The organism is Flavobacterium pisciphilum (assembly GCF_020905345.1).
GTDB lineage: Bacteria > Bacteroidota > Bacteroidia > Flavobacteriales > Flavobacteriaceae > Flavobacterium > Flavobacterium pisciphilum.
The window spans coordinates 1,038,086-1,095,756 of the sequence record NZ_JAJJMO010000001.1; the positions used below are offsets into that span (position 1 = coordinate 1,038,086).

The window sequence follows — 57,671 nt, forward strand, 5'->3', positions numbered from 1 at the left end:
GATGACTGTTCAACCCGAAGCGCGGACATAATCTTTTTAAATATAGGGTCGGTTTTATCTGAGTAAAAATCCTCAATATCGGGATTATGGAAAGGAAAACAGAAAAAAATTGGATTAAGCTGACCCCGCTGTTGTTCAAAATTTTGAAATAACTTAAGTCTGGAAAACAGCTTGTCAAAAGCCTTAAGCTGATCAATAAACAAATTTAAGCGCTCAAAAGTATCTTGGTTTTTAATGGCATGGCGGCTAATATCTGTAAGCTCTTCACTTGTCACCTCATCTGGAGTTCCAAAATTTCCTAAGTAATTGTTGTAAGTGAGGAAATTTGTTTTGGCGGGAAGAAAGTTGCTGTGGTATTTTAACTCATTCTGCTCATAATCAGTAGATAAAAACACTCTCGGGTACTCATGTATTATATTGAAATGACTGTAAATTTCTTCATCTTGGGTAAGTTCGCAAAGCAGATTAAATATGCACGCCTTATTAGAGGATTCATCAAACTCTAAATTTAAAAAATAAATAAATTTAAAGTTTAAGTGCTTAATAATGGCTTTAAATTCCATGTCTTCCGGCCTGTTCTCCTCGAACAGTACAATAACCAATTGCTTTGTTTCTTCAAGCAGCTTCAATATTAATTGTTGATCGGATCTTTTATAAAACGCAACGGTATAAGGATTGTAGTTTAAGTAATTAACCTCGGATATGGCATACAACTCTGGATCATACAGCTGATAAAGGTTTTTGGGCAAAAATTTTAAATAATCAATAGAATTAAAGTTAACATTTCTCAGCGGGACAAATGGCAGTTCTAATTCATATTCATCAATCAATACAATGTAAAGGATGTTGGTGGGTTCTATATTCCTAATTCTCATTATAAAATCTATATTATTACTCTGATTACCAACTTTAACAAACATAAAACAGAATAATAATGTAAGTCATTGGCCTAAATGTTCGCCAATATAATTAATTACCAAACTAGCTAAATAGGTAGAATTACCTGTTTTATAATTATTTTTCAAATATTCTTAAGCATATTTATGCACTTTTTTGTGACTAAATCTAGACAAATCAACACTCTACAAAAAACAAATAACTCAATATCAACAATTTGTTAAACTAAATTCGAATATCTAATAAAAACTAAAAATAACTTCATGGAAATTTAAAGAAATTTCCAAATTAAATAGTGAAGGGAAACATCAATGGGAACATAACCAAGATTAGATTGAAAATCAGGTAATTATACGCATACAAATTTCAATCCTCTATAGTATATTTGAAAATACACTTTACAGTATAAATATACTTATCTTAATACAAAAATAAAACATTTTTGAAACACGCAGTTTTATAAATGCCTACGTGTAAAATTAGGCACACAAAGTTAAAAAACAGGTTATCATCATAAAATCAATTTATTACAGATTAATAATTTACAATCTATGATCAAAACTTTAAATTATCTCTTGTTTCTCTTTGCTTTTATGATTAGTTCAATAAGTGCGCAGACACCTGTAGCTGGACAGGCACCACAAAGTACTGCTACAGCCCAGCCTCCTGTTAAAAAAGTAGTCACGCATTATGGACCAATTGTTACCAATTCTTCAGTAAATCTAACAGTCAATATTGGTGATGTAGGATTTACGGGAAGTCTTCCTTTTGACGAAGCTTTCACTATAAATATTCCCGTCAATGAATCAGTACTCAATGTCGATATTTGGTACCGATCAAAACCAAAACCAATCAATATAAACCCACCCACAGATACTGACGGCGAAAACGGCTGGCATAAATTATCTGGGTATCCACTGGGCAATTCGGTCAATTATCAATTTGCGGTACCTGCATTAAGGCCAAATAAATACTATCAATTTTATTTCAAATATAAAAGAAAACCTGACGCGCTTGACAAAGCCTTTTTGACAACTTTTACAAAAGAAACTATAATCCCGGAGCTAAACAATAAAGCTATTGCTACAATACACAGAAGGCTAAATTTTGAATTTACCAACGGTGAAGTTTCGACAATGATTGAAGCTATTAAAACCAAAATCAGGAAGTATGTTGCGGATAAAGACAAAGGCTTGACAGTTGATTTTTCGATGATTAACGATAGACAGTATCAAAACCTGTTCAATTCGCTAAAGAATATAAGTAATGCATTTGAGACCAGTGAAGTTTACAAGAGAACAATTAACTCCAATACTGCATCTTTTACAACTACTCATCAGAATTTTAGAGCCTATAGAAACACTTATAACGCTTCAGGACAAACAGAGGAGATTCATTCTAATGTTGAGCATATGGATAATATATTATTAGCTTTACAGGCATTTCTTTCTCCTCCATTTAATGCGACAACACCTGGCCCTGTACTGAACTACACTGATAATTGTCAGTTTATTTTACAACAACTGGAAATGATTAAAATAGATGGGGATCCAGCTTATATGAGCTTGAAAGATACAGTTATTGGTTTTGTAAAATCAAACATGACCAAGATTGCATTTTACTATCAGTCACTTAATGATGCATCCGATATAACCAATGCCCAGTCTAATAGTTTTGTAGAGATTGTAGTATCTAATTTATCTAATAATATCGTTATTGATGGTACAACAATTTCGGGGGATTTTGACACTTCAGCAAGTTATTACATAAGTGGTGACTTAGGTGTTGCTGCAATACCTCAGTTTTCTAAAATTGTACCTTATTTTGGCACTAATATCTATTTTAGGCCTGTCAACAAAAATATTACACTCGCCGGTTCGGAAGATGATTTTTTTTGGGACGGTTTCGGAAGGCGCTTTTCACTAATGTTTGGTATTTCAATCTCATCGATAGCAAAAACAAATTATAGAACAGACCTTTTCGGAGGCAATTTTAATTTGGTCACCGGTGCGGGCTTTAGAATTACTGATTATTTTAGACTTAACGCTGGAGCACTGTGGTATCAGAAACTAAACGAGAACCCGCTCAATAGTAACAGTAATATTCAGCCTGCTTTTTTTGTATCCTTTTCAATAGACCTTGATGTAAAAACTGCTTTAGATAATCTATTCCCTACCCGTAAAGCTCCTTAAACTCAATCAATATGTCATATATAGAACTAAGTAAAATTACAGCAAACCCTGAGACTATTATTGCACCTTCACTAGTAAGGTTAGAATTTAGCCTTAGCGCAGATAAGGGAACTCCTGTCATAATCTATTATCAATTAAATACCGATAATAATATTTATTTCCAACTAAGCAATGGTTCTTTAGTAAAAGAAATCGTTAAGCAGATAACTATGCCAGCTGCAACAAAGCCATTTGCAGACAGCGTTTTGCTTAAGAAAATTGATGTTTCACCAGCGCAAGATCATGCTTACTGCTTTATTTACGTCCAGGCTGTGAATAAATTGAATGAGTTAAGCGATATTAAACATTGCATGGTGAATTTATGAAAACAAAAAAAATAATTGGCCTAATACTAGGGATAGTCATAGCCTTCAATTCTTGTTCTGCAGAAGATCAGTTAGATTTTACCGATGTAATTAAATTTGAGCATTTAGAGCAGGAGAACCTAATTGCGGATGGTGTCGCAACTCTTCCAATTACAGTAAAAATTAAAGATGGCGCAGATCCCGACAAAAGAACTGTAATATTTACTACGGATTTGGGGGTTTTTACAAATAATGCCACAACAATTACCTTAGTAGCAGATGCAAATAATACAGCAACAGCTTACCTTAAGAGTGCTGCACAAGGTACAGCTACGATTAAAGCGAATGTTTCAACATTTAATATCACAAAAACAATAATTTGTACCTATTCAAATACGCTAACTTTTACAAATGCAGCAAATGAGAACCTTATTGCTGATAATTATTCCGCCTTAAATATTACAGGGCATATCAATCCTGCTACAGAATCAGATAAACGTTTGATAGTTTTTACAACAGACCTTGGAACTTTTACCAACAATACTAATACAATCTCCATAGCTGCTGATTCTAACGGAAACGCAAGCACATATCTTAAAGGTAATATAGTCGGTGGAGCGACTGTCAAAATTGCTAATCAAAATCAATCGGTAACGAAAAATGTTATTTTTACGTCACCTGATGCAAATACTATTTTTACTTTCGGAATAGTTAATCACAACATTCCTGTTGACGGCGTTAGTTTTATTAAAATACCTATTCAAGTCAATACCAATCTGCCTGTAGGAAATCGTTCAGTTGCTTTCACAACTGATTTTGGATCGTTCACGACAGGGAATGCAACAATTCCTGCAGACCCTTCGGGCAATCTTGCTGCTTATTTAAAAAGCTCGGTTGCTGGATCAGCTCATATAGCTGCTACCTGTAACTCAATTACTCGTTACCTTACCGTCAATTTTGTGCCTGCTATACCCGATTTTATATTATTATCAGCGAACGGCACCCTTGAAAACGGAAGTAATCATAATCTCTCCATTTTAATTTCAGCGAAACGTAATATAGGTATTCCTACACCAGGATTTGGGTTTGTTTATAGTGCAATCGATAGTAACGGAAGCAGTATAGGCTCTTTTACAAATGGGTCGTTGAGTAATCAAACCGGTGAAGCTGCTGTAGTTTACACTGCTGGAAATACTTCCTATACTGGAAATGTAACCATTATTGTAGCGCTTAAAGATCATCCACATATTTCAACAAGTGTTAATGTGCTGATAAATTAAATACTTTTTGGGTTAATTTTCAGATTAATGATGCAAGTCGAATCATAATTGATTTATGTCATTTAAAAAACACATAGTAAAAGAACTGTTAATTAAAAGGTTATTTTTTTGATTTCCAACGTAGTTCTTCAATTCCATTTATAGACATGAACTCTGAATCGCAAGCTTTTTTAAGCTGGTATTCATGATTCGTTCTTTGTGTTGAATTAAGTAAGATGCAAGCTTTAATCGCCCTAGTTAACCCTACATAGTGCAGATTCAAATCTTGAATATAATTAGGATAAACGGGATTATCAAAATCATTATTTTGTCTAGGTTTCTTAGATGGCAATATCCATTCATAGAGATCAAGATGGATGACAAGTTCAAATTCCAAGCCTTTAGATTTATGCAATGTCATAATATTTATCTCATTTTCATTTGCTGGCTTATATGAATTTAATTCCTCTGAATTATTGAGTGTTTTTTCAAGAAGATCAATTGACTCCTGATTTTTCAGTGATGGAGAAATAATTTCAGCAATTTCAACAAAGACATTTCTAAGATATTTAAAATTTATTTTGTCCTTTGAGGTTAGTTCTTGAATTTGTTTTTTGCAATTTTTTAATTTTAGAAGATCACTTTTACAAAATCTATTATAGGTTGTAAAAACTTCAATCACATCAATAAAAGTGTATTCTTTATGAAAAATATAATGTAACAGTTTAGAAAATATTATAGACCAAATATTTAAATTAGAATCTAATTCATTTGTTATGAAAAATCTATTTTCCGTCTTAAGAGTATCCCGAATTATATTTGCCGTACGGCCATTTCTAACTAAAACAGCTATTTGATTATTTCTATCTAATGAAAATATTTTTTTTAGCTTTATAATATTCTCATCAATATATTTAGCTATTGAAGATTCATCTCCATTTATTTTTTGGCTAAAAACTTTTGATTCAACATCTGGAATTAATTCAGTTTTACTGTTCAATAAATAATTAGAGTAATTAATTATTGAGGAATGGCACCGGTGATTTTTGTCTAACTTAAAATATTTAAAATTTTCATTTTTTGAAAGTTCGTCAAGAAATTTTGAATCTTTAAAAGAAAAAGCGAAAATTGATTGATTTAAATCTCCAACCGCTATTCCCCGTATTCCTAAATTATTTATCTTCAGAAATATTTCATGCTGATTATTTCCAGAATCCTGATATTCATCTATATAAATGTAGCGGTATTTAGATTTAAGATACTTTTGGCACGCTAATGAATTATTTAAAATATAATTTGACAAAAGCCCAATAGTTTCAATTAGAATTATTCCTTGCAAAAAAAAAGAGATTAAAATATCTGATCTAGCTTCACTTAATTCTTCAATAGATATATTTCTATCTATCCATTCTAAGTCTTTAACTTCAAAATCTTCCAATGATGAACCTTTGATAATCTTTATTTCATTTCTAGGAATACCAAACATCAATTTACCAAAAGGAATCAATATTTCAGATATATTGAATTTATCTATTGTACCAAAAAATGACGATTTAGGATCTTCTCCATTTGATAAACTCCTGTTTTTTAATTCGTTACTTGCTTTGTTTGTATATGATATCGCTATAATGCCTTCATGATTTTTTAAATGAACTAGATTCCTCTTAATTTTTTGTGATACAACAAATGTTTTGCCACTACCAGGTGCAGCAATAACCACTGAGTTTCCATCATAATCTATGATGATTTTTTGTTGTTCAGTTGGCTCCATTATTCAGATACCAATTCAACACATCTTAATAGGGGTTTCGCTATCAAATCATTCTTTAGCTTTCTTAAAGTATCTTTATTTGTTCTTAAAAATTTATACATCATTATTGCTTTTCGTTTTTGCATTTTTGATACTACAGTAACAACGTTGTCTTCTCTATAAAACTTTTTTAAGTCTTCTGATATTGGGCTATTTATTAAGTCATTTTCTAAATCAATAGTTGATAAATACATATCATACAATTTTAGCTCTTTGATGATATTTTGTGCTGAATCAATGTTATTTTTTTGAGGATCGCGTGTCACTTCCCATGTTACATTAGGGAGGTGTTCATCTAAGATACGTTTAGTATTCCCGTCAGAAAAATCTAAAATTGACAAGCATCTGTGAATCCCTGCAAATCTCCATCTCTCTTTGTTTGGGACTTTAAAGATATCATTATCTGTTCTCAAAACCCAATCAATATTTAGTGAATTTAGAATATCTACGTATGTTTTAAAGCCTATTCCATCTACCATTAAAATACTAATATTTAATCTATCAAGATCTATATCCAATTGTTTAGCTAGCGTCTTGTATAGAATTTCCTCAGATGGACCTTCAACTAACAATATAACATTTGCAAAAAATGCTTCAGCAGGAATTATACTCATTCTATATCCAAAATCTTGAAAAGCATCATCAATAATTTCTGAACAACCATTCGATGCAGCTTTCGTATTATTACCTTTATTATATAATCTAATAATAGAATTTGGACTAAACTCAGAAGCTATTTGCGGGGAATGGGTCGTTATAAAAACTTGACCAAAAATTTCCTCATTTAGATAATCAGCTAATTTGCGTTGCTGGTGTGGATGTAAATGTGCTTCTGGTTCTTCAATGCAAAAAATTGTAACCTCGGACAGGTTTTCTTCGCGCAATTGATTTCTAGATGCCCAAAGTGATAAATAAATTTGATTTAAACGTCCATCACCACCAATTAGAACAGATTGTTCTCCTGATTTTGCAGAGATAGATACATTATTTATAAAATTGTCGAGACTTGAGGTTACAGAATCAAATACTACGGATTGCTGATTATGATGTAATGAAAGTTTTGAGAGTTCTTCATTGATAGTTGTTGTTGCATTTTTTATAAAATTTAATTTTGGAATGTTAGAATCAATATTTTCTAAGTTTTGTTCAACTTTGAGGTATAATAAATTATCAAATTCTATTTCCTCATGTGACCGATTTTCTTTCGCAATTTGAAATAAATATGCCTTTTCTTTATTAATATATTTTGTTAAATCCCTTCTACTACCTATATATTTAAGATTTAATACTTTTCTGTAATATCGATCTTCAATTTCTTCTAATTTTTTAGTAGAAGATCCTGCATAGAGTTTATAACTTTTTGTTTTTGTTTTTTCATCTCTAAATGCTTCATATCTCAAATAAAAAATATCATCATCGCTAATTTTTCCTTTAAGTTTCGATACAATACAATCATCTGTAACATCCTGAAATTTTAAAGTTATCCTAAAATTGTTAGTTTCTTCGAAAGCGTAAAAATCACTATCATTTGGCTCTATATCATAATCTGAAAGACTTCTATCCAGTAATAATCTCACAGCCCAAATTAAATTAGTTTTTCCAACATCATTGGCTCCGATTATTAAAGATTTTTCATTGAAGTTTATTGTAGAATTTTTAAAGTTCCGAAATCCTATTAATTTGATTTGTGACAGAATCATTTATAAATTAAATTAAATTGTTATAATAGTAATAGTTTGCTTGCTATAGCAAAACAATATATTTGTATAAATTAGGTCTGTAATAGATAATTTGGAAGTTATTTTAATATTAATAACCAAATTTACAAAATGATTCTCTAACTACTTTACGGTTTCCCATAATCAGATTATTATTACTTATAAAATAATTCTTTTAATTTAGACATGTCAACAGTATAAATACCTGTTTTAATTTTTTTTAGATAGATACGATTTATTTTCTTATTTCTTAAAAATAAAATAAGTCTATTTTTCTATATGTTTTAATAATTTCTCGTTTTATTACTGGAGTGGATACCTTTTTACCACAAAAACTTAAGGCGTTTTTTAACGAATATATCCAGTCTAAAATTTTGATGATTCTTTATTCGCAAAAGAACAAACGAGGTTAGAATTAAAAAAAAGCAAATTAATTCCTGACTGCCAGACTAATAACAATACGGCATTTGATATTTTTATTAAAAAAAAACCATAAAATTAATCTTAGTTTCTAAAAATTAAACAGAAATTAACTACTTTTACTACACTATACCACACTAACTAATAGTACCCTACGCTGAATCGTAGCATGATCAACTTCTATCCACATATTTTCATTATTTCCTGAACATCTCTATAACTCAATGTAAATCTTAGTTTCAAATAAACTGCTTGAAGAATTATAGCTTTGGGATAACAATTTCCTTTGATATTCATTCAATAATTTTCGAACCTAAAAAGTAACAAGTTGAGACATAACCAAGTATGCTCAAACTAGCAAACAATTAGGTTTATTGTCCAATACTGTAAAGAAATATATTGAATCATTTCATCAAAAATCTTTTATCTATCGAGAGTCATTAAGTCTTAAGTAATGAACATCTTAATGTTACCAAAAGAAATAAATACAGTAGATATCAATACAAAAGATTCGAAAAAATCAAAAAAAATAAAATATTTTCTAACCGCTAGCCTAATGACAATCTAGCTTTTGGCATTTTTGTAAATAAATAACCATAAAATTAACATTGTTGGTTAAAGTTTTAACAGAAATTAACTACTTTTACTATACAATACCACACTAACGAATATTACTCCTAAGTTCTTAATTATCATTTTGTCATCCCCATATATCATTTAAATATCATCAACGTATGAAAAATTTAACAATTATAGGATTAACGCCCTTTGAAAAGCCTGACGTCAACCTGATGTCGAAATTATTTCAGGCAGGAGCATTCCCCACCTTAAGTTTAGGACATGATATAACAATCGCCCAAGAAGCAATAAATGAACTTGACCGGATTAGTATACCTTCCTATGGTATATATCTCACAAATGATAAACTAACTTCACTTCAACTATCCGAGCAGGTAAGTTTTGCTATCCTTCCATTTGGGATCTCAATAAACATCTATCCAAACTTATCCCGGATTTATCAGGTAACTAGTCTTGAGCAAGCAAAAAAAGCCGAACAACTGGGGGCTATTGGAATTATTGTGAAAGGAAACGAAGCTGCGGGATTAGTTGGTTATGAATCCACATTTGTTTTGTTTCAACGTGTCATACAAGAAATCAACACAATACCTGTATGGGTACAAGGAGGAATAGGCCTTCATACGGCCGCTGCTGCAACAGCACTTGGGGCAAAAGGTATTGTATTAGACAGTCAATTGGTACTATATCCAGAAAGTAACATTCCTCAAGACCTCAAAAATCTATGTTCAAAATTAAATGGGACAGAAACCAAAATCATCGCCCATCATCGCGTATTGGTTAGGCCCAATTCGCCTGTTTTATCAGAAAATGTTTCTATCGAAGAGTTAGCACAATATTTTAATGACCTTGACCCCAACAAAAGTTACATTCCTATGGGACAAGACGTTGCTTTAGCAACAGAGCTATATGAAAATTTCAAAACGCTAAAAAAATTGGTTTTTGGATTTAAAGAAGCCATGTATGGTCATCTGAAACAAGCAAAAGCATCTCAAATTATTGACCAAAACAATCCATTAGCAAAACAACTTGGCCTACGCTACCCCATCGCACAAGGACCAATGACCCGCGTGAGTGATGTTCCAGCATTTGCCAAAGCTGTAGCAGAAACAGGAGCTTTACCTTTTATAGCCCTTTCCTTACTCAAAGGAGAACAAGCAAGAGCATTAGTCATAGAAACACAAAAACTTGCAGGCGACAAAACTTGGGGTGTAGGTATATTAGGCTTTGCACCACAGGAATTGCGAGAAGAACAGACCGCCTATATCCTTGAAGTCAAACCTCCAGTAGTACTAATCGCTGGTGGTCGACCTGCACAGGCTAAAGTATTTGAAAAAGCCGGTATAACAACATTTTTACATGTCCCTTCACCTGCGTTATTGGATATTTTCCTAAAAGAAGGTGCCAAAAATTTCATATTTGAAGGCCGAGAGTGTGGTGGACATGTTGGTCCACTCTCCAGCACAGTACTTTGGGAAAAACAAATCGAACGTATCCTAAAAGAAGATCATCCGGAAAATATAAGTGTCTTTTTTGCTGGTGGAATTCATAATGCTTTTTCCACAGCCTTTATATCTATCATGGCTGCCCCTCTTGCAGCCCGAGGTGTAAAGGTTGGTGTATTGATGGGAACAGCATATTTGTATACACAGGAAGCTGTGAGTACAGGTGCTATTCAGCAAGAGTTCCAGCAACAAGCGATGCAAGCCAAAGATACCGTACTACTAGAAACTGCACCAGGTCACGAAACCCGTTGCTTAAATACAGCATTCGCCTTACATTTCGAAAAGGAAAAGAAAAAACTGCAAGCCATTGGAATGGACAAAAAGCAAATTTGGGAAGAGCTTGAAAAACTGAATGTAGGACGTCTCAGGATTGCAGCAAAAGGGATTGACCGTCAAGGTGACACACTCGTCACTATACCTAAAAAACAACAGCTTGATTTAGGTATGTACATGATCGGACAAGTAGCAACCATGCACAGCCAAGTAATTACACTTGAATCACTCCACCATGATGTTGCTATCGACAATCAAAAATATATTAAACAGGCAGCGCTACCACAAGAACCTTCATCAACCGAAAAAGCGTTAGATATAGCTATTATAGGTATGGAATGCGTGTTCCCAGATGCTAAAAATTTAGCAGAATACTGGCGTAATATCATTCTTGGAAAAGACTGCGTCACCGAAGTGCCAGATGAGCGATGGAATAAAGATATCTATTATCAACCCGATTCCAATAGTTCAGATGTATCACATTCAAAATGGGGCGGTTTTATTCCAAAAATAGATTTTGACCCATTGGATTTTGGCATTCCGCCACAATCACTTGCAGCAATAGAGCCAACTCAGCTGTTAACCTTACTCGTTGCCAAACGTGCAATGGAAGATGCTGGTTATGGTGAAAAACAAATCAACAGAGATAATATATCCGTTATAATTGGCGCTGAAGGCGGGAATGACCTTGCCAACAGCTACAGTTTTAGAGGTTATTATAAACAAGTTTTTGGAGAGCTTCATGAGGAAGTAAAAAAAGTATTCCCACACACCACCGAAGATTCGTTCCCAGGTATATTAGCCAATGTCATTGCCGGAAGAATAACAAACCGTTTGGATTTGGGTGGAAGGAATTTTACAGTAGATGCTGCATGTGCCTCATCACTAGCTGCTATTGATTTAGCATGTCAAGAACTGATACTAGGCAAATCGGATATGGTACTTGCCGGAGGAGTAGATTTACATAATGGTATCAACGATTATCTGATGTTTTCAAGCACACATGCCCTCTCCCGCAAAGGACGCTGCGCAACATTTGACAGTGCCGCCGACGGTATTGCTCTTGGCGAAGGGGTAGCCATTTTGGTCTTAAAACGATATGAAGATGCCCTACGTGATGGTGACCGTATTTATTCTGTTATTAAAGGTGTCGGAGGATCCAGCGACGGTAAAGCTCTTGGTCTTACAGCACCGAGAAAAATTGGTCAGGAACGTGCATTGGAACGTGCCTATGATCAAGCAGGTGTCAGTGCAGCAGCAGTTGGTTTAGTTGAAGCTCATGGCACAGGAACAGTAGTCGGAGATAAAACGGAACTTACCGCACTCACCAATTTATTTAGCAGGTCTGGAGCTTTACCAGCTCAGACACATCTGGGATCCGTAAAAACTCAAATTGGACACACCAAATGTGCTGCTGGTCTGGCTGGACTTATCAAAGCCTCTATGGCAGTATTCTATGGCGTAAAACCTCCTACTCTTCATCTTCATCAACCCAACTCCTACTTCAATGCAGATACAAGCCCTTTTGCTTTTCATGCAGAAACAGGATTATGGTCAGAAAAAAAACGTTATGCCGGTATTAGTGCCTTCGGATTTGGTGGCACCAATTTTCATATGGTAATCGAAAATCATCCACAAAAAGAAGATGCTGTCATTCTACAGTCTTGGCCATCCGAACTATTCGTCTTCCGTGGTGACAATTATGATCAAGCTAAAATCCAATTGGGACAAGTAAAAACGTTATTGGAGATCAATGATAGCCTAACCTTAAAAGACATTGCATACAGCTTAGTCGCTGGTTCCGAAAAACCAATCCAACTAAGCATTGTTGCAGATACAGCCGAAGATTTGATGATGAAAATCGAACTCTTGTTAACGGACATTGAAAGTAAAGATATCTTTATTGTTAACAAGCGAACTGGTAAAACTGCATTTCTATTCCCCGGCCAAGGTAGCCAACACCTCAATATGGCACGAGATCTATTCGTTCTATTTCCGGCCATGCGCAAACTTATATCGCAATATCCTGATTTAGAAAAAGTAATCTTCCCTTCAGTCCCATTTGATACCGCGACATTAAAAAAACAAAAGGAGACCATTAAAGATACGCGTCTGGCACAACCTCTTTTAGGCATTGTAGATCTTGCCTTAGCTCAATTGCTACAGTCATTCGGCATCGTACCTGATATGTTGGCAGGACATAGTTATGGTGAACTACCGGCATTATGTTTTGCCGGTGTATTTGACGAACAACAGTTGGTTGAACTCAGTAGCAAACGTGCACAAACCATTTTAGATGCTATTGAAGATGGTGATCCAGGAACTATGGTAGCTATAAACATCGATACAGATCGCTTGAAAACGATTCTTGACCAACATCAAGATTGCTATCCTGTCAATTATAATTCACCAACTCAGTGCGTTGTTGCTGGAAGCACTGCAGCCATTGACAAGTTCATGGAACTGCTTAAAAAGGAACGTTTCTCATTCAAAAAACTAGAAGTAGCCTGTGCCTTTCACAGTCCATTGGTAAGTAAATCCAAAGATTTGTATACGAATGTCTTGAAAGAAATTCCTTTTCAGGAAATGCAGATTCCAGTTTGGTCAAACACCACAGCAACCTTATACCCAAGCTTGGCATCTAATATCAAAGTACAATTGACCGATCACTTGGTTCAACCCGTACATTTTGTTGACGAAATCCAAGCTATGTATGCCGATGGAGCGAGGATATTTATTGAAGTGGGTCCTGGAAAAGTATTATCTGGATTAACAAAAGCTTGCCTAAACCAAGATGAGCTGACACTACATGTAGAGGATAACAACCGTAACGGTCTCACCCATCTTCTTTGCATGTTTGCACAATACCTTGGAACTGGTCGTCCCCTTAATTTAAATAAACTTTTTGAAGATAGACACGCGAGTTTAATCCATATCGATCAACCCGACCTTTACCAGAAAAGCCCAACGATTTGGCGCATAAATGGACAAGCCGCTCACCCAACAACAGGTACATTACCTGCTCATGGTGCCTTACCTATAGTAACTCCCATTCAAATGACAAACCCCACGATCATTCAAACACCAGAAACACAACCTGCCGTAGAACACATATTACAGGAATATTTAAACGGCATGAAGATGTTGGTACAAGCGCAACGAGATGTCATGCTTTCCTTTTTAGGACAACAGGAACACATAAATTCCATTCCTGTTTATTCTACAACAGTAGAAAATAAGACAGCTGATCAATTGGTATCAACACTAATTACCAACGATAAACCGATGTCCAAAGTAACCATACAGACACCAACAATAGATATCAAATCTTTATTGTTAACGGTAGTATGCGAAAAAACGGGCTATCCACAAGAAATGTTAGGAATGGAGATGGATTTAGAAGCTGATCTCAGTATAGATTCTATTAAAAGAGTTGAAATCATCGGGATACTTCGTAATGAGCTTGGTATACTCACCACTGATCATGAAAATGAAGACACAGTCATGGAACAACTAGCAGCAATAAAGACTTTAAATGGACTCGTAAGCTGGCTTACTGAATACACAGGCACTATTGATTCAGCAACAACAAAAATTGAATTATCACACACATCACCTATAATAGCAGATAAAACCACTTGTACACTTGCAGAACTACAAATTATCATTTTAGATATCGTCAGTGAAAAGACCGGCTATCCAAAAGAAATGTTAGGACTAGATCTAGATCTGGAAGCAGATTTAAGTATAGATTCTATTAAACGAATGGAAATTATCAGCGAACTAAAAGTCAAAATCGGATTTGGGGATGACATAGAGCAAGCTGATAATCTTATGGAAAACTTAGCAGCCATAAAAACACTAAATGGTTTAGCAACCTGGATAAGTGAAATGAGCGCAACTGAACCTGTACAAAGTTTATTAACACGCCTGCGTTTTGATTTGACACCAACCGCATTTTCCGAAGCACAAAACACTGAAATACTTAAAGGAAAGCGATTTGCAATAGCTCCAGACAATGGAACACAAACAGGTGCAATTAAAACGATACTTGAACAACATGGTGCAATTGCAGAATTGGTTCATACTGAGCAAGATTTGCCCCTATTTGATGGACTGATTATTTTCGATATGTACTCCACTACTGTCAAACATAGTATCATCGATCACGTTGGTCTAATTAAAAAGATGGATCTTGAAAAAGCACAATGGATTTATTTAATCTCAGATATTCCAGCACATGTTGAAAAATTAAAAGACATCGGTGCACTACGTCATTATCAAGGTTATCCCGGCTTATTCAAAAGTTTGGCTCGTGAGTTCGAACAAACCAACTGCAGGCTGATTAGTCTCAATACAGCACAGAACACGGATCAAATAGCAGAAATCACATTACGCGAAATCCTAACAACAGACAAATCAGCTGAAGTTATCTACAAAGACGATCAACGCCATAAAGTCGACATAATACCTTCGCCCTTGTTAACGACTCTTGACCAAGCACACATCCAACTTGATAAAAAATCTGTTGTTTTAGTTCTCGGAGGGGGACAGGGTATTACTTCTGAACTGGTAAAACATATGTCCGCAACTTATCCATGTACCTATATTCTTGTCGGCAGATCAATAGACCCGAGAGAAGTTATCTCCGATTCAAAAGAATTAGAGTTGATGAAATCGAGAGAAGAAATTAGAAGCTACCTCATCAAAACTGGTAATTTCAGTACGCCACCCCAAATTGAAAAAGAGACATCTCGAATTTTCAAAAACAATCAAATCCTGAGTACCATCCACCACATGGAACAATTAGGGAATAAAGTAGTATATCAATCATTAGATCTTTGTGATGAAGAAGGATTGACTCAACTTCTCCATCATATTTATGAGCAATATGGACAATTAGATGGTGTCATTCATGGTGCTGGTCTTTTGGAAGACAAACTTTTCAAACAGAAAACAACCAGTTCTTTTGAACGTGTCTTTGACACAAAAGTAAAACCCTTACGCGTACTGGCTGAACAATTGCGTTCAGATTGCCAATTTGTGGTCCTGTTTTCAAGTATCGCTTCAGTCTATGGCAACAAAGGACAGACTGATTATGCAGCTGCAAATAGTGTGTTGGATAATTATGCCAATGCATTAAACAAAAAGTTAAAAGGAAAAGTAATCTCGATTAACTGGGGACCATGGAAAGGTGCAGGAATGGTTTCTTCATCATTGGAAAATGAGTACGAACGTCGTGGAATTTCGTTGATACCATTAGAGGAAGGAAAAGAACTATTTCTTAACGAAATCAAGTATGGAACAGAAAGTCAAGTATTAATCATGTCAGGTAAAAATTGGTAAAACCGCTGTATTCGTCTATTATGAAAAAAACAGATATTGCTATTATAGGTTTATCTTGCATGTTTCCCGGAGCAAAAGACGCCGAGGCATTCTGGCAAAATATCATCAATAAAGTCGACTCTACACAAGTAGCTCCGGCAGAACGCATCGATCCTATCCACTTTAGCGATAGCAAAGAAGCCATGGACCGCTTTTATTGTAATCGTGGCGGATTTATTCCTGATTATGAATTCGACCCTACAGCATTTGGTATTTTACCGCTTGCAGTTGAAGGCACTGAACCCGACCACCTGTTAACGCTTGACCTCGTTCAAAAAGCACTTGAAGATGCAGGAGTATTTCAAAAAAAAGTTTCATTGGAACGAACAGGAATTATCATCGGAAAAGGAAATTACACTGGTCCTGGAGCTACACGTGCAATTGAAATTGTACGTACAGGCGAACAGATCTACTCCCTTTTACAAGAACTATTGCCAGAGGTATCTTCAGCAGATATTGAAAAAATAAAACAGGCATTTCAGGAACGTAAAGGACGATTTTCTGCAGACACAGCCATGGGGTTAATCCCCAACCTTGTTGCCTCATTAGTATCAAACCGATTCAATCTTGGAGGTGTTGCTTTCACCGTTGATGCAGCATGTGCAAGTGCTCTTATAGCGGTAGACCATGCCGTGCAAGAGTTGCAACGTGGTCGCAGTGATATGATGATTGCAGGAGGAGTACATACAGGTCAAAACGCAGCATTTTGGAGCATATTTAGCCAATTGGGAGCATTATCGCGTCAGCAACAAATCAAGCCATTTAGCGAAGATGCAGACGGGCTACTCATTGGAGAAGGTTGTGGTTTCGTTGTCTTGAAGCGGTTGGAAGATGCTGTACGTGATCATGATAAAATTTATGCAGTCATTAAAGGAGTAGGCGTAAGTAGTGATGGCAATGGAACAAGTGTCATGAGCCCATCCGTAAAAGGTCAATTAAAAGCATTAGAACAAGCATGGACACATGCAGATTTAGATAAAAAACAAATTGGCTACTTGGAAGCTCATGGTACAGGAACTCCGTTAGGAGATAAAACAGAACTGCAAACCCTAGCTGAATTTTTCGGCAAAGAAGAAACAGCTGCACGTGCTGGTATAGGATCTGTCAAATCCAATATTGGCCATGCCATGCCTGCTGCAGGAATAGCTGGTTTAATCAAGACCTGTCTAGCCCTGCATCACGATATATTGCCACCTACATTATATTGTGAAAACCCAACTGCCTCCATGCAACTCACCAGATTTACACCTGTACAAGAAGCTAAAAACTGGTCACAAACAGGTTTACCAAAGATTGCAGCAGTAAATGCATTTGGATTTGGAGGTATCAACGCCCACATAGTCCTAAAAGGGTATGATATACCCAAAAAAGACGCAGTATTGTTACTTGCCAGATCAACACGTGAAGCATTGCTTTCTGCACTCCAAGATAACGATACTTCTTTGGGAGATGGCGATTATCGTATTGCTCTCTTTGACCCAACACCCGAACGTATACAAAAAGCAATCAAAATTGTTTCTAAAAATAATGCTTGGCGCAATAAACAAGATATATGGTACACCTCTACTCCCCTTTTAAAGAAGGATGGCAAACTAGCCTTTGTATTCCCAGGACTAGATGGTTTAGAAAAAGGCGAAGTTGTAACAGTCAGTCACTACTTTGGATTGACAGCCCCCATAGAAACTGAAGGTGAAGGACTGTTGAACGACGCATTAGGCATTTTTAACAATTGTGGCATACTAGACAGTGCTTTAAAAAAATTGGGAATCTATCCAGATATGAATGCTGGACATAGTTTGGGAGAATGGTTAGCGGGATATGCTTCAGAATTGGCCGAAGCAAGTTCAGTCAAGGACCTAATCGATGTCCTTGATCCAAAAACATTTGAACTCAAAGACTCAAAATTCATTGCTATTGGGGCAGGTCTTGAGGATATAATGCCATTGATTGAACAAATTCCCAACCTCTACGTTTCAAATGATAATTGTCCACATCAGGTAATCCTGTGCGGTACCCATGTTGCACTCCAAGAATTGACACCTTTATTAAAATCCAAACAGATATTCCACCAGATTTTACCATTCCAATCTGGCTTTCATTCTCCTTTCGTTGCAGATAAACTGCCTTTAATCTTAGCAGGTATGGAAAAAGTTCAATTCCAAAAAACAAAAATCCCGTTGTGGTCTGCCACTACACTACTGCCCTATCCGGCAGATCAGCAGTCTATCCGTAAACTAAGCGCCGAACATCTTGTACAACCAGTAAGGTTCCGAGAACTAACGGAAAAGCTTTATGACGAAGGAGTCCGTTTTTTTATACAAGTAGGCACAGGAGGATTAATCGGTTTTATTGATGATACCTTAAAAGGGAAAGCATTCAGTACACTTGCCTCAAGTGTAGCCACCCGAACAGCACTTGCTCAGTTGCAAAGAGTAGTCGCTGCATTATTTGTAGAAGGCAAAGTCCTAGCACTCGATTTTTTAGATATACAAAATCACAGAAAAACAATACCCAAAAAAGGTATAAAATTACAATTAGGGTCACCCATTATCCGTGATTTTGAAGCAATAAAAAACTTACGAAAATCTATCGATACAGTACGACCAAAAGAGATTTTTACTAAAGCAACACCAAAAGTAAGCCAGCCATTATTCCGTGCATTTCAAGACAATATCACTGATATGATTCGAATGCAAGAAGAAGTATTGAACGTCTTTGAAAATCATACACAAACTGCTATTTCTACACCTGTCTTAACGAAAAAACAATTGATTAACAATCATTTTTCAAAAACACTACAAGTCAATTTAGCTACACATCCCTATCTGATTGATCACAGCCTTTTACGACAACCCAAAGGCTGGTCAGATGTTGCAGATATGGAACCTGTGATTCCGATGACTATGATCTTTGAATTACTGGCAGAAGCAGCACAAGCTGAACAACCAGAAACAAAAATTCACAAAATCATGCACGTCAGTGTATTTCAATGGATGAACGTTGCCAACCCTTTTGAAAAAACAATAAAAGGTATTTGGCGCTCCAATAATCACGCCTATTTGGATATCGAGAATTTTGCCAATGCAGAAATATTTTTAGCATCATCTCATCCTCAACTACCTACTTTTGATTTATCTATAGGGGAACGATTACCTATCGAGCGAACTCCTTTAGAAATCTATGAGAAACATATGTTTCATGGAGAAGCATATCAAGGTATTACAGCTATATCAGCTGTTGGAAAGAAAGGTATTATAGGACAAATAAAAAGTAACGGTGGTAAAGGTTCCTTATTAGACAATGCAGGACAATTATTTGGATTATGGTTACAACTTACCTTAATCAAAGACCGCATTGCTTTTCCAGTCAAAATCAAACAAATTGAATTCTTCGAAGATATGCACGATCAAGATGGTGCATTTGAATGTACCTGTGCATTAACAGAATTAAACGATGAATTTGCAATCGCTGATATTGTTCTTCGAAGAAACGGAAAAGTTTGGTGCTCGATAAAAGGATGGCAAAACCGAAGATTAGAAATTGACGAAGCTTTATGGAATGTTTCCATGTCGCCACTTCATAACCGTCTATCAGAAGAAATTGCTCCACATATCTTTTTCTTTCATCAGGCCTATTCCCGCGTATCTTCTTGGGATTTTATACTGAAACGTTATTTCAATCAAAGGGAAAAAAAGTACTATCAGGAACTCCTACCCAACCGTAGAAAGAATTGGATGGTAAGTCGCGTAGCGGTAAAAGATGCCGTACGACATTTATTGAGTGAACAGAAAAATCAACCCAATTACCCCATAACCTTTGAAATTTATTCTGATAACGCAGGCAAACCTTATCTCAGAGGTAATGGCACAGAACAGATCCAAATCTCATTGGCACATAAAGGAAAAGATGCAGTAGCAATTGCACGGCAAGATAAACCTGTTGGCATCGACATGGAAATCATTGCAGAACGCACCCCTGAATTTTATCAATTAGTATTCACCAATGCAGAATTAGCATTATTAAAAGAACTAGATCAAGCCGAATGGAGCACCCGATTTTGGGTAGCAAAAGAAGCCTATGGAAAATTATTAGGAACAGGGCTAAAAGGAAACCCAAAAAGATATGAAGTAGCACGCATACAAGGAGATCATCTATGGATCGATCAAATAGAAATCAAAACAATCAAACACCTAAATTATATTATCGGATGGACACTTTAAACACGACATTAAAAATGAATCATGAGGAGTTATTCAACCTATTAAAGGGTTTTATTACGGAAGTCATCGGCGAAGAATTTGTAGAAGAGATGGATATCACTCCAGAAAGTTCGTTTACTAAAGATCTGGAAATGGACAGTATCGAGATTGTTTCTTTTTCAGAAAAAATCAAAGCACACTTTGGCGATCAAATTGATTTCACCGGTTGGTTGTCTTCTATGGATCTTGATCAACTGATCAATCTTGATCTTAATAGGATCATCAATTACATCTACGAATGCCAATAATTACTATTAATAATAAAAAAGTTCACATACAAGAACTAAATAAAGGTGCTAAAGATACCGTAGTATTGATCCACGGTATGTTTAGTAATCTTGCTATTTATTATTTTAATATTGCTCCCATTTTGGCGCAGCACTTTCATGTGGTCATGTATGATCTAAAAAGTCATGGTAAGAGTGAGCGTACATTAGAAGGATATGATTTAGAAAATATGTCGTCCGATTTAATCGCAATGATGGATTACCTCCAAATCAAAAAAGCACAACTTGTTGGCTATAGTTTTGGAGGACTTATTGCTCTCAAAACTGCTTTGATAACCCCTGAACGTTTAAGTCAATTGGTTATCATTGAAGCACCGGATCCGCAAGATGAAAAAGCGCGAAATATTATCGAAGATTATAGCAAGGAATTTCTCGAACATTACGTAGCTAATTTTACGGACACTACAAAAGTGAAAATGGGGAAAAGACAGATGGAAAAAAACCATCGATTATACGAGTTTTTATTTAACCAGACCACTATCAAAGCTGATATGGTTAAAGAAAAACATTTTCTACATCACATTCCTGTTTCCGAATTACACCCACCAACCCTGTTACTATATGGATCAGCCTCCAATTGCAAACCAACAGGAGAATGGTTACAATCTCAAATCGGTACAGCCGAGCTAAAACTCATTGATGGAGATCACAATATTCCCATTCAAGCTCCTATTGAGATAGCAGAAACTATTGTTCAATTTTTAACTAACCATTAATTACAAAACCATGGCTAAATTTGTATTTGTTGTTCCCCCGCTAACTGGTCACGTAAATCCAACATTGAGCATTGGTGCCGAACTCTTAAAAAGAGGACATCAAGTAGCGTGGATCAGTCTTGACCAAAACTTAAGCTCCAAACTTCCTGTAGGCGGGCAACTATTGCTTATTCAATACGATCAGACAGACGAAGAAAAAAGAGAAAGCGAACACTATCTAGATATCATCTCAAAAAAGGTTGTTTACGGCATTGATAGTATCAAGTTTTTATACGAAGAAGTGTTGATCCCTTTAAATAGACATTGTTATAAAGGAATCGTTAAGCTGTTAGAAGCCTATGAGCCAGATTTAGTAATCGGTGATCATCAATTATTTGCTGCGGCAATTGCGGCAAAAAAAGTTAATCGCCCTTATGCGACCTCCGTAACAGCCCCAGCAGCAATCAAAATTATCAGTGAGCTACCGAAAGTACATGAATGGGAAGTCAAGCAGATCATGGCTTTACAAGAAGAACTCGGTATCAAAGAAAACCGATCGTTAGATTGTTCAGATCTTCTTACTTTAGTCTTAACCTCTCAGTATTTCTTTGGAGAAATGGATCTCACCTCCAACTATCAATTTACAGGTCCGGTAGTAACAGAACGTCCTTTATCCTGTGCTTTCGATTGGGAGCAACTGAAAAGTAGTCCTCGGAAAAAAATTTTAGTCAGCATAGGCACAACATTCGACCATGAACATAAGAAAGCATTTTTTCAAAAGGTAATCGATGCCTTTCAGGACGAAGATCTAACGGTTGTAGTTGTTTCAGATTCCAATCTATTTGATACCTGGCCTGAAAATTTTATGGTCTATTCGCAAATCCCACAATTGGATTTGCTACCTCATTTAGATGCTGTCGTATGCCATGGTGGACACAACACCGTTTCAGAAGCTCTTTCACATGGTCTACCGCTCGTTGTTATTCCAATTGCATACGATCAATCCCATGTGGCAGGACGTGTCGTACGTACCGGTGCAGGTGAGCGTCTCAATTTTAACCGATTTAAAGCCAATCACCTAAGAAACGCTGTTGATACTATCTTAAATCAGCCACAATATCGTGAAGCCGCCCTCAAAGTTCGTCAATCTTTTATAGAGGCAGGCGGAACGAAGACAGCAGCAGATCTACTTGAACACGCCATAGCCCCTACGCAGCCCTCTATCGAATCTCCTGCTAAATTTCTCATTGTTATTCCTCCATTTTTTGGACATATCAGTCCGACATTAAGTTTGGGAGCTAGTTTACTTGCTCGTGGTCATGAAGTCAAATGGTTTGGCATTACACCACTGGCGGAGGAACATATTCCAACAGGAGGAACCTATATCTACCCCGAGAAGGATCTCATCCCCTTTCAACTTGAACTTCAACAGATATTAAAACGACAAGATGATGGCCCTTCTTGTTCTGGACCAGAAGTCATGAAATTAGCACTGGAAGAAACCTATGTTCCATTTGCTAAAATGATGATGCCAGGATTAGAAACACTACACAGTCACTGGCAGCCTGATGTAATCATCAATGATTGTATCACCTTTGGCGGAGCTCTATTCGCACACAAACATCGTATACCCTCTGTAACGACAACCCCAGTACCACCAGATGTGATGGGTGACACAGAGAAAAGTGCTCCTAAAATATTTGAATGGCAGCAAAACCTCATCAAAGAGCTACAAAAAGAGGTCGGTATTCTTGATGAGGGTATATTCATACATTCTCATCAATTAAACCTGGTGTTCACATCACAAGCATTTGCAGGTTTTAAAACCGTACCCTCACACATGAAATTTGTAGGTCCGGTCAAAGGCCGTCCCAATAATAGCCCTTTTGACTGGGAACGACTAGCAGCCAGCACAACGCCAAAAATTTTTGTGTCATTGGGTACTTTATTAGTTGATATCCGAAAAGCTTTTTTCGGTAAACTCATTGAAGCATTTGCGGACCAACCTGTTACTATTATTGCAGCAACACCACCCGAAATATTTGATAAATGGCCTACTAATTTTATCGTAAATAGTTTTGTCCCACAATCAACATTGATGCCTCATATGGATATGGTGATTTGCCACGGCGGTTTCAATACAGTGAACGACACCTTTACCAATGGTCTACCTATGTTGATTACACCAATCGCTTACGATCACTTTCATACAGCAAAGTTGATTGAACAAGCTGGCTGTGGAATCAGTATCCGATACAAACGACTTCGAATAGAAGCCCTGAGGGAGACCGTCTTCGAGCTCTTAGAAAATCCTAAATATAGAAATGCAGCCAAAGAAGTTCAGGCAGCTTTCCTAACAGCTGGCGGTAATGATCAGGCAGTTACATTATTGGAAGATTTTGTAAAACAAGAACGTTCAGTATTAGCTTCAATATAAAATATGAAAAGAAAATTGTTATTTGCAGAACGCATGCTATTGGGTGAAGGAAAAGAACCATTCCATGTCGTTATTCCTTTTCGCCTGCGCGGTGTATTTGAGGAAAAAGATATTCAATCTGCTTTAGACAGACTCCAGAAAAAACATCCTTGGTTACGAGCATACATCCATATTGATGAGAAGAATATTCCATGGTTTGAAGTCCCTAAACTAACGAATCCAATTCCAATTCGTATTGTGGACAAAAAAAGCGAAGACGACTGGCAACAGGAATCTATACAAGAATGGAATACACTCTTTGATTACAAAAACAAACCTTTGATCCGCTTTGTATGGATTAAAGGAAACGATAGCTCAGATATGCTACTTGTATTCCATCACTGCCTGTGTGATGGCGGTGCAGCGATGACTTTACTTTATGAATTTTTAAAAGTATTGGATAATCCAGTAGCAGATATAGGCATCGAAAATCCTATTTTAGGTATTCAAGACATTGTTCCTGCACCAATTTTAAAAAATAACAAACAAAGGTTTAAGGCAAAAATGATTGGTCGGCTAGCAACATTAACGATTAAATGTATTCCCGTCAGCAAAAAAACGATTGATCGACAAACGGACTATTTGATTCATTGGAAATTAGACCAAACCACAAGCCAACAGCTTATTTCCCATTGTAAGTCACTATCAATCACGGTCAATACTTTTTTAAGTGCTACCGTACTAGACACCTTTAAAAAAGTACGCGGAAACAAAGCCTTTAATAAAGTTTCTTGCCCAGTAGATATCAGGCGCTTAGCTCCCCAAGTAAAAGAAGATCATATTTTCGCCTTCGGCTTGATGATTGTCATCTCATCAAATCCCAAACTCAATTTCTTAGACAATTTACGTTTAATGCAGCGTTATGTAGATCACAAAACAGCCAAACTTAATCCCTATATCACCATGATGGTTATGGAATCTGCCCATAATGCGTTAAACAACTTTACAAAGCTTCTAAAACGAGGCAAGTCATCCAATGATTGTATGTTTTCCAACTTGGGACGTATTCAGATTCCACATCAATACCAATCCTTTACGTTGGAAACTATTTTCAGTCCATCAGTCATTGGACCACTAGGCAATACAACGACGATACTCACCTCCACTTATCAAGGTATTATGGACTTCTCGTTTATAGGAAGTGAAGGTTATTTGCCTTATCACGAGGCCATAGCCATTCGTGATGAAATAACTGATTCCATTAAACGCAAATTAAATTATCAAGCAGCCTCATGACCAAACGAAAACTCTTATTAGTAGAAAGAATCATGTATATTGATGCCACCACACCTTTAAACTGTGTGTTTACGGCAAAAATTAAAGGTGAAATTCGAAAAGAACACATCCAAATTGCTTTAGCAAAAATCCAAAATAAGCATCCGCTGCTTCGTTCAGAAATTGATTTACAGGATAAGCAACATCCTGCTTATGTCATCAAGGAAAATATGAAACCTATTCCGCTTCGCATCGTAGAACGTCAAACAGATACAGATTGGTTGGTGGAATCCGAACAGGAATGGTATTGGCACTTTAATGATGAAGGCTCCCCTTTGGCTCAATTGGTATGGATCAAAGGACAAGAGGTGTCTGAATTATTATGGGTATTGCCACATTGTATCTGTGATGGAACCAGTATTGAAACTTTGATGCGGGAATTACTTGCTTTAATAGATAATCCGACCCTTGATCTCGAACCTTATCAACTATTCCAATCAGTAAACAATTTCTTATCTCCACAGTTTGATATTCAAAAAAACACACGCAAAGCAAAGCTTTATTTACTTTTGGCCAAATTTTTCTTTTTGCTTCAACGAGAAAATAAAAAAAGAAATCTCGGAAAAAATTATGCCATTCATTGGAAATTAGATTCAACAAATTCAGCTGTTTTAAAACAGAAATGTAAAGACAGTGGTATTTCCATACATTCCATTCTTTGTACAGCGTTTATGCAAGCTTTTCAAGATGTACAAGGTAAATCAGCGAAAAAAAAAGTAATTAGTCCAATTAACATCCGTCATTTTATTCCTGAAATCAAAAAGGATCACATGTTTGCCTTTGCTCCAACAGTAGAACTATCATTAAAAAAGAAAACTCCTCAGATACTAGACCAAGCGAAACATATCAAAAAGGATCTTACTCAAAAAATAGAAAAGATGGACGCACGAGAACTGCTATGGATGGGTGAACAGATGCACTCTCTGGTCAATCGTATGATTTCACTGTTAAAATCAAGCCGAGGAGGGCACGATTTGACTCTTTCAAATATGGGTAGTCTTCAGATCCCGAATGATTACAAAAATTTTATTCTGGAAGATATCTTTAGCCCAACAGTAGCATTTCCTTGGTTAAATTCAAACACTTTAGTTACGACTACATATCGTAATCAAATGGACTTTACGTTGATGTCCAATCAAGATTTCTTACCTAAAGAAGAAGCCTTGAAAATTAAAGACAAGGCTATAGCATTACTGACTTTATCCTTATAAATTACTTATGATAACAACAGCTCAGTCAAAAAAAACATCCCTCAAACGCTTTCTAAGAAAGCGTGCAATTTATTATATCTTTCCCAACGTATTTTTCAATTTTATTATTGCTTATGCCAGTTTCCAAGAATTGGGGTATACTCATTTTTTTACTGGTCCCCAAAGCTTAGCACGTTTAACATTGCCAATGGCTATATTTTTGCCAGTAATCCTGACAATGGATATCATTAAGCGGGTTATTGTTGCCGCCGAACAAGAATTAATCGAAGTGGCAATAGATAATAACCTGAATAAAAACAGATTTATAGCAAAATTATGTGTGGCACACGGCATCATAACCGGTTTACTAGTACTATCTGTATTACTAATTGCACAGCAAAGCCTAACTGTTAACCATAAACTGGATCCTACCCTTATGGCTATTCTAGATGCTGTTCTTGCAGGTCTACTTTCGATATTGTTTACTTATCTTCCAATATATAGGCTAAAAAAACATTTGTACAAAACCTAGAGTATTCCTGAAGATGGTGTAATTCCTCAAAAGGAAAAAAATAAGCAAGAATATTTGCTGGATATATGTCTTAGTGTACAAGACAATTTAAATCAATTCTCTATTATTTTGAGATAGAATACAAGTAAAAAACAAGGCAACCTAAGCAATTACACAAATAGTTCTTGTAATAGTTGCGTAAGAATAATAATTAATTCTATGTCTATTTTGCTGATATAGTGTTTAATTTCATTGTTATCTAACCAGTCTTCAACAAATGCTACTGCCAGCGATGAAATTAATATTACAGGCATAAACTAGAGATGACTATCGCATTTCATCTTACATAGAAACTCTCTTTCGTTTAGAACGGTATATTAAAATATAAAATAATTAGGTCTTTTTATGTTTTACCATTTTCCTGAGTGCACCTATAGGGTCTCTTTTTTGATAGGTTTGGGAAGGTCTATAATCATAGGACATAAAATATAGGTTCAGGATGTGACTGCTTTATATTAAATAGCAAAATTTTCAGATTCAACAATCCCTCTTATAATTTGGGTTATTTCTCCATCTTCTACTTGTAAATATTGTTGATTCTCTTCAACCATGATCTTACCTCTTTTACCCAACTTTCCAGAATGCCCTAAACTTCCTGGATTACCAGGCCTTCCTTCTGATCCCTCTTTTCCTGCACTTCCGCCACCGGCAGGGTTAAAAATAAGATCTCCGTTTCCTCCCTTTCCACGTTTACCGCCCTGTCCGCCAATTCCACCAATTCCACCAATTCCGCCGACTCCTCCGTTGCCAGGAGAGCCTCCCAAATTATTGATAACGTAAAGAGTTGGTGCTATTTCTTTACGAAGTGAATAAATTTTAACAAAGCCACCATCACCGCCATCACCGCCATCGCCTCCTTCACCACCGTCACCACCGTCACCACCGCTCCCGCCATTTCCTCCATCTCCACCGGATTTAGGTCCTTTTCCGCAAGCAGTATTTTTTTTCCCGCCATTTCCTCCTTTTCCTCCATCACCACCTTTTTGTCCAAGCCCACCGGTTTGACCAATTCCCCCGTTACCTCCATTCCCGCCTATTGCATTAATGTATATTTCAGCATCCTGATGGAAAGATTTACATACAAAAATAACTGAGCCAGCTGGTAATCCATTATCGCCTTTATAACCAATGTTTCCCTTCAAACCCTTTTGTCCACTTGAACCAAGACCTCCATCATCTCCGCTTTCTGCACTTTTGAAACCAAATGTACCACATGAAGCATCACGACCAGAACTACCATTCTTCCCATTACTTGCTGGTGTATTATAGTTTTGCGCTTCGTTTAAATAAACTTGGGCATCAATGCCTCTACTGCCTTTATTATTTTCGATAGATAATACGCCAGCACCGTAGTTTGCAAATATATTTAAGTCAGATTCTGAATAAATTTTAACATCTTTATTTGAAATGATAGAATCGCAATTGATTACAATTGCAAACATACTTCCTTTGGGATTTATAAATTTAATATTGTTTTTAATGATAAGTACTTTAACTCTTAATGTAGTAATAGTTCTGGTTTCCTCACCATTTTCACCTAATATTAAAAGGTCTGTATCATATTTTTTTCCCAAAATAGATGCTATTAAATCATCTTTTGCAGTTTGTGCATGCACAGCAGAAAACAACATAACTAAAACAATTATTATTAAATTTCTCATTTTTCACGGTTAATTTAGAAGTTGAAACTAATTATTATCAAAAAATATTGGCTAAAACATACTACAAGAATAAGAAAAATAAAAAAACGAAACAACAAGTACAAATACCTGTTTTTAAACACATTACATCAATATAAATGATGCAAAATGATGGACTATTTACGCAACCTATCTAGTTTAGGTATGACTATGAATTTTCTAAATTTTATAAGCTTACCTATAGGTACGCCTAATTTAGGGCGTTTATACGTTAAGTTTGATCCATCTGAAAGAAAGATTCTGGATCATACTATCTTAAAAAATAATACAAAAAAATGATTATTTTAAGTTTTGTGGCAGAATCGTGACACAGACTATTAAAAAATCAACATTCCAGTAAAATCAAGACCTACCTAGTTTAGGTTCGAATAATTATATACCTCACAAAATAATCCAAAGTATGAAATACATCATTTTTATACTTAAAAAAACAAAACAAAAAACCCAGCCTCAGTTTAAATCGTTCTGAAGCTGGGTATTTTAATTCTCAAATCTATTGTACCCCGCCTCCTAAGGCACGGTATAAATTTATTGCTGCATCTAATTTTTCTAATTTTATTGCAACAACATCTAAGTCATTTTGCAAGGCACTATTTTGTGCAGTAATTACATCTAGGTAATTTGCCATACCGCTTTTGTACAAAAGCGATGCATCTGAAGTTGCTTTCTCTAAAGACTCTCCTTTTTGAGTAGCAAGCTTCATACGTTCCTCAGCATATTTTACTTTAGACATTGCATCTGAAACTTCACCAACGGCAGTAATAAAAGACTGTTTAAAATTAACAACTGCTTTCTCCTGTTCGATAACTGCAATTTCGTAAGCCGTTTTTAAAGCCTTTTGTCTAAAAATAGGCTGCGTTAAATTAGCCATAACTGTTTTAGTAACTGAACCTGGGAAATTAAACCATTTATCAAATTCAAATGAATTTATCCCAATTGACGGACTCAAACTCAAACTTGGATACATGGTTACTTTGGCAAGTCCAGTTTTTGCATTGGCAGACATTACAGCATATTCACTAGCTTTTACATCTGGTCTTCGGCTTAATAGCGATGCTGGAATTGTTGAAGGGATTACAACACTAAATTCTGCTGCTTGAAGGCTTTCCGCACGTGTTACACTATTTGGATATTCACCACATAAAATTTGTATTGCATTTTCCTGAACTGCTATATTTCCTTTTGCTAAAGGCACTAATAACTCAGCAGTTTTTTTCTGTGCTTCAGTTTGATTTAATGCTAAAGAACTTATTGCTCCAGAATTATACTGTAATCGCATCATAACCAATGTATTTTCGCTTAACTCAATGTTTTTCTGTGCAATTTTAAACTGTTCATCTAAAGCTAAAAGATTATAATACCCTTGTGCCACTTGAACAATAATTCTTGTTTTTAAAGCCGAAAGATTTTCTTTTTGAGCAAAATAACCCGCTTTTGCATCTCGCTTTTGCATAGCAGCCTTTCCCCAGATATCAATCTCCCAAGCTAATTTAAGATTCGCACTATAATCATCCATATAATCTTTACTGGTAAATTGCGAACTTAATGAACCATTTAATGAGTTTTTAGATTGATACGAACGGTTTGCACCTGCATCAAAATCTAATGTTGGCAATAAAGTTAATTTTGCCTGCTTGTAAGTAAGATCAAGCTGCTCCATAGTCTTCATAGCGATAAGCACCTCGTTATTTTTAACGAGGGCTTTTTCAATCAAATTAACCAATAAAGGATCTTTATAATAACTTTTCCAAGGCAGGAGTGTTGTATCTCCCGTTGCGACCATTTCTTCACGGAATTTTTCTGGTGCATTCAATTCTTCGCGAGAATATTTTTTCCCAACTACACAGGAAGCAAGCAAAACACTTACACACGCAGAAATTCCTATCTTATATATTGTTTTCATTATTCTTGTTTTATAGTTTGCATTACATTCTTTTTACTAGATACTTTTTCTTGTAAATATTGAAATAGTATAAAAAGTAATGGAATTACAAAAACTCCTAATATAACACCGCTAAGCATTCCCATCGCTGCACTGACACTTATCGATTTATTTCCTACCGCTGTTCCGCCAGAAGCAAACATTAGAGGTAACATACCTGCAATAAAAGCTAGAGAAGTCATGATAATTGGTCTTAATCTGGACTTAGCTCCTTCAATAGCCGCTTCAACAATAGACAAACCTGCCAATCGTCTTTGAAGTGCAAACTCCACAATAAGAATTGCATTTTTTGCCAAAAGTCCGACCAACATAATCAAACCAACCTGTACATAAATATTATTGTCTAATCCTACAGCTTTGATGCCTAGAAAAGCTCCTAAAATACCTGTTGGAATAGAAAGCAAAACAGCAAGAGGCAATAAGTAACTTTCATATTGAGCAGCAAGCAAGAAGAAAACAAACAGAAGACATAAACCAAAAATTGCAATAGTCTGGCTTCCTCCCATTTTTTCTTCCAAACTTAATCCTGTCCATTCGTAACTATAATCAGAAGGAAGCTGATCCAATACAGTTTCCAGATTACCCATAATCTCTCCATTACTAAATCCTGGTAAAGCAACTGCGGTAATATTAACTGAATTATATAAATTATATCTGTCTACCGTTTCTGGTCCATACACTTTTTGCAGTTTCACAAGTGATTTTGCAGGAACCATTTCCATTTTGGCATTACGAACAAATATTTCGTTGAAAGCATCTTCGTCTGTTCTAAAAATACCGTCAGCTTTTACATTCACTCTATAAAATTTACCAAATCTTGTAAAATCTGAAGACTGATCTCCAGCAAAATAAATCTGGATATTGTTTAAAAGATCACGCATATCAATTCCCATCTGGCTGGCTTTTTCCTCATCCACCTCTAATTCTAGTTGCGGATAATCGGCTCTAAAAGTAGTATACGCATATTGTACACCCGGCTGTTTCATAATCTGCCCAATTACTTTATCAGTCATAGCCTTTAGAACAGCTGGATTACGTGCCATTCTATCCTGCAGCACAATTTCTGCTCCACTAGTTACACCAAAACCTTCTACTGGTGGCATTCTTAAAACCATAACTGACCCTTCTTTAATCTTTGATAATCTAGCAGAAATGTCATTCATTATGCTTTCAATATCCTTAATATCCCCTCTTTCCTTTACCGGTTTTAGTTTTACAAACCCTAAACCATATGCAGGACTGGAACTGTTACTTAAAATATTAAATCCTGTAATACTGGTATTAACATCAATTCCTTCTACCGTAGAAAGCTCTTTTTCTATTTTTTTAACTACTTCTGTAGTACGATCTAATGCTGTACCCGGAGGCATAGACAAACTGTAAACAATAAAACCATCATCTTCCAAAGGCACAAAACTTTTTGGGGTTGACATCATCAGCATAATTGCAATAGCAGTTATACCAACAACTAATCCTGCAGAAAGCCATTTTCTATTGATAAGAAAACGAACTGATTTAATATATTTACCCGTTATATTATTAAACCCTCTATTAAATCCAACAAAAAAGCGCTCCTTAAATCCTGTTTTATGATGCCCCTCTTCTCCACTGTGACTGTTCTTTAACAATAATGCACACAAGGCTGGAGTAAGCGTAAGTGCATTTACAGCCGATATAATAATAGCAATTGCTAATGTATAGGCAAATTGCTTATAGAAAATCCCTGATGATCCTGTCATAAAACCAATCGGAATAAATACTGCCGACATTACTAGTGTAATTGAGATTACAGCTCCTGTAATTTCTGACATGGCACTGTGTGTAGCTTCTTTTGCTGTAAGATCTCCATCTTCTTCCATTTTACTGTGTACAGCCTCGACGACGACAATAGCATCATCTACTACAATACCAATGGCCAGAACTAACGCAAATAGTGTTAGAATATTAATCGTAAAACCAAGTACCAACAGAAAGAAAAAAGTACCTATAATCGCTACTGGAACTGCAATCGCTGGAATAATGGTAGAACGAATGTCTTGAAGAAAAATAAATACTACAATAAATACCAAAATAAAGGCTTCTATTAAAGTAGATTTTACCTGTCCTGTCGCTTCATCAAGACGTTCTTTGGTACTCATTACATTAACCGATTTAATACCTGGCGGAAAAGATTTAGACAACCTTTCTATTTCACTGTTAACCCCAATTTCAATCTCATTGGCATTTGAACCTGATGTTTGCAGAATTGCCATTGTAACAGCATTCTTTCCATTCGATTTATTATCACCATTGTACGAAATCGAGCCAAACTCTACTCTCGCTACATCTTTAAGCCTTAAAAGGCTAGTTCCATTATTTTTAACTATAATATTCTCATACTGTTCTGGCTTATTCTTTTTTCCTTTATATCGGATAACATATTCTAAAGCCGCATGAGATTCTTCTCCCAGTTTTCCTGGAGCCGATTCTAAACTTTGATTGGCAATTGCTAGTGTAACATCTGAAGGAACTAATCCTGCATTTGCCATTTTACGTGGATCAAGCCATACTCGCATTGAGTAATCTTTCGCACCAAAAATCTGAACTTGTCCCACTCCAGGAACACGTTTGATTTGAGGAACCAAGTTGATATTGGCATAATTCTGCAGAAATAGCTCGTCGTATTTTTCATTATCTTCTGTATAAATATTAAAAATAACAATCATACTATTTTGCTGCTTAGAAGTTGTCAAGCCCATTCTAATAACTTCCTGAGGTAGTTTTGGAGTGGCTTGCTGAACTCTATTCTGCACATTTACCGCGGCTTGATCTGGATCAACACCTTGCTTGAAAATTACACTGATAGAAAAAGATCCATCATTACTTGCAGTAGATTTTATATACTGCATGTTCTCTACTCCATTAATTTGTTCTTCTAATGGCGTTACTACGGAACGAATTATAGTTTCACTGTTTCCTCCTGGGTAAGAACCGCTTACCATTACAGTTGGCGGCGAAATATCTGGAAAACGTGTCACAGATAATCTAGTAAGACCTATGATACCTAATATCACCAATACAATGGAGATAACTGTAGCCAATACAGGCCTGTCTATTATTTTTTTTAACATGGAAATGTTATTTATATTGAAACAAAAATTTAGTTGATGGCAACCGTTTTAACAGCAGTAACTTTTGGAACTACTTCCATGCTGTCATTTAGCGCATCGATATTGTTTATTGCAATTTTGTCACCGTTCTTTAGACCGCTTGACACGAAGTAATTAGTTCCTGAATTTCCTGCAATTACAATTGGGACCATTGCAATCTTGTTATTGGCTTGCAGCACAAAAACAAAAAATTTATCCTGTATGTCTTTTACACTCGCCATCGGAACGGTTACTACAGCATCCAAACTATTGTTTAAAATAATTCGAGCAGAACCTCCTGAACGAAGTTGCTTTTGAGGATTAGGAAAGATTGCTTTTAATGTAATCGTTCCTGTAGTACGGTCGATATTTCCGCTGGCAACTTCCAATTTTCCTTTATGTTCATACACGCTTTGATCTGCCATAATTAAACTGGTAGAACTATTCAATTTTAAGTTTTTTGTGTAAGTCAAATAATCCGCTTCGCTTAAAGAAAAATAAACAAACACATTATCAATCTCAGAAAGTGACGTTAATGGTTGTGCATCTGTAGGTGTAACTAAATTTCCAATACGATTTGGAATTCGGCTGATGTAACCACTCACCGGTGCTTTTATTAAAGAAAAATCAGCATTAAGCTGTGACGATCCTAAAGCCGCTTTTGCCTGCGCAACTTGTGCAGATGCCGCATCAAGATTTGCTTGTGCCGTTTTTAACTGTATCTCTGTATATACTTTACCTTCTACAAGTGGTCTTACCTTCTCAACCTCTAATTTTGCATTAGCTTGATTAGCTAAAGCACTTTTATAAGCTGCACGACTATTATTTACTTGCTCTTCGTAAACATCTCCTTTGATTTTAAACAAAGACTGTCCTTTATTTACATATTGTCCTTCCTTAACGTAAATAGCTTCTAGATATCCTGAGACCTGTGCTTTGATATCTACATTTACACTTCCTTCTATAACTCCAGGATATTTTTTTTCTACTTTGCCAATAGAAGTTTTAGCTTCAAAAAAATCAACTTCTGGTTTTGGCGGTGCCATTCCTTCAGCTCCCGCGCTTTTCCCGCATGAAGCAAAGCCAGCAATTACCAATAAAACGAACACCTTCTTTAGTGTTATATGCTTTTGAAATAATAGTTTTGTCATTTTTTATCGTTTAATAAATACATAAAATTTGACGACAAAATAACAAATCAACCAGCCTTTTTTTTAGAGGAAGTTTACCGAAACGTAGTTTTTTGATACTGAAACGAACAATTGAATAACTGAGTAAAATCAGACACTTAGACAGCTATATGATTAGATTCTTATACTATTAGTATAGAGATTTATATATGGTTATTGGCTTTTTTTTACCACGCAAAATAGTTCTGTCTATCGCAGTAAAACTTTCTTGTTCGAAAGACAATAATTGTTCAAAAAAAGATTGTGTAATTAATAAATCGGCTTGATAATCATTACAGAGATTACGTACTCGAGCTGCAGTAGTAAGTACATCACCATGATAGGCAATTTCAGTTTTAATCTGTCCAATTTCTGCAACAGTAACCAATCCTTCATTTACTGAACCTTTAAATTTAGGAACTAAACCAAATTTATTCTGATAGAAATCTTGTTTCTGTAATAGTCTTACTGAAAAAGCATTGTAGAGATCGATACATTTTTGTCTATCAAAATCCAAGGAGATTTTCCATGTAATTACGGCTTCATCTCCTACATATTGATAGATCTCAGCTCCGTGATTAATCAATAATTCTGATAAATCTGCAAAACATTCCTGAAGCAAAAGACTGTAATTATAATGTCCTACATTTTCTGCGACAGCTGAAGAGTCATACATATCAAGAAACATAAAAGCCCTATATTCAATAACTGGAGTAATATACTTTCCCTGCAATAAACTTTTAAAATAATTTCTGCCCAATCTACGTCTAAAAGTATGTATCAGTGTAATGAAAACATGAACTACTAAACAATAAAAAATAAAACTAACCATCGATCTAAAATCGATTTGAAGAAGAAAAAAATTATTGATGGTAATATAATCTGCTTTATTAAGTCCAATTAGCATCAAAAGGACAACGAAACAACTCATTATAAATAAAATGGTCTGAAACAGTACAGTTATTAATATACCATACTTCTGAAAAAAACGACAGAATACATATTCCTGAAGAAGAAAAAAAATTGTCCCCATAAAGGTCCCTACAAATAAAACACCTATTAATTCTGAGACTAAAAAATCTGAAGCTTTAATACCATTTTGATAAATATAATCTTCATCAATAATACTATAAGTCAAAAAAACATAATAAAGAAATGCTAAAATCCAGAGCAATATTAGCTGCAAATATTCTATTATCTTTAAAACTGTTTTTAATTTGTATTTCATTTTAGACTATTTTAATGCAGAAAAACCCCTAATAAGAAATATTAGGACTGTAAATTATGCATCAAAATTAGGCTAAGTTCATTCGTGAAATCAAAATTGAATGACCGAAACAACTATTAGCCTAACTCAATAGTACTTTATCAAAGCTAAAAATGATTTATTATGTATTAACGATCCATCCATTGTTTAAAAAAAGGTGTTTTTTCTCTGCTTACAATTACTTCTTTTTCAGGATCTGCTTTTAATATTATTTTAAGTTTAGCATTAAAATAATTCGAGATTGATTTTATGCTTTCGGCCCTAATAAAAAATTGCCTGTTTGCTCTAAAAAATATTTCAGGATCTAATTCTTGTTCCAATTCTTCCATCGTTTGTGGAATAGGTACAATTATGCCCGTTTTTAGAAATAAATTACTCGTCTTAAATTCAGAATAAATAAAATCAATATCTGAGACATCAACACTTTTATAACCATCTCTGTAGGAAACTAAAAATCGTAATCTAAAAGCGGGTTTGCTAATAAATTGTTTAATAATACTCGCAATATCTGTATTATTATTTTCCGCCTTTGGCATTTTTTTAAACTTTTCTAAAGCATATTGAAGTTCGCTTTTTTCAATAGGTTTCATCAAGTAATCAATACTGTTTACCTTAAAAGCTTTTACTGCATATTCGTCGTAAGCAGTTGTGAATATAATGGGACAATTGATTTTAATCTCTTCAAAAATACTAAAACTTATTCCGTCAGATAACCGAATATCCATTGTAATCAAATCAGGTTCTGGATTAGAGCGCAACCACAAAATTGTGCCTTCAACTGTATCAATAACCTCTAGTATTTCACAGTCAGGTTCCAATTCTTCCAATAGTCTTTTGAGACGGTTGGCATTAATACTTTCATCTTCAACAATTAAAACTTTCATACTTTTATATTAAAGGGAGACGTGCAAAATAAGATTCTTTTGATATATAAAAATCAGGCATTCGATCTGATAAAATCTTATATCTAAACTCAATATTTTTATGTCCAATTCCTGTAGAAACCATCTTTTTTCCTGAGGGAGTCTGCATATTATTTTTTACAACAATATCATTTTCCTCCGAATAAATAAATATCGTGAGCGGGTGTAAATTTGTTGCACTATTATGTTTTACTGCATTTTCTATTAACAACTGCAAAGTTAAAGTTGGGAGATGTTTTTCTAAATGTTCTGGTTTTATTTCTATTTCCAGATTGACTTTCTCTTCTAATCTTTTTTTAAGAAGATAAAAATAAGCATTTAAAAATTCGATTTCTTCTCGTACACTAATGGTATCACGATTTAGATTGGATATCATATAGCGATACACTCTTGTTATATTTTCTAAAAATGCAGCAGCTGCATTCTGATCTTCATAAATTAACTCTGTAAGCGTACTAAAATTATTAAAAATAAAATGCGGATCGAGTTGTAGCTTTAGTGATTCTAACTCAGATCTGGTTACTGCACCTTGCAATTCTGCAGTTTTGATTTTGAGCTGTGCTGCCTCTTCAGAAGTAATACGCCAGCGGTTCAATAAAAAGATTCCTGTATGAATAGAGCTAATGAAAATTGACAATATCGCAGCCATTACATTAGATTGCCATATTTGTATCAATTCGCTCTCTTTCAATGGGGTCCAAGGGTAAAAATACTGCCATAAAAAAGAGAAAGAATAATTTAAAAGAATGTTTCCTGCAATAAGACAAATAAATTGAGCAAAGGCTCTAAAAATAGGTTTTTGTTGCCAGCTAATCCAATAATTAAGGCTTCGTCCCACAAAAAGACTTAATTCAGTTAATACGGCACAATACAGCAATAACAGAAATATATCTAATGTCCAATCTAAATCAATCAAAAGACTTTCTTGTGTATTCTGATATGGATTTAAAATAAAATAAGAACATATATAAACCAGAAAAACTACAGGTATAACTATGATTCTATAGTATTTATAGAAAAAATTCTTTCCTCCAGTTTTATTCAAAACAATCGAACTCATAAATTATTTTTTGCAGGTAATGAAAGAAATTATATTTTAAATTATTGACCAAAGATAAAATACAAAACGCATTAATACCAAAAACATATTTTACTGATTAGTATTGCTCTCGCGCATAATTCCCCATTTTATACAAGTTGCACCCCAAGAAAAACCTGCTCCAAAAGTGGTAATCAATATATTCTGGCCCATTTTAAAATCATCAGCAAAATCCCATAAACATAACGGAATTGTAGCCGAAGTTGTATTACCGTATTTTTCAATATTTACTTTGACTTTATCAAATCCAATATTTAAAGTCTCGCTAACAGATTTAATAATCCTAAGATTCGCCTGATGTGGTACAACCCAGTCAATATCCTCAATTTTTAAATTATTTGCTTCAAGAACTTCCCGAGAAACATTACTCATAGATTCCACTGCTTTTTTAAATACAAATGAACCTTCTTGTTTTATATAATGCTTTCTATGTAAAATACTATCCATGTTTGCTGGTTGTTTAGAACCTCCAGCGGGTACAAATAAAGATGAAGTATCGCTTCCGTCCGATCGTAAGATACTTTTCATTATTCCATATTCTGATTCTGTATTTTCTAAGAGAACTGCTCCTGCTCCATCACCAAAAAGAATACACGTATTACGATCTTCATAATCTACAATCGAACTCATTTTATCCGCACCAACAACAACAACTTTTTTATAACGACCACTTTCGATCATCGTTGCCCCCATTTCCAATGCATATAAGAAACCACTGCATGCCGCATTAATATCTAATCCGAATGCATTGGTAAAACCACTCATTTCGCATACTTTGCTCGCTGTTGGTGTTAAAAGATGATCCGGAGTTGCTGTTGCTAAAATAAGCGAATCTATTTCTAGACGATTAATTTTGTATTTTTTTAGAAGATCATCAATAGCTGCTATAGCCAAATCTGAAGTTCCTTGATCATTATCTTCTGCTAATCTTCTTTCCTTTATTCCTGTTCGTTTTACAATCCAATCTCCGTTAGTATCAACCATCGAAGAAATTTTATCATTACTTAGTATAGAGTTAGGAACAAAACCACCTATAGCTGTAATTGTTGCCTTCATTTTAATTAAATTTAATTCTGAAATTTTAAAACACGTTTTTCACTAAATAAATTTACTTAAAAATTCGGGAATGACAACAATGGGATATGTAAACCTGCTGCCATAATTCTGGTTTTACTTCTATGTACTAAAGAATCCCAAAAACCATATTTACGTGGTGCCATTACCAAAATATCAGCATTACAGTACTTAATTTCTTTATGTATTTCACTAATTACTGCATTAGATTTTACAGTTTTATAAATATACTTAACTTCCTTAAATTCTTCTTTAATAGTAGTATTCAGTAATATTTGCTCTTGTTCCTTTTTAAGATTATCTAATTTTCCTTCAATACTAAAAAATTCAATTTCTGCTCCAAGAGTTTCAACTATTTGTCTTAACCAACTAAATTTTTTAATTGCAGAAAGACTTAATACATCACAAGCATATAGTATTTTACTTGCACTTATAAAACGAGCATTTTGTGGTACAGCTAAAACGGGAATATCTAAATTTTTAATAACAGATGTTGTCGAATTACCCAATATATCCTGTTCTAAAGAACGTTCGGCCATTCCCATTACAACAAGATTTGCGTTAGTTTCTTCAATTATTAAAGACAATTGCTCTTCCAAAAAAGCATAACTGCAAATAACACTCACTTCAATATTATGCAAATTCGCAACCTCTTCTCCTATCGCTTCCAGTTTATTGGTTCTTTTCGTAATTTGCTTTTGCAATCCTTCAGCAGTAATAAGCGAATTTGCACTGTGAACTGTCAATGAAAAAGAATGAAAAAGAATCAGTTTTGCCCCTGTTGCTTTTGCAAGTTCTGCTGCGTAAGTAACAGCATTATCAGCTATAGCTGAAAAATTTGTAGCTGCTATAATAGTAAATGGTGTAGTCATAAGTAAATTAATTAAGCTTAATCTAGTAAAATTGTCCAATTAATTATTATAAAAAATAATAAAATTACTGTATCACCATTTTTTAGACCCCAACCGTAATATTTGGCTACTGAAAAACATTATTAATTCTTTTAAAACTTTTATACAAATAGAGTTTCTATTTATATGTCCCAAATAGCCAAAATAAACTAATGTCATCTCTTTAGAGCTTTGCAATACTAGGTGCAAATCCTACTTTCTCACACAAAAAAACCCTGAAAATGATTCAGGGCTCTTTATTATTAAATTTTAATATTTCAAGTCTATAAAAAATGGATTCAATTCCATAAATCATACTCTAAACCTATATGACATTGTCTATTTTACACATCCAAAGTTTTTATTTCTTAAAAAAGGAAACAAGAATATCTTCTTTTACCTTTTTTTGTTCTTTTTTAACCACTAAAAAGATTAAATAAGTACAAAAAGCAGTAACAAATGCTAGTGTATAATTAAACACCCAATTTGTATTGTAATCATAATTCTGAACAATTGTTAAACCTGTTTTAGAACTAAATACGTGAGCAAAACCATAGCTCATTTGAAAAGTTGACATAAATAATCCTTCTAAGTTTTTATGGCTTCTATTCATAACAAAACCACTTGCAAAAGCAAAAGTCAGCATGTTTCCAAAAGACATTAAAAGCATAAAGACCCAAAATATCCATGGCTGATGAACTAAAAACAACAAAAGATATGAAGTCCCTATTAATATCAATCCTATCATTATGGCAACCATGTCGGTTATTTTGTTTTTTTGGACAAAATTCACCACAGCCAGCTCAAATAAGATAAACACAATTCCACTGAAACCTAAAAACATTCCACTATCAAATTCAGTCAATTGATAGGCTTCTTTATGATAAATGGGTACAATAGAAAAAACCTGAAAGTATAAGTATCCTGTTATTAAAGCAATAATCCAATTCATTACAAAAGGAAAATCTTTTAGAGGGGCAAATCTATCTTGCCCTACAGCATTCATTTCAAGTTTATATAGTAGTTTTTTCTCTTTAACAAAAAACACAAAAAAACATACTGAAATAATAGAAGTTAAACCGTCTACAATAAATAAGGTATTATATTCTGAATTTATAATCAATAATCCACCTAAGACTGGTCCTACAACAAGTCCAACATTGGTTGCCATTCTCAATAATGATAAGGCTCGTACTCTTGATTCGCTACTTACATAATCATTAAGACTCACCATCATTGCTGGTCTGTACATATCCGCTATCGCAGTCAGGAAAAAAATAGACAAACATAATAGCTCAAAAGTTTTTACAAATTGCAACGAAAGAAGCACTACACCACTACCAAACAAACTAAAAACCATAACCTTGTAGGAACCAAAAATATCAGATAATTTTCCACTAAAGAAAGTTCCGAATAAAGACCCAATCCCAAAACAAACCATAATCCAGCCTATTTGGGAGTAACTTAGGTTTAATTCGTCTTTAAAGTATTTAGACAGGAAGGGAACAACTACAGCTCCGATTCTATTTACTAGCGTAATTAGAGCCAGAATCCATATTTCTTTTGGGAAATTTTTAAAATTTCCTAAATAACGGTTAAGCATTTTCAAAAATATTTAATTGGGGGAACATTTTTAGAGCACTTAAAGAAGTATTAATTTCCGAAGAACCTACTAAAGAAACTTTTTTTCGTTTCCTCTATTTCTTCAGTAGATGATTCCAACTTAATTTGTTCGTTTAAATCATCCATCATTAATTTTGTAATCAATTCTACATAATCAAGATTATGATCTTCAAGATAACCGATTAAGTATTTCTCACTTCCTTCTACTCCGCTTACTTGTTCAATTTTAGATAATCTTTTATATAGATCTTCAACTTTTGTAATTACACCAGGAGATATAGCTTTACGACGGGCAATATATTTCAAAATTTTTGCGTCTTCATTTACTATATAATCAAAATCAGTAATTACCCAGTAATATTTACCTGATTTAGCTAAGTTCTTAACAATACCATGAAACTTTTTCCCTTTTGAGATACTATCCCATAAGACTTTAAAAATTACTTTTGGCATATCAGGATGACGGATAATATTATGTGCTTGGCCTACCAATTCAGATTCATCATATCCTGAAACCTCTGAAAAAGTGTCGTTTACATATTCTATATTTCCGTATAAATCAGCTTTACTTACAATAGTCTTGGTTGTATCCCATTTAACTGCTTCATCAATTGGGATTGGACATTTTTTATCCATAAAATTTAAATTTGTTGTTTGTAGTAATTAAGTTTTGACAAATTATGCATTATAAAAAATATAATTCGCCGAATATAAAATCGTTCTGTTGTTGTTTAGTAAATTTTCTTCACTTTTTTAGAACGATCAGCAATGTAAGATACCAACCATGCGATTTGTCCCTCTTTTGCAAAATATAGCTTTTTGTTAGTAACTTCAGGTATAGCTTCTAAACAAACTAATAAGATATTACTACCTGAAATTAAATATTTTTGTGAATATGTTTTTAATACCTTTTCAATTTCTGGGTCTGCTTTAGCTAGATCCTCAAATTTTTTGAAATTATTTTTTAAGATGGCATCATAGTTAATAACATCTTCTAACTTAAATTGATTAAATGCCTCTTTAGTAACTCCTTTATATAGCGTATAAAAAGCCCAAACTGCTCCCCCTGACATATAGACTTTTTCTTTACTTAAAGCCTGAGGTTGTGACTTGTACATAGCATTTACCTGCTCTCTCAGGATTGGTAAATGACTAAATGATCGCGAATTAAATTCATCTACACCATCACTAGTAGTTCTTTTAATCACACTTTCTGTAAGCGTTACACTACCATAATTAAGACTTAATGGAAAAAATACGAAAGCATCATTATTAACGACATCTACATAACCTCCTTTAGTATTCCCTCCTCCTATATCAAGTATTATCGAATTTTTATAATCAACTGGGGGAATACAACCTTTTAAAAGCATTTTTGCTTCCATTTGAGCTTCAATAAACTCTAAATCTTTACCAGTAGCAGCTTTTACCTTATCAATAAGAATTTGAGTGTTTTGTGCCATGGCTACACCAGAAGAACCTACTATAAAAATATTTTCATCAAGAACCTTCATGTTGTTCTTGATTTTATTATAGTTGGCATTAATAATTCCAACTGCTTTATTCATATTTTCCTCAGTCATATTTCCATCTATAGAAATACCCTTTGCTATGGCAACATTTTCTGTCCAAAATGATTTAACATTAATATTTCCTTTTTTGATATTATAAACATCAACAACTGACATTTTAATTCCTTTACTTCCTATTTCAATTCCAGCAAAAACATTTTCTTGTGAAAAAAGTATTGGTGTAATAAAAAATAAAAGAAATAGCGTAAAATATAATTTTAGATTTTTCATAGGTTAAGTTTTATTTGTGTCAGGTTAAGTTTAAAATCCTGTGTTTATTATAGCTTCAGTGATGCAGAAATATCTTATTTTTTGAAAATAAAATAGAGAGTGCTTTTGTAAATTATAAAGCAGACCTCAAATACTGTTTTTTTTATAGCAATTGCTAGTGTTTTCGGGCTGCGAAAGTACAAAAAATTTTCCTCCTATTTGATTTTTCAAATAGTAAATTGTAAGATTGAACTGAGTATATTCTTTAATTGTTTAATATATAATTCGTTAGTGTTTCTTTTTTTTTTTTGAAAGTCAATGTTAGATAAATATATTTTACAGATTAAAGCAATTTGATTTTTCAATAAATCATAAGATTTTGACTATCCGATAAAAACAGTATTAGATCAATTTGAAAAGGAAATTAAGTTGACATAAATTTTATCCTAATAATTTATGCACTTACAACACTCCTTTTTTTAGATATTAATCAATAATCACTTAGAAGAATAAATAACAAAGTTCTTGTAGCATATCAATAAGAAAAAAATTAAATTTGCTACTTAAATTTTTATAGATGTCGGATTTTTTAAAATTATTTGGAGAGAATATATCTAAGGAAATGCCTGGATTTGTAGCTTTAAGTGTTATTGATGTTAAAAGCGGAAATCTTTATTATTCAAAAAAAAATAATGCGGATTTTAATATAGAAAGTGCTTCAAAATTTGCATTAGAAATGGTAAGAGCTCAATTAAATGCTAATGCTTTTCTAAAACTAAATCAAAACATAGATGATATTACTATAACATTAACTAGTCAGTTTCAGTTTTTAAAAATTTCACAGAATAATAGTTATTTTATTTATTTAGTTGCTGATTCCACAAAGGCTAATTTGACTTTTACAAAAGCTATTCTTAATAAGCAAATATCAGAAATATCAAGTATATTTCATCCTTAATAAAAAAACCACAATAGATAAAAAATGATTTAAGTCTTATGGTAACAACTGCATGAAAGGTTTAAATAAAAAGAAATGCGTTATAGGCATGGGATTTCAACGCTAAAGTTAGAATTCTTTATTATTTAAATATGACCTTAAAAACCAACACTAGAATTAAAAAATTCATAGGCTCTTTTCTCAGCATAAGAATACATTGAATTGCGTAAAGGAAATGCGCAATGTCCTCCATATTTTGGGGTTTCTAGATAAACATAACTACTATCTTTCACAATAGCTTTAGGATAACATCTTTCCCCTAAAAACGGATCATCTAAGGCATTAATAATTAAAACTGGCGTTGTAATGTTTTGCAAGCTAAACTCAGGAGAAACACGTTGATAATATTCCTCACGACTTGCAAAACCATGTAATGGTGCTGTAAAATAATGATCCACTTCATCAAAAGAAGTAATTTTATCAATCTGATCTCGATTTATAAAATCTGGAAATTGTTCTGCTTTATACCTTAGTTTTTTAACAATGTCAATAGTGAAATTCTTTAAATATACTTTATTAAACCCTTGTTTGAGCACTGCAGCACTTGTTGCAATATGAGTTGGAACAGAAATAGAAACTCCTGCTTTTACACGTTTATCCATCTTTAACCAGCCAAAATAATTCAAGAGCTGAACGCCTCCCATAGAATATCCGATCAAATAAATTTCCTCGAATCCTCTTTGTAAAACATTTTGAACCACTGCATCTAAATCGTCTACAGCACCGTGATGATAAAGTCTTGGTAGTCGATTCATTTCTCCTCCACAAGTGCGGTTATTCCATGCAAACACTGAAAATCCTTTCTTCTGAAAATAATCCGCGCAACTATTGTTATAAGTCCTGCGAGAATCTCCTTCGAGGCCGTGACATAAAATAACTGCTTTTTTAGGGCTATTTATAATAAAATCGATATTGATAAAATCTCCGTCAATTAATTCATGTTTTTCCCTTTCGTACTCAGGTATCGGAAATCGTTTAAACATTGCTGCATAAATAGTAGAAAAATGCCTATTTCTATGCATGATAGAAGGAAAATCATATTGAGATTGTTCAATTACTGGCATAGAAAGAAAAGTTTAACTGATTAAACAAATTTAGGTATATCTCTGAATTAATTCTAAGAAAACGAAATATAAAATGATTTGTTACCTAGTCTACGTTAAAATCTTATTTTATCTAATTAATACTGGGTTATATTAAGGCTTTGAATAACTAATTCCAACTAGCTTTCATAGACTCTTTAAACAGTCTACATATCCAACGTTTGCTCTCCACCACCGTTAATAAAAATAACTTGTCCACTTGTCCAACTCGATATTGGTGATGCAAAATATAGTACAGCTCCTGCAATATCAATAGCTTCACCCAATCTACCAATGGGTGTGTGCTTAAGCATTGCCTTTTCAATTTCTGGCGTTAAAACTGTACTCAATGCGCGTGTTCTTGTTGCTCCAGGACCAATCGCATTCAATCTAATATTATCTGGTCCAAAATCATAAGCTAGATTTCTAGTCATATGGTTAATTGCTGCTTTTGAGGAAGCATAGGCGCTAATAGCTGGGCTTGTATTTATAGAAGCCATTGATGACATATTGATAATGCTTCCATAGCCCGCTTTTTTCATCTCTGGCGCGACTAATTGGCACAATCTCCACATGCTAAACACATTCATATCATATACCCTTTTAAATTCTTCTACAGTAATATCATATGGACTTTCTCTACCTGCTGCTCCACCTCCAACATTGTTAACCAAAATTTCTATACTCCCAAATTCTTTGACTGTTTGCTCAACAAGACTTACCAAAGCTTCATCTTTTGTAACATCACAATGTACTGCAATAGCCTTTCCTCCATCATCATTTATCTCTTTTGAGGTTTTTATAGCATCATCCAGATTGTAATCTGAAACTACAACATTTGCTCCATAGGCCGCAAGTATTTCACAACATGCTTTTCCTATTCCGTTTGCCCCACCTGTTACGATAGCAGTTTTTCCTTTTAAGTCAAAAAATTTTGAAGTATCCATTTTTCTTAAATTATTATGATTAACCCATTGGGCACAATTATTCGAAGTAAAACATAGATTAAGTATTGCTTAAATATTGAAGTTAAGCATTCTGAAGTTGCTATACAAAACAATACCTATCTCAAATATAGTGAAAATTATCTAAGAATTTTAGAAGCATGAGTTGTTTGAATACGAAATAGACTACTTTTTTTTTGGAGTTTTATAAAATTAAGAAAGAATCATTAAGCGAATTCAGTTATTCAATAAAGGAGAGAAAAATTGCTTTAACGCACTTTATGTTAGCCCCTCTATGTGATTCCTCCTTTATGCGATTCCTCCTTCGTCGGAATGACAAGTTTGCGACTAAAAAAGCTCTACAACCCAGAACCCTTTGCTACTCTGAACCTTTGTCACTTTTTAAAAATGCGATTCCTCCTTCGTCGGAATGACAAGTTTGGGGAGAGAACTTTGTCACTATGCTTATAAAACTTAGCACCTTAGAGCCTCAGTACCTCTGAACCTTTGTCACTCTGAACCTTTGTCACTTTCTAAAAAAAAGTTTAAAACAAAAAAAATCCCCATCAAATTCATGATGAGGATTCTCTAAAGAAAGGCGACGACATACTCTCCCACATAACTGCAGTACCATCTGCGCAGGCGGGCTTAACTACTCTGTTCGGGATGGGAAGAGGTGAGCCCCGCCGCAATAACCACCTTAAGGTCGTTAGTTGCTTTGGACAACTTTTCAATCGTTTGTTATCATCTAGGATAACAACCAATCAAACAATATCTTAACATACTGAGATAAAGAAACATAAATACTTTTAGAAAGTTTCTCCCCCACACCGAAGTGTGGGGAAAAGCGTACATAAGCTTACGGATTATTAGTACTACTCGACTATGACATTACTGCCTTTACATCTATAGCCTATCAACGTGGTCATCTCCCACGATCCTTAAAAGAAATCTCATCTTGTGGTGGGTTTCGCGCTTATATGCTTTCAGCGCTTATCCCTTCCAAACGTAGCTACTCTGCGGTGCTCCTGGCGGAACAACAGATACACTAGAGGTTTGTCCAATTCGGTCCTCTCGTACTAGAATCAGATCCACTCAAATTTCTTGCGCCCACAGTAGATAGAGACCGAACTGTCTCACGACGTTCTGAACCCAGCTCGCGTGCCACTTTAATGGGCGAACAGCCCAACCCTTGGGACCTTCTCCAGCCCCAGGATGTGACGAGCCGACATCGAGGTGCCAAACCCCCCCGTCGATATGAGCTCTTGGGGGAGATCAGCCTGTTATCCCCGGCGTACCTTTTATCCTTTGAGCGATGGCCCTTCCATGCGGAACCACCGGATCACTATGCTCTACTTTCGTACCTGATCGACCTGTATGTCTCTCAGTCAAGCTCCCTTATGCCATTGCACTCTACGCACGGTTACCAAGCGTACTGAGGGAACCTTTAGAAGCCTCCGTTACTCTTTTGGAGGCGACCACCCCAGTCAAACTACCCACCAAGCAATGTCCCCCGCAACGCGGGGTTAGGCCTCAGATAAACAAAGGGTTGTATTTCAACAATGACTCCACAACGCCTAGCGACGCCACTTCACAGTCTCCAACCTATCCTACACATCATTTATCCAAGGTCAATACTAAGCTATAGTAAAGGTGCACAGGGTCTTTTCGTCCCACTGCGGGTAAGCGGCATCTTCACCGCTACTACAATTTCACCGAGCTCATGGCTGAGACAGTGTCCAGATCGTTACACCATTCGTGCAGGTCGGAACTTACCCGACAAGGAATTTCGCTACCTTAGGACCGTTATAGTTACGGCCGCCGTTTACTGGGGCTTCAATTCAATGCTTCTCCGAAGATAACATCTCCTCTTAACCTTCCAGCACCGGGCAGGTGTCAGGCCCTATACTTCATCTTACGATTTTGCAGAGCCCTGTGTTTTTGATAAACAGTCGCCTGGACCTCTTCACTGCGGCCAGCATTGCTGCTGGCGACCTTTCTCCCGAAGTTACAGGTCTATTTTGCCTAATTCCTTAGCCATGAATCTCTCGAGCACCTTAGGATTCTCTCCTCGACTACCTGTGTCGGTTTGCGGTACGGGTACTTATTACCTGAAGTTTAGAGGTTTTTCTTGGAAGCCCTTAGGCGCACTATCTCTTTGACCGAAGTCTCCGAGTACTATCGTATTTCCCCAAGCCGTGTGGATTTGCCTGCACAGCTTATAGGTAGGTACTTCAACGAACTATTCCGTCAGTTCGCGGCGCTTTCATCACTCCGTCACCCCATCACAGTAATAAGTAGTACGGGAATATTAACCCGTGGTCCATCGACTGTCCCTTTCGGGTTCGCCTTAGGTCCCGACTAACCCACAGCTGATTAGCATAGCTGTGGAAACCTTAGTCTTTCGGTGTGCGGGTTTCTCGCCCGCATTATCGTTACTTATGCCTACATTTTCTTTTCTAACCAGTCCAGCATACCTTACGATACACCTTCAACCCTGTTAGAATGCTCCCCTACCACTTTGACCTAAGTCAAAATCCATAGCTTCGGTAATATGTTTATGCCCGATTATTATCCATGCTCGTCCGCTCGACTAGTGAGCTGTTACGCACTCTTTAAATGAATGGCTGCTTCCAAGCCAACATCCTAGCTGTCTGGGCAGACAAACCTCGTTCTTTCAACTTAACATATATTTGGGGACCTTAGCTGATGGTCTGGGTTCTTTCCCTCTCGGACTTGGACCTTAGCACCCAAGCCCTCACTGCTGAGAAACATTATATAGCATTCGGAGTTTGTCAGGAATTGGTAGGCGGTGAAGCCCCCGCATCCAATCAGTAGCTCTACCTCTATATAACTTTAAATTCAGCGCTGCACCTAAATGCATTTCGGGGAGTACGAGCTATTTCCGAGTTTGATTGGCCTTTCACCCCTACCCACAGGTCATCCGAAGACTTTTCAACGTCAACCGGTTCGGTCCTCCACTGTGTGTTACCACAGCTTCAACCTGCCCATGGGTAGATCACACGGTTTCGCGTCTAACACTACTGACTAAAGCGCCCTATTCAGACTCGCTTTCGCTACGGATCCGTGGCTTAACCACTTATCCTTGCCAGCAACGTTAACTCGTAGGCTCATTATGCAAAAGGCACGCCGTCACCCCACGAAAGGGCTCCGACCGCTTGTAAGCGTATGGTTTCAGGATCTATTTCACTCCGTTATTCACGGTTCTTTTCACCTTTCCCTCACGGTACTGGTTCACTATCGGTCTCTCAGGAGTATTTAGCCTTAGCGGATGGTCCCGCCAAATTCAGACAGGGTTTCACGTGCCCCGCCCTACTCAGGATACCACTATCCTTTACACTCATTACCTATACGGGACTATCACCCTCTATGGTTCTACTTTCCAGTAGATTCTAATTCTTTGTGCAAGAAATGTCGTGGTCCTACAACCCCAACATTGCCGTAACAACATTGGTTTGGGCTAATCCGCGTTCGCTCGCCACTACTTACGGAATCACTTTTGTTTTCTTCTCCTCCGCCTACTTAGATGTTTCAGTTCAGCGGGTTTGCCCACCTATCGGTGTACTATGTCTTCAACATAGTGGGTTGCCCCATTCAGGTATTTACGGATCAATTCGTGTGTGCCGATCCCCGTAACTTTTCGCAGCTTATCACGCCTTTCATCGCCTCTGAGAGCCAAGGCATCCCCCATACGCCCTTATTTTGCTTATTGTACCAGCCTTAAAATTAATTAAGACCGTTTTCTTTATTTACAGTATTACTACCGTCAATAAAAAATGCTTTCTACTTTTTATTATTTTCTTATCTCAATATGTCAATGAACTTTTTTCCTTTCGGAATAGTGGAGAATAACGGAGTCGAACCGTTGACCTCCTGCGTGCAAGGCAGGCGCTCTAGCCAGCTGAGCTAATCCCCCAATTTCAATTTTAGAATTTTGAATTCAGATTTTAAACCCTATTTCAGATTCAATTTCTTTTGGTGAATTCCAACTTCTAGAATTTCCTTTTTTTTAAGTTTAAAATAGTAGTCCCGGGCAGACTCGAACTGCCGACCCCTACATTATCAGTGTAGTACTCTAACCAGCTGAGCTACGAGACTCTGTTTTTACTTAAATTGTATTATTTGAACTAACAGCAGAGTAATATAATCTTTAGAGATGTAACAAATAGACATTTCGTCTTCTTTCCCTAGCGTGCATAAATGCTAACACTAAGGCTCTAGAAAGGAGGTGTTCCAGCCGCACCTTCCGGTACGGCTACCTTGTTACGACTTAGCCCTAGTTACCAGTTTTACCCTAGGCAGCTCCTTGCGGTCACCGACTTCAGGCACCCCCAGCTTCCATGGCTTGACGGGCGGTGTGTACAAGGCCCGGGAACGTATTCACCGGATCATGGCTGATATCCGATTACTAGCGATTCCAGCTTCACGGAGTCGAGTTGCAGACTCCGATCCGAACTGTGACCGGTTTTATAGATTCGCTCCTGGTCGCCCAGTGGCTGCTCTCTGTACCGGCCATTGTAGCACGTGTGTAGCCCAAGGCGTAAGGGCCGTGATGATTTGACGTCATCCCCACCTTCCTCACAGTTTGCACTGGCAGTCTTGTTAGAGTTCCCGACATGACTCGCTGGCAACTAACAACAGGGGTTGCGCTCGTTATAGGACTTAACCTGACACCTCACGGCACGAGCTGACGACAACCATGCAGCACCTTGTAATTTGTCTTGCGAAAAATCTGTTTCCAAATCGGTCAAACTACATTTAAGCCTTGGTAAGGTTCCTCGCGTATCATCGAATTAAACCACATGCTCCACCGCTTGTGCGGGCCCCCGTCAATTCCTTTGAGTTTCATTCTTGCGAACGTACTCCCCAGGTGGGATACTTATCACTTTCGCTTAGCCACTGAGATTGCTCCCAACAGCTAGTATCCATCGTTTACGGCGTGGACTACCAGGGTATCTAATCCTGTTCGCTACCCACGCTTTCGTCCATCAGCGTCAATCAATTAGTAGTAACCTGCCTTCGCAATTGGTATTCCATGTAATCTCTAAGCATTTCACCGCTACACTACATATTCTAGTTACTTCCTAATAATTCAAGTTTAGCAGTATCAATGGCCGTTCCACCGTTGAGCGATGGGCTTTCACCACTGACTTACTAAACCGCCTACGGACCCTTTAAACCCAATGATTCCGGATAACGCTTGGATCCTCCGTATTACCGCGGCTGCTGGCACGGAGTTAGCCGATCCTTATTCTTACAGTACCGTCAAGCTGGTTCACGAACCAGGGTTTCTTCCTGTATAAAAGCAGTTTACAATCCATAGGACCGTCATCCTGCACGCGGCATGGCTGGATCAGGCTTGCGCCCATTGTCCAATATTCCTCACTGCTGCCTCCCGTAGGAGTCTGGTCCGTGTCTCAGTACCAGTGTGGGGGATCTCCCTCTCAGGACCCCTACCCATCGTAGCCTTGGTAAGCCGTTACCTTACCAACTAGCTAATGGGACGCATGCTCATCTTTTACCGTTGTGACTTTAATAGTGACTTCATGCGAAGTTGCTATGCTATGAGGTATTAATCCAAATTTCTCTGGGCTATCCCTCTGTAAAAGGTAGATTGCATACGCGTTACGCACCCGTGCGCCGGTCTCTGCTTCCGAAGAAGCATACCCCTCGACTTGCATGTGTTAAGCCTGCCGCTAGCGTTCATCCTGAGCCAGGATCAAACTCTTCATCGTATATTTTTTATATTATATTGCGACTAATGATTCTATCGGTTATATTCAAATCTTGCGATTCTATTACTCTTTATTCTGTGTTTCGAAATCTCTTTCGAAACGGCTGTCAATTCAATATGTCTAGGAACGTGTTCTTTTTGTTTGTGCCGCTTGTTTCTCAAAGCGGGTGCAAAAGTAGTGAACTTGTTTTTAACTGGCAAGATTTTTTTGAAGTTTTTTTTAAGAAATTTTTCTCTCAAAAATCATTCGTAAATCTTAGCAGTATTTCAAAGAACTCCGTGTTTTGCGGGGTGCAAATGTAACTTTCGTTTTCCAAACTCACAAGCTTTTTTTAATCTTTTTTTCAGAAAAATTTTCCGTTTGATTAAAGTCTCTTGTCAGTATTTCAGATGAACGTTTTTGTTTGTTGCGGGTGCAAAACTACCACCTTTATCTAGATAAACAATACTTTTCAATCACTATTTTTAGTTTATTTTACCTTTAAGTCTTAACCACCTGATAACACCAACTTTACAAACTCTTTGCTTTTAGGTTTTGTAGGGGTTTTCTGTAGAGGTGTTTGTGCTGTCCCTGTTTTTAGTGGGCTTTCGGGGGGTTTGGTTGTTTCTGTTTTGCTCCCCTAGCCCTGATAGCAGCGAAAATCCTTTCTCTTTTTTCTTTAAAAAGGGAAAGATTACAGCGAATAGCAGGTTAAAGCTCCTAGAAATTGCAGCGCTTGCTTCTTTTTCGTTCTTCTCTCCTATTATATATAGTAAAAACATCCTCCTATATATAGTATCACGAACCCTCACCTATATATAGTATCATAAAAAAAGCGACTCCTATATATATTAGGAGTCGCTTTAGAATTACACAAACGCTACCACAAGACAATACTGTCATGTATAAACTATGACATTTTTTCCACAAGCTGCATAAATCTGACAAGTGGTCCATCTTACAAGTCATACCTATATATAAAGCCTCTATACTTTGCGCAGCTCTCTAAATCCTTTTATAGTTTTTATTCATTTATACATATAAAAAAATCCCGCCACTTTGAATGACAGGATTTACTATATAATAAGGGAGCTACTTTATTATTCTAGAATAAAGCTCACACTTACGTTTGATATGATTTCAATTTCTCCTATTGCAAGTGTTTCGTTTGAAGCCGCACCAGCACTATCCATAGCCATAGCTTTCATACCAGCAAAGATTGGTTGTGGACGGTATCCTTGAGAATTATCTGAAATTACGATTGCTTTACCAACTTTTTGTCCTAAAACAGAAACATAATCCTCTGCTTTTGATTTTGCATCTTTAATAGCTAATTTTCTAGCTTCTGACTCATGTTGCGCCAATTTAGAAGATTCAAAAGTTACATTATCAATACGATTGATTCCTTGATCAACTAAACCTTCCATTAACTCATCATACTTAGTCAAGTCTTTCAATAAGATTTCAACTGTTTGAGTTGCATTATAATTATGTTTTTTCTTTTCATAATCATATTGTGGGTTTAGCGAAACTTGTTTTGTCTTAAAATCTGCAGTTGGGATATTCATCTTTTTAATGAATTTTAAAACCGCATCCATTTTTTGATCGTTTTGTTTCTTCACATCCTTAGCATTACTGCCTTTGGTTTCGATAGTTGCTAAAATTGTTGCTTGATCTGGAGCAACTTTCACTTTTCCTTCACCAGACACACTAATTTGAGGAATCTGTTTAGTTTCTTGAGCGTAAGTCATAGTCATAAACATAAGGGTTAAAAATAAAGCTATTTTTTTCATATTTGTATCATTTAATTGTTTGGTTAATTCTTTTCAAAAGTTGTGCCATTATAGTTTTCCGAGCTTAGCCATTATAAAAAGAATAACTATTGGAATAGCTAACAGTATGACCATCAATGAATGATCAACAACTAATGCAGGATCTTTTATTAGTGTAATAAAATATCCACCTATTGCTCCTCCAAAATGGGCTGTATGACCAATATTATCATTTTTTGCTCTCATTCCGTATATCGAGTACAGTAAATACAGGATTCCGAAAAGATAAGCTGGCATCGGAATTATAAAAAATATCCCCAGCATCATATCTGGTTGTAATAAAATTGCAGAATACAAAATCCCTGTTACAGCTCCCGAGGCTCCTACTGCACGATAACTATAATCATTTTTATGAAATACCATTGTTAGTAAACTTCCGAAAACCAAGCTACCTATATAAATCAATGCAAACGAAAAATTTCCTAAATGACCAATAACAACTGGTGCAAAAAAGTAAAGTGTTAGCATATTAAAAAGCAAGTGCATCATATCAACATGCAAGAAACCAGATGTTAACATTCTTATTTGTTCTCCTGAGCGAATACTTCCGACATGAAATTCATATTTTCTAAAAAAGGAAAGATCATTAAATCCCTTATAACTAACTAAAACATTGGCAACAATTATTCCTATCAAAATAGTATTCATATTCTTCATTTATTGTGAATTGTAAATATAGTAATTCTCATAGACACGACAGTTACTGATTAAAAGATATACGTTATTCATTTTTGAGTTATATTTGTAAAAAATTAAACTGCATGCAATTTCTTGTTTATATAATATCATATCCATTACTTTGGATTATATCTATACTCCCATTTCGAATTTTTTACCTGTTTTCTGATGTTGTTTACTTCGTCGTATATTATCTAGTTGGGTACCGAAGAAAAACAGTTAAAGAAAATTTGGCACTTGCATTACCTCATCTTAACGAAAAGGAGAGAAAAGGAGTTGAAAAAAAGTTTTACCAACACATGTGTGATATGTTTTTGGAAATGATAAAAACAATGACTATTTCTCCGGAAGAAATGCATAAACGTTTTGTCATTACCAACATTGAACTTATAAAAGAATACGAAAAGAAAGGTCAAAGTGTTGTTTTGGTTGCTTCGCATTATGCAAGTTGGGAATGGCTATTGACCGTAAATTCGCAAATTAAATTTAGAGGAATTGGGGTTTATAAAAAAATTGTAAATCCTTATTTCGACAAATTAGTTCGAAAAATACGTTCTAAATATGATGCTGAATTAGTCGAAACTAAAAAAATAATTCCACTCATGGCACAAAACCAGAGAGATGGTATTTTAAGTATGTATGGCTTAGCAAGTGATCAATCTCCTAAATTAGACAGAGCTTTTCATTGGGATTCTTTTATGGGAATAGAGGTTCCTGTTCATACTGGTGCAGAAATGCTAGCAAGAAAATACAATTTAAGCGTTTTATTTGTGAAAGTAAAAAAAGTAAAACGCGGCTACTACGAAGCTACTTTTATTCCGATTTGTGATACTCCAAAAAAAGCAGATGGTTTTGAAATTACACATGCTTACCTAAGAGAAGTTGAAAAGCAAATTCTAGAAGCTCCAGAGTACTATTTATGGACCCATAAAAGATGGAAACACAGAAGATAATTACGCACATAAAACAAAAAATCCCGAAATTAATTTCGGGATTTTTTTATTAAAAGTAATATCAGATTTAAATTCCTGCAATAGCTTTTATTTCATCTATAATTCTTAAAGCTAAAACATCTGCTTTATCTTGCGATGGTGCTTCTGTATAAATACGAATTATCGGTTCTGTATTTGATTTTCTTAAATGAACCCATTCTGTCGCAAAATCAATTTTAACTCCATCAATGGTTGAAATATCTTCATTTTTATATTTCTCGGTCATTGCAACCAAAATCGCATCAACATCAATTTGTGGTGTTAATTCGATTTTATTTTTACTCATATAGTATTCTGGATATGAAGCACGCAAAGCTGAAACACTCATTTTTTTATTAGCCAAGTGCGTCAAGAACAATGCAACTCCTACCAAACTATCACGCCCATAATGTGACTCCGGATAAATAATTCCTCCGTTTCCTTCTCCACCAATGATAGCATTATTTTTTTTCATTAATTCTACTACATTCACCTCTCCTACTGCACTAGCCTCATATTTGCCGTTGTGAGAAAGTGTAACGTCTCTTAAAGCACGAGATGATGACATATTAGAAACTGTATTCCCAGGTGTTTTACTCAAAACATAATCAGCACAAGCTACTAAAGTATATTCTTCACCAAACATTTCACCATCTTCACAAATAAAAGCCAAGCGATCTACATCTGGATCTACTACTACACCTAAATGCGCTTTTTCTTTCACCACTAATTCCGAAATATCCGTAAGATGTTCTTTTAATGGTTCTGGATTGTGAGGAAAATGTCCGTTAGGTTCGCAATATAATTTTACTACCTCAACACCCATTAATTCTAATAATTTCGGAATAATTATTCCTCCTGAAGAATTTACTCCATCAACAACAACTTTAAATTTTGCCGCTTTTACAGCTTCAACATCTACTAAAGGCAAGTTTAAAACCTCATCAATATGGATATCCATATAAGCGTCATTGATCGTAATCTCTCCTAAGTTATCTACATCCGAAAAATCGAAAGCTTCAGCTTCGGCAATTTCTAGAATTTTTGCTCCTTCAGCTCCATTCAGAAATTCTCCTTTTTCATTCAACAATTTTAAAGCATTCCACTGTTTTGGATTATGAGATGCTGTAAGTATTATTCCACCATCAGCTTTTTCCAAAGGAACAGCAACTTCTACAGTTGGCGTTGTCGAAAGACCTAAATCTATAACGTTTATCCCTAAACCTACTAATGTATTTACAACTAGATTGTGTATCATTGGGCCTGAAATTCTAGCATCACGACCAATTACAACTGTTAGTTTTTCTTTTTTAATATTATTTTTAAGGAATGTTCCATAAGCCGAAGCAAATTTTACTGCATCAACTGGAGTTAGATTATCGCCTACTTTACCTCCAATTGTTCCTCTTATCCCTGATATCGATTTTATTAAAGTCATTATATTGAGTTACGGTTACTGCTACAAATATAAAAAAGTTGCTGAGTAACTAAGAGAATAAGAAGGCAAGATTTTAAAAAACTATCCAAACCCTTGTATTTTTAAGCAAATGAGTTAAAAAGTTTTTATTACATTTACAAGAGTAAACTTAACGTCTTACCTTTTTATAGCGTTAGTAACTCCTAAAAAATGAATTTCCTAGCTCATATATACCTTTCTGGCGATAATGATTTAATCAAAATTGGCAATTTCATGGCCGACGGAAT

34 protein-coding genes, 2 tRNA genes and 3 rRNA genes (2 of these 39 running past the window's edge) are annotated in these 57,671 nt (G+C 35.5%); 14 read left to right on the top strand and 25 right to left on the bottom strand.

From position 1 onward, the window contains the following. On the bottom strand, positions 1 to 920 hold the 5' portion of the coding sequence (locus LNQ49_RS03940; RefSeq protein ID WP_229987421.1) for a CHAT domain-containing protein. The gene continues 1,276 nt to the left of window position 1, outside the view; only the first 920 of its 2,196 coding nucleotides appear in the window; its start codon is at positions 918 to 920; its stop codon lies off the left edge, out of view. Between the two features lie 570 nt (positions 921 to 1,490). On the opposite strand from LNQ49_RS03940, the gene LNQ49_RS03945 reads away from it, so the two are divergent. From LNQ49_RS03945 to LNQ49_RS03955, 3 genes are read left to right on the top strand one after another with little or no spacing between them, the layout of a single operon-like run. Then, complete coding sequence (locus LNQ49_RS03945; protein WP_229987422.1) at positions 1,491 to 3,089, top strand: hypothetical protein; 1,599 nt, start codon at positions 1,491 to 1,493, stop codon at positions 3,087 to 3,089. An 11-nt stretch (positions 3,090 to 3,100) separates the two neighbouring features. Next, positions 3,101 to 3,454, top strand: coding sequence for a hypothetical protein (locus tag LNQ49_RS03950; protein ID WP_229987423.1), 354 nt, complete (start codon positions 3,101 to 3,103; stop codon positions 3,452 to 3,454). Further along, positions 3,451 to 4,713, top strand: coding sequence for a hypothetical protein (locus tag LNQ49_RS03955; RefSeq protein ID WP_229987424.1), 1,263 nt, complete (start codon positions 3,451 to 3,453; stop codon positions 4,711 to 4,713). Before LNQ49_RS03950 ends, LNQ49_RS03955 begins: the two co-directional genes overlap by 4 nt. A 100-nt stretch (positions 4,714 to 4,813) precedes the next feature. Here LNQ49_RS03955 and LNQ49_RS03960 read toward each other — a convergent pair whose 3' ends face one another. Further along, positions 4,814 to 6,463 (bottom strand): UvrD-helicase domain-containing protein, encoded by a 1,650-nt coding sequence (locus LNQ49_RS03960; RefSeq protein WP_229987425.1) that lies wholly within the window; start codon positions 6,461 to 6,463, stop codon positions 4,814 to 4,816. Then, entirely contained in the window at positions 6,463 to 8,202 is a 1,740-nt protein-coding gene (locus LNQ49_RS03965) for an ATP-dependent nuclease (protein ID WP_229987426.1), read from the bottom strand. The genes LNQ49_RS03960 and LNQ49_RS03965 overlap by 1 nt, the downstream gene beginning before the upstream one ends. 1,172 nt (positions 8,203 to 9,374) lie before the next feature. On the opposite strand from LNQ49_RS03965, the gene LNQ49_RS03970 reads away from it, so the two are divergent. From LNQ49_RS03970 to LNQ49_RS04005, 8 genes are read left to right on the top strand one after another with little or no spacing between them, the layout of a single operon-like run. Then, complete coding sequence (locus LNQ49_RS03970; protein ID WP_229987427.1) at positions 9,375 to 16,340, top strand: type I polyketide synthase; 6,966 nt, start codon at positions 9,375 to 9,377, stop codon at positions 16,338 to 16,340. 20 nt (positions 16,341 to 16,360) lie between these two features. Further along, complete coding sequence (locus tag LNQ49_RS03975; RefSeq protein WP_229987428.1) at positions 16,361 to 20,599, top strand: type I polyketide synthase; 4,239 nt, start codon at positions 16,361 to 16,363, stop codon at positions 20,597 to 20,599. Next, positions 20,587 to 20,886, top strand: coding sequence for an acyl carrier protein (locus LNQ49_RS03980; RefSeq protein WP_229987429.1), 300 nt, complete (start codon positions 20,587 to 20,589; stop codon positions 20,884 to 20,886). Before LNQ49_RS03975 ends, LNQ49_RS03980 begins: the two co-directional genes overlap by 13 nt. After that, complete coding sequence (locus LNQ49_RS03985; protein ID WP_229987430.1) at positions 20,877 to 21,641, top strand: alpha/beta fold hydrolase; 765 nt, start codon at positions 20,877 to 20,879, stop codon at positions 21,639 to 21,641. The genes LNQ49_RS03980 and LNQ49_RS03985 overlap by 10 nt, the downstream gene beginning before the upstream one ends. A 10-nt stretch (positions 21,642 to 21,651) precedes the next feature. Next, positions 21,652 to 24,057 carry a glycosyltransferase gene (locus LNQ49_RS03990; RefSeq protein ID WP_229987431.1) on the top strand — a complete coding sequence of 802 codons (2,406 nt, stop codon included), beginning with the start codon at positions 21,652 to 21,654 and terminating at the stop codon, positions 24,055 to 24,057. 3 nt (positions 24,058 to 24,060) lie between these two features. Continuing rightward, positions 24,061 to 25,332, top strand: coding sequence for a condensation domain-containing protein (locus tag LNQ49_RS03995; RefSeq protein ID WP_229987432.1), 1,272 nt, complete (start codon positions 24,061 to 24,063; stop codon positions 25,330 to 25,332). Then, positions 25,329 to 26,582: a condensation domain-containing protein gene (locus tag LNQ49_RS04000; RefSeq protein WP_229987433.1), complete on the top strand. Its 1,254-nt coding sequence runs from the start codon at positions 25,329 to 25,331 to the stop codon at positions 26,580 to 26,582. The genes LNQ49_RS03995 and LNQ49_RS04000 overlap by 4 nt, the downstream gene beginning before the upstream one ends. Before the next feature lie 7 nt (positions 26,583 to 26,589). Further along, entirely contained in the window at positions 26,590 to 27,093 is a 504-nt protein-coding gene (locus tag LNQ49_RS04005) for a hypothetical protein (protein ID WP_229987434.1), read from the top strand. 494 nt (positions 27,094 to 27,587) lie between these two features. On the opposite strand, the gene LNQ49_RS04010 is transcribed toward LNQ49_RS04005, so the two are convergent. The 12 genes from LNQ49_RS04010 to LNQ49_RS04065 all read right to left on the bottom strand — a co-directional run bounded on the left by LNQ49_RS04010 (position 27,588) and on the right by LNQ49_RS04065 (position 43,749). Then, positions 27,588 to 28,793 (bottom strand): hypothetical protein, encoded by a 1,206-nt coding sequence (locus LNQ49_RS04010; protein ID WP_229987435.1) that lies wholly within the window; start codon positions 28,791 to 28,793, stop codon positions 27,588 to 27,590. A 532-nt stretch (positions 28,794 to 29,325) separates the two neighbouring features. After that, positions 29,326 to 30,735, bottom strand: a complete 1,410-nt coding sequence (locus tag LNQ49_RS04015; RefSeq protein ID WP_229987436.1) for a TolC family protein — start codon at positions 30,733 to 30,735, stop codon at positions 29,326 to 29,328. Next, positions 30,735 to 33,884 (bottom strand): efflux RND transporter permease subunit, encoded by a 3,150-nt coding sequence (locus LNQ49_RS04020; RefSeq protein WP_229987437.1) that lies wholly within the window; start codon positions 33,882 to 33,884, stop codon positions 30,735 to 30,737. Before LNQ49_RS04020 ends, LNQ49_RS04015 begins: the two co-directional genes overlap by 1 nt. Positions 33,885 to 33,913: 29 nt before the next feature. Beyond that, the gene (locus tag LNQ49_RS04025) at positions 33,914 to 35,053 is read right to left on the bottom strand and encodes an efflux RND transporter periplasmic adaptor subunit (protein ID WP_229987438.1); all 1,140 of its coding nucleotides are present in this window, start codon (positions 35,051 to 35,053) and stop codon (positions 33,914 to 33,916) included. Positions 35,054 to 35,222: 169 nt separating this feature from the next. Beyond that, a complete protein-coding gene (locus LNQ49_RS04030; protein ID WP_229987439.1) occupies positions 35,223 to 36,299 on the bottom strand; it encodes an adenylate/guanylate cyclase domain-containing protein in 1,077 nt (358 codons plus the stop codon). Positions 36,300 to 36,466: 167 nt separating this feature from the next. Then, positions 36,467 to 37,222: a LytR/AlgR family response regulator transcription factor gene (locus tag LNQ49_RS04035; protein ID WP_229987440.1), complete on the bottom strand. Its 756-nt coding sequence runs from the start codon at positions 37,220 to 37,222 to the stop codon at positions 36,467 to 36,469. Positions 37,223 to 37,226: 4 nt separating this feature from the next. Then, positions 37,227 to 38,321, bottom strand: coding sequence for a sensor histidine kinase (locus LNQ49_RS04040; protein ID WP_229987441.1), 1,095 nt, complete (start codon positions 38,319 to 38,321; stop codon positions 37,227 to 37,229). Between the two features lie 90 nt (positions 38,322 to 38,411). Beyond that, entirely contained in the window at positions 38,412 to 39,416 is a 1,005-nt protein-coding gene (locus LNQ49_RS04045; RefSeq protein ID WP_229987442.1) for a beta-ketoacyl-ACP synthase III, read from the bottom strand. 56 nt (positions 39,417 to 39,472) lie between these two features. Further along, positions 39,473 to 40,306, bottom strand: a complete 834-nt coding sequence (locus tag LNQ49_RS04050; protein WP_229987443.1) for a universal stress protein — start codon at positions 40,304 to 40,306, stop codon at positions 39,473 to 39,475. A 379-nt stretch (positions 40,307 to 40,685) separates the two neighbouring features. Further along, on the bottom strand, positions 40,686 to 41,927 hold the full coding sequence (locus LNQ49_RS04055; RefSeq protein ID WP_229987444.1) for an MFS transporter: 1,242 nt from the start codon (positions 41,925 to 41,927) through the stop codon (positions 40,686 to 40,688). Positions 41,928 to 41,977: 50 nt separating this feature from the next. Further along, the gene (locus tag LNQ49_RS04060; RefSeq protein ID WP_229987445.1) at positions 41,978 to 42,583 is read right to left on the bottom strand and encodes a PAS domain-containing protein; all 606 of its coding nucleotides are present in this window, start codon (positions 42,581 to 42,583) and stop codon (positions 41,978 to 41,980) included. A gap of 95 nt (positions 42,584 to 42,678) precedes the next feature. Next, positions 42,679 to 43,749, bottom strand: a complete 1,071-nt coding sequence (locus LNQ49_RS04065) for a Ppx/GppA phosphatase family protein (protein ID WP_229987446.1) — start codon at positions 43,747 to 43,749, stop codon at positions 42,679 to 42,681. 556 nt (positions 43,750 to 44,305) lie between these two features. Here LNQ49_RS04065 and LNQ49_RS04070 point away from each other — a divergent pair. Next, a complete protein-coding gene (locus LNQ49_RS04070) occupies positions 44,306 to 44,686 on the top strand; it encodes a hypothetical protein (RefSeq protein ID WP_229987447.1) in 381 nt (126 codons plus the stop codon). A gap of 137 nt (positions 44,687 to 44,823) precedes the next feature. Here LNQ49_RS04070 and LNQ49_RS04075 read toward each other — a convergent pair whose 3' ends face one another. From LNQ49_RS04075 to LNQ49_RS04115, 9 genes are all read right to left on the bottom strand, one after another. Next, positions 44,824 to 45,789, bottom strand: a complete 966-nt coding sequence (locus LNQ49_RS04075; protein ID WP_229987448.1) for a YheT family hydrolase — start codon at positions 45,787 to 45,789, stop codon at positions 44,824 to 44,826. A gap of 185 nt (positions 45,790 to 45,974) precedes the next feature. Beyond that, positions 45,975 to 46,754, bottom strand: coding sequence for a glucose 1-dehydrogenase (locus LNQ49_RS04080; protein ID WP_229987449.1), 780 nt, complete (start codon positions 46,752 to 46,754; stop codon positions 45,975 to 45,977). A 590-nt stretch (positions 46,755 to 47,344) separates the two neighbouring features. After that, positions 47,345 to 47,454, bottom strand: a 5S ribosomal RNA gene (gene rrf, locus LNQ49_RS04085). Between the two features lie 146 nt (positions 47,455 to 47,600). Beyond that, positions 47,601 to 50,484: ribosomal RNA gene (locus LNQ49_RS04090) — 23S ribosomal RNA — on the bottom strand. A 130-nt stretch (positions 50,485 to 50,614) separates the two neighbouring features. Further along, positions 50,615 to 50,688 (bottom strand) — tRNA-Ala (locus LNQ49_RS04095). A gap of 108 nt (positions 50,689 to 50,796) precedes the next feature. Continuing rightward, positions 50,797 to 50,870: transfer RNA gene (locus LNQ49_RS04100), tRNA-Ile, on the bottom strand. 123 nt (positions 50,871 to 50,993) lie between these two features. Then, a 16S ribosomal RNA gene (locus LNQ49_RS04105) occupies positions 50,994 to 52,507 on the bottom strand. The 16S, 23S and 5S rRNA genes sit together here with 2 tRNA genes alongside, the layout of an rRNA operon. Before the next feature lie 1,079 nt (positions 52,508 to 53,586). Beyond that, complete coding sequence (locus tag LNQ49_RS04110) at positions 53,587 to 54,279, bottom strand: SIMPL domain-containing protein (RefSeq protein ID WP_229987450.1); 693 nt, start codon at positions 54,277 to 54,279, stop codon at positions 53,587 to 53,589. A 48-nt stretch (positions 54,280 to 54,327) separates the two neighbouring features. Further along, positions 54,328 to 54,966, bottom strand: coding sequence for a rhomboid family intramembrane serine protease (locus LNQ49_RS04115; RefSeq protein ID WP_229987451.1), 639 nt, complete (start codon positions 54,964 to 54,966; stop codon positions 54,328 to 54,330). 113 nt (positions 54,967 to 55,079) lie between these two features. Between LNQ49_RS04115 and LNQ49_RS04120 the strand changes: the two genes are divergently transcribed. Further along, positions 55,080 to 55,949, top strand: coding sequence for a lysophospholipid acyltransferase family protein (locus LNQ49_RS04120; protein ID WP_229987452.1), 870 nt, complete (start codon positions 55,080 to 55,082; stop codon positions 55,947 to 55,949). A 67-nt stretch (positions 55,950 to 56,016) separates the two neighbouring features. Here LNQ49_RS04120 and glmM read toward each other — a convergent pair whose 3' ends face one another. After that, positions 56,017 to 57,405: a phosphoglucosamine mutase gene (glmM, locus tag LNQ49_RS04125; protein WP_229987453.1), complete on the bottom strand. Its 1,389-nt coding sequence runs from the start codon at positions 57,403 to 57,405 to the stop codon at positions 56,017 to 56,019. Between the two features lie 189 nt (positions 57,406 to 57,594). On the opposite strand from glmM, the gene LNQ49_RS04130 reads away from it, so the two are divergent. Then, positions 57,595 to 57,671, top strand: the beginning of a protein-coding gene (locus LNQ49_RS04130; RefSeq protein WP_229987454.1) for an acyl carrier protein phosphodiesterase. The gene runs 508 nt beyond the window's last position; only the first 77 of its 585 coding nucleotides appear in the window; it begins with the start codon at positions 57,595 to 57,597; its stop codon lies beyond the right edge, outside the window.

Bases quoted from the DNA above. Each gene is read 5' to 3' on its own strand.
- LNQ49_RS03945 (WP_229987422.1), top strand. From the start codon at position 1,491: ATGATTAGTTCAATAAGTGCGCAGACACCTGTAGCTGGACAGGCACCA.
- LNQ49_RS03950 (WP_229987423.1), top strand. From the start codon at position 3,101: ATGTCATATATAGAACTAAGTAAAATTACAGCAAACCCTGAGACTATT.
- LNQ49_RS03955 (WP_229987424.1), top strand. From the start codon at position 3,451: ATGAAAACAAAAAAAATAATTGGCCTAATACTAGGGATAGTCATAGCC.
- LNQ49_RS03960 (WP_229987425.1), bottom strand. From the start codon at position 6,463: ATGGAGCCAACTGAACAACAAAAAATCATCATAGATTATGATGGAAAC.
- LNQ49_RS03965 (WP_229987426.1), bottom strand. From the start codon at position 8,202: ATGATTCTGTCACAAATCAAATTAATAGGATTTCGGAACTTTAAAAAT.
- LNQ49_RS03970 (WP_229987427.1), top strand. From the start codon at position 9,375: ATGAAAAATTTAACAATTATAGGATTAACGCCCTTTGAAAAGCCTGAC.
- LNQ49_RS03975 (WP_229987428.1), top strand. From the start codon at position 16,361: ATGAAAAAAACAGATATTGCTATTATAGGTTTATCTTGCATGTTTCCC.
- LNQ49_RS03980 (WP_229987429.1), top strand. From the start codon at position 20,587: ATGGACACTTTAAACACGACATTAAAAATGAATCATGAGGAGTTATTC.
- LNQ49_RS03985 (WP_229987430.1), top strand. From the start codon at position 20,877: ATGCCAATAATTACTATTAATAATAAAAAAGTTCACATACAAGAACTA.
- LNQ49_RS03990 (WP_229987431.1), top strand. From the start codon at position 21,652: ATGGCTAAATTTGTATTTGTTGTTCCCCCGCTAACTGGTCACGTAAAT.
- LNQ49_RS03995 (WP_229987432.1), top strand. From the start codon at position 24,061: ATGAAAAGAAAATTGTTATTTGCAGAACGCATGCTATTGGGTGAAGGA.
- LNQ49_RS04000 (WP_229987433.1), top strand. From the start codon at position 25,329: ATGACCAAACGAAAACTCTTATTAGTAGAAAGAATCATGTATATTGAT.
- LNQ49_RS04005 (WP_229987434.1), top strand. From the start codon at position 26,590: ATGATAACAACAGCTCAGTCAAAAAAAACATCCCTCAAACGCTTTCTA.
- LNQ49_RS04010 (WP_229987435.1), bottom strand. From the start codon at position 28,793: ATGAGAAATTTAATAATAATTGTTTTAGTTATGTTGTTTTCTGCTGTG.
- LNQ49_RS04015 (WP_229987436.1), bottom strand. From the start codon at position 30,735: ATGAAAACAATATATAAGATAGGAATTTCTGCGTGTGTAAGTGTTTTG.
- LNQ49_RS04020 (WP_229987437.1), bottom strand. From the start codon at position 33,884: ATGTTAAAAAAAATAATAGACAGGCCTGTATTGGCTACAGTTATCTCC.
- LNQ49_RS04025 (WP_229987438.1), bottom strand. From the start codon at position 35,053: ATGACAAAACTATTATTTCAAAAGCATATAACACTAAAGAAGGTGTTC.
- LNQ49_RS04030 (WP_229987439.1), bottom strand. From the start codon at position 36,299: ATGAAATACAAATTAAAAACAGTTTTAAAGATAATAGAATATTTGCAG.
- LNQ49_RS04035 (WP_229987440.1), bottom strand. From the start codon at position 37,222: ATGAAAGTTTTAATTGTTGAAGATGAAAGTATTAATGCCAACCGTCTC.
- LNQ49_RS04040 (WP_229987441.1), bottom strand. From the start codon at position 38,321: ATGAGTTCGATTGTTTTGAATAAAACTGGAGGAAAGAATTTTTTCTAT.
- LNQ49_RS04045 (WP_229987442.1), bottom strand. From the start codon at position 39,416: ATGAAGGCAACAATTACAGCTATAGGTGGTTTTGTTCCTAACTCTATA.
- LNQ49_RS04050 (WP_229987443.1), bottom strand. From the start codon at position 40,306: ATGACTACACCATTTACTATTATAGCAGCTACAAATTTTTCAGCTATA.
- LNQ49_RS04055 (WP_229987444.1), bottom strand. From the start codon at position 41,927: ATGCTTAACCGTTATTTAGGAAATTTTAAAAATTTCCCAAAAGAAATA.
- LNQ49_RS04060 (WP_229987445.1), bottom strand. From the start codon at position 42,583: ATGGATAAAAAATGTCCAATCCCAATTGATGAAGCAGTTAAATGGGAT.
- LNQ49_RS04065 (WP_229987446.1), bottom strand. From the start codon at position 43,749: ATGAAAAATCTAAAATTATATTTTACGCTATTTCTTTTATTTTTTATT.
- LNQ49_RS04070 (WP_229987447.1), top strand. From the start codon at position 44,306: ATGTCGGATTTTTTAAAATTATTTGGAGAGAATATATCTAAGGAAATG.
- LNQ49_RS04075 (WP_229987448.1), bottom strand. From the start codon at position 45,789: ATGCCAGTAATTGAACAATCTCAATATGATTTTCCTTCTATCATGCAT.
- LNQ49_RS04080 (WP_229987449.1), bottom strand. From the start codon at position 46,754: ATGGATACTTCAAAATTTTTTGACTTAAAAGGAAAAACTGCTATCGTA.
- LNQ49_RS04110 (WP_229987450.1), bottom strand. From the start codon at position 54,279: ATGAAAAAAATAGCTTTATTTTTAACCCTTATGTTTATGACTATGACT.
- LNQ49_RS04115 (WP_229987451.1), bottom strand. From the start codon at position 54,966: ATGAATACTATTTTGATAGGAATAATTGTTGCCAATGTTTTAGTTAGT.
- LNQ49_RS04120 (WP_229987452.1), top strand. From the start codon at position 55,080: ATGCAATTTCTTGTTTATATAATATCATATCCATTACTTTGGATTATA.
- glmM (WP_229987453.1), bottom strand. From the start codon at position 57,405: ATGACTTTAATAAAATCGATATCAGGGATAAGAGGAACAATTGGAGGT.